Source organism: Acidobacteriota bacterium, assembly GCA_040754075.1.
Taxonomy (GTDB): Bacteria; Acidobacteriota; Blastocatellia; order UBA7656; family UBA7656; genus JBFMDH01.
This window is the reverse complement of the sequence record JBFMDH010000006.1, coordinates 263,343-306,338: the sequence shown is the minus strand read 5'-3', so window position 1 is coordinate 306,338 and position 42,996 is coordinate 263,343. Positions and strand designations below refer to the sequence as shown.

Below are 42,996 nucleotides of genomic sequence, written 5' to 3'. Positions count from 1 at the left end.
AGCTTTTGGCTTTGGGAGCGATCTTAATCTACCAACTTGTCTTGCTCTATCAATACGAGCAAGGCAAGACGGTAGGTAAAGGAATCAAAGCACTTTTGAGGGCGGCATGATTTATGACCACGCCTCACCTAATTAAGCAAATCACGCAAAAGGAATGCCAGGATAAAGACCGGATTTACGTACTATCTTCGACCAGTATGTAAAAATAAAAGTCAGTGCGAATACTGAAAGTGAAACAGTTCAAATTTCCGCAATGCATCATCGCTTTGGTGTTGCACAACTCTTGGCATTGCACAACTCCTGGCATTGCACAAGGCAATGCCGTTTGATATGCAAGCAAAACCAGCAACCGGTCGTCGCCCTAAAAGTTGTGTTTTCCCGAATGCCGAAGTCATGAAAATTATGGCGCTCTAATTTGCCTGGCATAAAACCAGAAAGCAGTTGCAACAATGCCCAAAGCTGCCAAAAAGCCGAGCCAGAATACCGCAGTCCATTGCGTTGCTATCAGTTTCGGCGAATCGTTCAGGCTCAATCGCTCGGCATACATCAAATAAGCGCTGAAGCCACCGCCAACCGTAGCAGTTAAGGCAAAGAGCGCAGGCAGTTTTTCCCAGAGCCATCGCGCCAAGCCGAGCACCACAATCACCAGCATCAATAACGGCACCAACCACAGCACCCTGTCGCCCGCGCGCGCCAGGTCAAACCCGCTGACCGAATCGCTTATTCCCATACAACTCAGTTGCACCCAGGGCAGGAAGAAACAGATTAAAACCCATGTCGCCAAGCCCAGGATGGTTCGTCTCGCGCGGTTCGTCTGATTCATCAACCTGCTCCTTACCGTCAGTGCCCCTGTTGATCATTTTCCCGAAGCCAGTCGGTGGCAGCGCGACTGATTACTGCCAGGTTGCGGCTGGTGTCGAGCGCCAGATGCTTGACGCCGGTTGTCTGATTATCGAAAGGTTCAAACTGCTCACGCTGTCGCAAATAGACCTCCCACGTCGCAGCGGACAATACGTCGGCTTGAGCGGCGCGAGCCGCGAGCCGTGATTGCACCAACTCAGGCGATAATTGGCACTCAAGCAATCGCCAGTTTGCCCCCGACCAAATCGCCATAGCTTGCGCCATCGCCCGGTCTTCGGCGCGTTGAAAGGTGGCATCCAAAATCACCCCGCCGCTGGCGTCCAGCAAAGTCCGACTTTGAGCCATCAGCGTCTCGTAGGTCAGGCGATTCGCTTCCAGGTTATATGCTCCTTCGCCATACCCGAATGGTCGCCCGGCTTTTCCGAAGAGCGATTTACGTATGGCGTCAGAGGAAAGCACACGCAACCCCAACTCCCCGGCGATGGCGCGCGCTACAGTGGTCTTTCCGGTTCCCGAAAGTCCCATCACGGCAATGAGGGTTGGCTTGTGCAGCGGCGTCGCATAACGTCTGGCAAGGGCAAAATAATGCCTGGCGCGCAAGGTTGCAGCCTTTTGCTCTGCGGCGCTGAATTCCGGCTCATCCAGCCTGAAACTGAGAACCTTGCCGCGAACAAAGGCGCGATAGCAGCGATAGAATGGCAGCAGCGCAAAGAGTTCGCCATCGCCGGTTCGCCGCTCGTAGCACTCACTGAAGTATAGACCTCAAGAAAAAGGATCTTTGAAAATCTGAAACAATCGTGGTGGCGGTTGACGAAATGACAGCATCTGGAAATGCTCTTGCTGTTTTGCAATTTCCATTTTCACAAACAGAAGGAGTCTCCAGATGCTCAACTTTCGTCTTACCATAACCACCCCCCAACGCCAAGCCCTTGACCGCAAACTCGTCGCCGCAAAGCAACGTGGCGATCTTCGTCTGGTTAAATTTATTCTGACGATCTTCGCGGTCGTCCATTATCAAGATACCGCCCAGGCCGCTCAAGTGCTGCAACTGTCTTCGGCTCAGGTCGAACGTTATGTTCACCAATTCCTCTGCTATGGCGTGCGCGGCGTCGCTTTCAAACCATCGACCGGGCGTCGTCCGAAATTGACCAAAAGCCAACAGCAGGAACTCTGCCGTCTGATCGAGGCTGGGCCGCAGGCTTGCGGTTTGAGTGGGGCGTGCTGGCGCTCGCCCATGATTCAACAACTCATCCTCGACCGCTTCTCAGTCAGCTACAGCGTCTTCTATATCGCCGAGTTGTTGCGCAACCTCGGTTTCAGTTATCAGAAAGCCGCCTTTGTCTCCGATCATCTCAATGAGATCGAGCGCCGCCGCTTTTGCACGCAGACCTGGCCGCAGATTCTGCGCAAGGCGCGCGCCTTGCGGGCGCTGCTGCTGTTTGGTGATGAAGCGAGCTTTCCGCAGTGGGGGACGCTCACCTACACTTGGGCGCGGCGTGGCCAACAACCGGTGGTCAAGACTTCGGGGAAGCGCAAAGGCTACAAAGTCTTCGGGCTGATCGATTACTTCAGCGGACGCTTCTTTCATCAAGGCCAGGAAGGGCGCTTGAACTCGGCGGCCTACATTGGTTTTTTGCAACAAGTGCTGGGGCAAACGAGCGAACCGCTCATCCTGATTCAAGATGGGGCGCGCTATCACACGAGCGCCGAGACGAAACGCTTCTTTGCTGAGCACGCGCAGCGCTTGACGGTCTTCCAGTTGCCGGGCTATTCGCCCGACTACAACCCGATCGAGAAGCTCTGGAAGAAGCTCAAAGAGCAGGAGACGCACTTGCACTACTTTCCGACGTTTGCCGCACTGACGGCGAAGGTCGAGCAGGCACTGAGCAAATTCGCGCAAGCGCCACAAGCGATTTTGTCGTTGTGCAGCCTACCAGAGGAACTGGCTTGGGCTGCCTGAGCGCGTGTTTTTGAAATATCATTTTCTTGAAAGCTATAGCAAAGTCCTCGCGCAATATTACGCAACCCCTGAGCATTTAACCCCAACCTTGTGCTGTGGCATTCGATAAATCGTAGAGCCAATGCAGGCACAGCGGTTGCTGTAGTCAATCAAACGGAGAATGGATATAAAGCGGCGATTGCATAAAAGCTGCGAAATCATGCGGTGATGAATGTCTGAGTCAGCGTCTAAAAAATTGTTGTCGTTTCCTAAAAGCGCCTTCCTGTTGGCGATTGCATTGGTGTGTCTGGGATTGGGAATCAGCGCCGCCTATATCTTTTCTACGCTGTTCGCGTTCCGCGATAAATACCTTGAAAATTCCGGGCATGAAATTGCTTCGTCCATAGATTTACGCACCCGCGGGCCGAATCGTCGCCTGGATATAGCCTTGTGGCAAGAGGTGCTCGATGATACGTTAAGCCGTCAACCCCAGCGCATTGTTTATATTCTTTTGACCGACCAGACCGGGAAAGTCTTAGCGCAAGCGGGCAAAGTTGGGGATGAAGTTTCAACCACCAGGGAAACCTATGTAAATCGCAATGGTGTCTCGCTCTTTCTTTTTCAGGAGTCGGTTCCGGTTCTTCAGCATCCCGAAAGTGCAATCCCCAGCGGACAATGGACGATTCATCTGGGGCTTTACACCGCACCAGCGTCATTTATTACCCGTCAAGCTTACATCTATCTGATGGTCGTTTGTCTGGCAATTCTGTCGATGATTTTACTGGCACTGTATTTTCTTAAAATGCTCAGGCGCTTTCTGGCGCTTAAAGCCGTAGAGGAATCGCAAAGCCGACTGGCTTCATTAGGCAAAATGGCGGCAACCCTGGCGCATGAAATACGCAATCCTCTGGGGGCGATGAAGGGGTTGTCGCAGGTGGTGCAGGAAGAATTGCCGAAAGAGCATTCCACGCAACCTTTGTTGCAAACCGTCATCACCGAAGCCGAACGCCTCGAGCAACTGGTTACCGACCTGCTCAATTTTGCCCGGTTCAAAGCGCCTCTGCTACAGCAATTCGATTTGCAAAACCTGCTTGCCGAAGTCATTGCCACCTTACGCGCCAATCCCGACCAGACTTTTCCGGCTATCAAACTCCATACGAGCGAAGCCGCTATTTTAATGGATTCCGATGAAGCTAATGTCAAACAAGTGTTATGGAATGTCATCAGCAATGCCGTTGAAGCCGCGCCCCACGCCGAGAGCATTCAGATTTCCGTCATTCTCGATAAGCGAAACGCCCAGGCAGTTATTCATATTGACGATGAGGGACCAGGAATTGGCAGTCAAGACCCCGAAGAATTATTTCAACCCTTTGCCACCACTAAACTGAAAGGCAGTGGGCTTGGTCTGGCAATTTCCAGACAGTTGATTGAACAATTGGGAGGCACGATTACGCTGGGAAATCGTTCGCTGGTTGGCGCGCGCTGCACCATCCGTTTGCCGCTTTCTGCGCCGCAAAAACAAACCGCTATGCCAAAAGTTTTCGCCCTCTCAAGGAGCTAAAGTGATGACCAGGTCAACTCACACCATTCTGGTAATCGATGATGAACCTGCCTATCGGCAATTTCTCACGGCGGTCTTAAAAAATGCCTACACGGTGATAACCGCAAGCGATGGCAAAGAAGCGGGACAACTGCTCGAAAAGCGCCATTTCGATTTAATCATCACCGATGACCATATGCCGAAAATGACCGGATTGGATTTGATTGAATGGGCAAGAGCGCAAGCCATCGCCACGCCAATCATTGTCCTGACCGCTTATGGCGCTATTGAAACCGCGGTTCGCGCAATTAAACTCGGCGCGCAGGATTATTTAACCAAACCGCTGAAAAATCCTGAGCAGTTGCGGTTACTGGCGGCAAAACTCATTCGCGAAAACGAAGGCGCGGATAAAGATTTTGCCGAAGGCAAGGCGTTTAAATCCGAAGACCTGATTGTCCGCAGCGAGCAACTGAAAGAGGTATTCAGGCTTGCCGCAAAAGTCGCTCCCCTTCCTACCTCGGTGCTGCTTACGGGAGACTCGGGCACCGGAAAAGATGTGGTTGCTCATTATATTCATCATCAGAGTCCGCGCCTACAGGCGCCGTTTATTGCCATCAATTGCGCGGCATTGCCGGAAACCTTGCTGGAATCGGAACTGTTCGGCTATGAAAAAGGCGCATTTACCGATGCGCGGCAATCCAAGCAAGGATTATTTGAACTGGCAAGTGGCGGCACATTGTTTCTCGATGAAATCGGCGAGATGAATTTACCTTTGCAGGCGAAATTATTGCGGGCGCTTGAAGAACAACAAATCAAGCGCCTCGGCAGTACCCGTTACCTTAACGTTGATGTGCGACTCATTGCCGCGACCAATAAGGATTTAGAGCAGGCGATTGAGGAAGGAACCTTTCGTCGGGATTTGTACTATCGCTTGAATGTCTTTCCCCTTTGGCTTGCGCCGCTGCGTGAACGCCTGGCGGATATTTTACCGCTCGCGGAATTATTTCTTGCCAAGATTGCCGGACGCGCCGGACAACCGCCGAAACCCCTTTCCAGGGAAACTCAGGAATTGCTTTTAAGTTATGATTGGCCCGGCAATGTGCGCGAACTCAAAAACGTCATGGAGCGCGTCATGATTGTCGCAACCCAGCAAAGCATCGAACCGGCAGATTTGCCGTTGCAAATTTTAAATTCGGTCTCGACGCTTGCGGTAAGCAAAACCCTGGCGGATATTGAACGGACGGCGATTCTTGAAACCCTTTCGCAAACCGATTGGAATCGTTCTGCTGCCGCCGACCGCCTCAATATCAGCCTGCGAACCTTGCAATACCGATTGAAAGAATACGGGTTGACCGGCAAAGGAAAACCCCCCGAATAATCAATGCCGCGACGCAAGACGATTCAACCAAACCCATCCTGCACTCAATAAATCTTGCGGTTTTGCGCAATAAATCAACGCTCATCGCCGCTGGTGCAAAACCCACAATGGCTAATTGCCTGAATGCAAAATCTGCATTTTACCTGCCACTCAATGAATTGCCGTGAGAAAAATTTTTTCTGCATCACGCCGCGCTAATGCCGAAAAATCAAGCACATAGTTGAAGGGTGAACAAAGCATAAATCGCTCTGGCATAACCGATGCACCGCTAGCCGTTGAATAAAAAAATCAAGGTGGTAGTCAACACTGAAAGGGGAGATAAAGGTTATGCGTAAACTAGCACTCATCAATTTATCGGCAATACTTATCTTTGCCATGACAATGGCAACCGGGCTGCGTCCGGCACAGGCTCAGGCAACGGTTACACCTGCGGTCAATCCGGCATTGGTGGTTTCGTTTGAAGGCATCGTAGCAAGCACGGATATGGGCATCGGGCAGGAGTTCCCGCAATTCACGCTGGCTTTGCCTGATGGTCGGCAGGTGACGGTTATTACCGGGCCATATTACTTTTTACTCGATAGTGGTTTCGACATTCGCGTGGGCGACCGCATGCAGGTCGAGGCTTATTACTCGCTCTGGTATCAGGATGCCTACATCGCGATTACCTTAAACAATCTGACCACCGGCGAAATTTTAAACTTGCGGGATGCCAACGGCTCACCGCTTTGGACGAATCGCGGCGGTCCCGGTTATGGCGGCATGGGCGATTGCCACGGGTGCAGCAATGGCGACGCGACCATCTTTACTTTTGAAGGCATCGTGGTCAGCGTCAATATGGGAATGGGCTTGGAGTATCCGTCATTCGTTATGGTGCTCTCGGATAGCAGCAAAATCACCATAATGGTTGGCCCTTATCGTTATCTTGTGGAAAACAACTTTACGATTACTGTCGGCGACCGGATGCGGGTCGAAGCCTTCCGTTCCTTGTGGCCTGATAATGTTTACGCGGCTGTCGAACTGAATGATTTGACCACCGGTGTCACGCTCACCTTGCGCGAAGACGACGGCAGCCCGCTTTGGACGCGCAATAACGGTCAGCAAGGTTCCAGAGGCAATGCTTATGGGCAGGATGGCAATAACCGTATGGGCGATTGCTGGGGATGGATTCCGCCCGCCGGCACGCTAAACATCACGACGCTCGAAGGCATCGTTCTGAGCACCCATATGGCTGCCGGGCAGGAATTCCCCTCGTTTGTGCTGTCATTAAACGGTAGCGGCGATGTGACCATTTTGACCGGCCCCTATTACCTGATTCTGCAAAGCGGATTCGATATCAATATCGGCGACCGCATGTCTGTAAAAGGGTTTCCCTCCCTGTGGTATGAAAACACCTACGTTGCCGTCGAGTTAAATAATTTAACCACCAACGACACCTTAATCTTGCGCGATGGCACAGGGCAACCCAATTGGACAGGCAGCCAGCAATTTGCCGAACGCGGTTTCGGTTATGGCGGCGGGGCTGCCTATCTGGACATCAATCCGGCAAATCTACAGGCGCTCAAATGCACGATTGAAAGCGTCAATCCGGGTATCGGTCAAGCTTACGGGTCATTCACGGCGATGAAAGGCGGCAAACGCCTGACGTTTATTACCGCGCCCAACCGCTTTATGCTGGAAAAGAATTTTGAACTGAGAGCCAACGAACGACTGAAAATCAGAGCCTATCCATCCGGTCTGTTCGATGACATCTACGTCATTGAATTTATTAAAAACCGCGAAACCGGGCGAACCCTCACACTGCGCAACGAACTGGGACGCCCGATGTGGAATTAACCCCGTAAACCAGAAGGAGAACCCTGACCTGCGTGGTTCAAACTTCAATCAGGGTAAGCCCGACGCTTGCCCTGATTGAATGCTGCAATCTGTTCGCTATGCAAAAAACGCCTCAAGTTCATCCCGCAAACAACCGCGAGGAGAAAAACCATGAAAAAACCACACAGAAAAATGAATGAAGCGTTAGGGGTGATTCCCTAACGCAAAAGCGGTGAAGCCAAAGGAACCGCTTTAGGGTTCCGAAGCCCTCACTGCGTAAGGAGGAATCATCATGAAAAGTAAAATTAAATTCTTCGTTTATGTGAGCCTCACATTAACCGCATTCATCACCTTTGCTTTACTGCCAAACGCCTCGGCAACGCCGTTGGCTTTATGGGAAGAAGGCGTCAATGACGCGCAATTCGTCAGCCAGACAGTTCCCCTGAGCATGGTTGCCGGACAAACCTATGAAGTATCCGTCACCATGAAAAATATCGGCACCAGCACCTGGTCAAAAGGCGCTGGCTATAAGCTTGGCTCGCAAAATCCGCAGGATAATCTGACCTGGGGACTGAACCGCGTCAATATCGCTTCTTCGCAAGCGATTTCGCCGGGCAAATCCACAACCTTTAAATTCCTGGTTACTGCTCCGTCACAAACCGGACTTTTCAATTTTCAGTGGCAAATGTTGCGCGAAGGCAAAGGCGGCACCTCGACAGTCTTCTTCGGGCAACTGTCCACGAATGTCGAAGTGAATGTCATCGGTGCAGGTGGCGGCTCCGATGATGCGCAATTCATCGCGCAAACGGTGCCGACGCCATTAAAAGTCAATTTGTCAGCCACCGCTTCAATTACCTTAAAAAATATCGGGACAACCACCTGGGCAAGCGATAAGGGCTATCGACTGGGAACGCAAAATCCCCCCTTAAATTCCCTGTGGGGTCTCTCTACAGTGGCTTTACCGAAAGCCGTCACACCCGGAGAAACCGTAACCTTCACCTTCACTTTCACGGCTCCGGCAATCCCCGGCACCTATAATTTTCAGTGGCAGATGATGAAAGAGGGGACAGGCTTTTTCGGCGCGATTACTCCTAATTTTCTCATCAATGTCACAGACATCGGGGGAGCTAATGACGCCAGGTTTATTTCGCAAACCGCCCCGACCACAGTGGTCATCGGACAAACCTTCGGCATTACGATTCGCATGAGAAACATGGGGACAACCACCTGGACATTGCAGAATGGTTATAAACTGGCTTCACAAAATCCGCCCGATAACCTCATCTGGGGCGTCAGTAGAGTGAATCTTCCGGTCACCGTCGGTGAAGGCGAAGAGACCACCTTTGTTTTCAATATCAGAGCACCGCTGACGGTTGGAACTTATAACCTACAGTGGCAAATGATTCAGGAAGGCGTCGGCTATTTTGGCGAAATGAGCAGCAATCTCGCCATCAATGTGACCAGCACACCGCCCGCAGATGAAGAAGGTTTTGGCAACAATCTTTCCGTTCCCAATATCTTTGCCGAAGGATACGGCATAACCGGTTTGCCGACAATCCAAGACACCGGAATGCGTCCGCGACCGGAAGAAGGCACAGTGACCTTGCCTTATTTTGATATGAATCACATTTATATCAACAACGGCACCATCTTTTACCCACAACAAAATCCCAGTGTGTGGCGGGCAACCATTGCTGATGGCGATTTACTGAACGGTGAACATGTCGTCGTCAACTGGTCTGACAATCTGTTGAATACCAGATGGACACCGAGACAGGTGATTCGGGTTGAAACCGTGCTTTACAAAAATCTCTTGCCCGCTATGACGGCTTATACGATGGGGCATCTCTATGGGCAGGGAACTACAGAGATGTGGGGAGCCGATGTCACCACCTATGAGTCACTATACAAAACCGTCTTTTCGGTTAATGCGCGACTGAAAATAGAAAAACTGGATGGTCCGGGCGGCAACCCGATTCCCAAAGCGCCTTGTGGATTCAACGGCGCCGTGTACGAAAAATTCGGTTTGGATGGCAGCGGCGGTTACGGCGCGGAAGTCAATGTTTCCGGAAGCACCGTCTATGGCTTTAACTGGCAGTTGAATCAATGCACCGCCACGCAAACCCAAAAGCTTGGCTGGTGGCGATTAACCTTTACGCTTGACCCGATAGCCAGCTACACGCTTGGCGGCATCAATTACAGTGTGCCGCGCAATGCTTTCCTGGATGCGCTCGATCCGGGCGATTTGGCAGGCACATTTTTCCGTCCGCAATTGATTTCCAACAGCACAACGATTCTCGAAATTGAAATTACTGCCAAAGGCGGCGGTAAATAAATCTTAGGAGGTTGAGGTTATGAAAACCCTGGTTATTTTAATGATGAGTTTGGTTCTACCCCTGTTTTCCGGGCTGCAAAGAGGCACTCCCAGATACAACCCGGAAACCGAAACCACGATTAAAGGAACAGTTACCGAAGTAAAAACCGTAACCGAACGTAATCGCTGGGGGGGCATCCATCTGCTGGTCAATACTGGCTCGGAAATGGCGAGTTTGCATCTGGGTCCCGCAAGCTATTTGACCAAGCAGGGCTATAGCTTCACCAAAGGTGATCGCGTGGAAGCTATCGGCTCAAGAATAAAAGACAATGAGAGTGAGGCGCTGATTGTGCGTGAACTCAAAATTGGCAGCCGAACGCTGACGCTACGCAATGCGCAAGGCTTTCCACTCTGGGCAGGTGGAAGGTTCCGTTAAAATTATCCTTTCAACGAGCAAAGGGTTGAACGCCCGTTCAACCTTTTGCTCACCTTGTTGCGAAATCACTCTCATAAAAATGAAAATTGCCCCATTGCTGAACCAATATTGGTTAGTCGCGCAATATTGCGCAATGCTTGAGCATTTAACCCCAGAAATTCCGTTACAACCCGAAAAATAGAAGCGATTCGCACAGGCACAATGGTTGCTCTCATGACGCAATCGTAAAAGTTTACGCAATCGGCAGCGCAAAAGGGCTACTGAAACGGTTTTCTGCGGTTGCCGGATGTGAGAAAGGCGAGGTTATGATAAGCCTATTTCAAGACCGCCGGGAAGCTGGGCAAGTGCTTGCCGAAAAGCTTCAGCCTTATGCCAATCGTGCGGATGTCATGGTTTTAGGACTTCCGCGCGGTGGGATGCCGGTGGCTTTTGAAATTGCCCAGACGCTTAACGCGCCGCTTGAGGTTTTCGTGGTTCGTAAACTCGGCGTTCCCGATTATGAAGAGCTGGCGATGGGGGCTATCGCGAGCGGCGGCGCGCGGGTTATCAATCAGGACATTGTCGCTGAGTTCGCGATTTCATCAGCGGAACTTGAATCGGTTATCGCCAGAGAACAGATTGAACTCGAACGGCGCGAACAACTCTATCGCAACGCTGAAGCGATGCCAGACCTCAAAGGTCGGGTGGTCATTTTAGTCGATGACGGACTCGCGACCGGCGCCACCATGCGCGCGGCTGTCGCAGCGTTGCGCGCTCAGCAACCGGCGCAAATCATCGTTGCGGTTCCGGTTGCGCCGCCCGATGTCTGTCAACTTTTTCAACGCCTCGCCGATGAATGTGTCTGTACGCTGACCATAGAACCGTTTGACGGCGTGGGTCGCTGGTACAGAGATTTTTCTCAAATCACGGATGAAGAAGTCCGCGAATGCTTGAGACGCGCCGCTCGGAAATCAACGGGCATTGCCGCAAAATCCTGAGCATGTGAAAAAACTGGCGCTGGCGCGTTTACGAATCGCCAGCGCCAGTCGCGTAACCCTTGACGCTTTGATAGAGACGATTGAAATTTTAGTTGCTATTATATTACTATATGGTAATATAGCTAATAAGCGGATAGTGTTTGACAAATCAATAAACGGGAAAAGCGGAGAGGCTTTCACGTGAAAGCCTCTCCGTCTTGGAGAAAGGAAGGAAAGGCTAATGACAGTTGAAAGGTATTTACGTTTGATTGCCGGTGTGGTGGTGCTGGTCGGCGCGGCGCTGGCTTTTTATCACAGCCCTTACTGGTTTCTGCTGGTCTTCTTTGTGTCATTCAATTTGATTCAGTCGGCATTCACCAACTGGTGTCCGATGATGACCATCCTGCGCTGGGCAGGCGCCAAAGACGAAAAAGACCTGGTCGGCAGGCAGCTATAAAGTCGCCCGAAGTCGCGCTGCCATCAGGAGTGCGCTTGAACATTCAATGCTTCAGGCTCACCGCTTCGCCAACCAGGACGGAGGCTAAAATGTTTTTTGCTCTGAAAAAAAGTTTGACTCAATCGCTTGCGCTGTTGCTGGCTTGTGCCTTATTCAGCGCAAGTTTCATTTCCGAGGCACGGGCGCAAAATTCGGCGGACGATTCGACCGCTACAACTATCGCGCCCGCAGATTTGACCTTGCCGCTGGCTGTCGAAATCGCTTTGCGCACCAACCCGTTGATGCGCGCCACCAGCGCCGGTCGCGAAATTGCCGACGCGCAACTCGGTGAAGCGCGCGCCGGTCGTTTGCCCGTATTGCAATTCAATGAAACCCTCACGCGCAGCAACAATCCGGTCTTTGTTTTCGGCTCCTTGCTTGAACAGGGAAAATTCACGGCGCAAAATTTCGATCTCAAATCGCTTAACAACCCCGATGCGCTGAACAATTTTCGTACCTCGCTGACCCTGAAATTGCCGCTCTTTGATCAGCGACAAACCACCACGCGCATCGCCCAGGCGCAGATTCGCCAGCAGCAGGCTGACACGCAAACTTCTCAAGCCCAGCAACAATTGCGCTTTGAAGTGTTGCGGGCGTATTACGGCGTATTGCTTGCCCAAACCAAAAAAGCCGTGGCAGACGAAGCCACCAAAACCGCCGAAGCCGATGTCAAACGCATACGCGACCTGGTCGAAGTCGGAATGGTGGTCACTTCGGATTTACTTTCCGCCGAAGTTCAACTCGCGGATTTTCGTCAACAGCAGATTCAAGCCGAAGGCGACATCGCCATCGCTTATGCGGCGCTCAATACGGCGCTTGGCATGCCGATTAACACGTCGCAAAAAATCACCGGACAACTGGTGGAAAAAAATTTTGCGGTTGCCCAAGCTGATGAATTAATCCGCCAGGCTCTCGAAAATCGCCCGGATTACACCCGCGCCAGTCTGTCGGTTCGCGCTTCCGAAGAACAGACGCGCGGCGCAAAGAGCGAAAATCTGCCGCGAGTTGATTTGTTTGCCAACTTTGGCGCGAGCAATAAAAGCTTTGCCAAAGGCAGCAGCGATTATCTCGTCGGCGCAAGCGTCACCTTTAATCTGTTCGATGCCGGACGCAAAAATCGCATCAATCAGGCAGATGCCGCCCGCGCTTTAGCCAATGCTGAAAAAGATCAACTTGCGGGTCAAATTCGCTTTGAAGTGGTGCGTGCCCATCAGCAATTCGTCTCGGCGCGCGAACGTTTGACCGTTGCCAGCCGCGTCATTGACCGCGCTCAGGAAGCTCTCAGAATCGTACAAGCCCGCCACCGCGAAGGACTCACCAATATCACAGAGGTTTTGCAAGCCGAGACTGCATTGGTGCGGGCGCGCCTGAATTTAGTGGCGGCGCGCTATGAACATTATGTCGGTTACGCCAATGTTTTGCTTGCCAGCGGCAAACTAACCGATGTCCAGGAATTTGTTGGCTAGGTAATTAACGAGGCGTTTATGAAAGAAAAACTTTTAATCACATTGACCATTGTGCTCGCCGGTTTTTTCGCCACCGCTTGCGAGAAAAAACAACAGGCATCAACCGAAAAACCGCGAAGTATTGCGGGCATTGCAACGGAAAAAATTTCGCTTGCAACGGTTGATGATTTTTATGAAGCCACGGGAACCGTCAAATCAAAAACCACCACGGCGCTGTCCTCAAAAATTATGGGCGCGGTGCTTGCCCTTCACGCGCGCGAAGGTGATACGGTTCGTGCAGGGCAAACTTTGATTGAAATCGATAACCGCGACGCCAACGCGCAACTGCAAAAAGCGCAAGCCGGACTCAGAGAAGCCGAGCAAGCGGTAGCCGAAGTTGAACAATCCGCCAGCGCCGCTGAATCCGCGAAAAATGCTGCCGAAGCCAATCGCAAATTCGCCGCTGCAACCTTTGCGCGCTATCAAGCTCTCCTTGAACGAAAAGCCATCAGCCCGCAGGAATTTGACGAAGTCCGCGCCAAACATCAGGTCGCCGAAGCCGAAGTCGAACGCGCCGAACGCATGTTACAAACCCTTGCAGCTAGAAAAAAACAGATTCAAGCGCGCATTGACCAGGCGAAAGCCGACATCAGCAATGCGCAGATTTATGTCGGTTATGCGCGTATCACTTCGCCTATGGCGGGCATCGTTACCGCAAAACCAATCGAAGTCGGCGCGATGGCTGCGCCCGGTGTGCCGCTGCTGACGATTGAAGACAACGCCAATTATCGGCTTGAAGCCAATGTTGATGAATCGCAACTCGGCAAGATTCGCTTGCGCGAAAAAGCTCAGGTGCAAATCGACGCCCTCGGCGAAGATTTTTTTGAAGGAACGGTTGCGGAAATCGTGCCCACGGCTGACGCTGCCAGTCGCAGCTACACGGTCAAGATTGAACTTTCCGCCAAACCCACACTCCGCACCGGTTTGTATGGCAAAGCGCGGTTTATCACAGGACAAAAACAGGCGCTTACAGTGGCGCAGAAATCGCTTGTGCAACAAGGACAACTGACAGGCGTTTATGTGGTCGATGATAACCACATCGCGCGGTTTCGCTTGATTAAAACCGGAAAAACTTTGGGCGACCGGGTTGAAGTGTTATCGGGCTTAAACGATGGCGAACGCATCGTCGTTGATAATGTTGCTCAGGTGAGCGACGGCATTCAGTTGCAATGAGGTTGAAGCGATGAAAGAAGAACTTGGAATAGCTGGAAAAATGGCGCGGGCGTTCATCGATTCAAAGCTCACGCCTTTGGTGATTGCCGCAGCGATTCTTTTAGGACTCGGCGCGGTCGTGATGTTGCCGCGTGAAGAAGAACCGCAAATCATCGTGCCGATGATCGATGTGTTCGTCGCGATGCCCGGCGCATCCGCGAAAGAGGTCGAAGAGCGCGTCACCAAGCCGATGGAGAAATTACTCTGGGAAGTGCCCGGCGTTGAATATCTCTATTCAACTTCTTCGCCGGGGATGGCAATGGTGGTTGTGCGGTTTTATGTCGGGCAAAAAGAAGAAGACGCCATCGTTCGCCTCAATCAAAAGATGCTCGCCAATTTCGATTTGATTCCGCAGGGCGCAACTCCGCCCATCGTCAAACCGCGTTCGATTGATGATGTGCCGATTCTGGCACTGACGCTTTCCAGTGACCGCTATGACCATTTCACTTTGCGGCGCATCGCCGCGCAACTGCACGACCAGATAAAAGAGATTAAAGATGTCTCGGAAGTAAAAATCATCGGTGGCGAACGTCGGCAATTGCGCGTCACTTTGGATGAAGCGAAGATGGCGGCGTACAATGTCGCGCCCGCAAGCCTGGTGCCGATGCTCGAACAGGCGAATCGTCAGTTACAATCGGGAAGTTTTGCAGCAAACAACCGCGAATTTTTAGTTGAAACCGGCGGCTTTCTGCACACTGCCGAAGAGGTTGGCAATGTCGTTGTCGGCGTCTTCAATAATCGTCCGGTCTATTTGCGCGAGGTCGCTAACATTGAAGACGCAGCCGAAGAACCGAGCGATTACGTGATGTTCGGCAATGGCGCAGCAAAAGAACCGACAACCCAACAAGGCAACGAAGCAGTCAATCCGCAATCCGCAGCAGGCTTGAGCCTCTCCCGCAATTCGCAATTGTTATTGCCTGCGGTCACGCTTTCGATTGCCAAGCGCCAGGGCACCAACGCCATTGAAATTGCCGACCACGTTTTGGAAAAAGTCAATGAACTGAAAGGGCAGTTGATTCCCGCGGATGTGCAATTGACAACCACGCGCAATTACGGCGAAACCGCCAGCGAAAAATCGAACGAATTGCTCTTTCATATGTTGATTGCGATTTTTTCAGTCGCTCTGCTTATCTGGATCACGTTGGGATTTCGCGAATCGGGGATTGTCGCGATAGCGATTCCCGTGACTTTGGCATTGACGCTGGCGGTTTTCTATTTTTACGGCTACACGCTCAATCGCATCACGCTGTTTGCGCTGATTTTTTCCATCGGCATTCTGGTTGACGACGCCATCGTGGTTGTTGAAAACATCGCGCGCCATTATCACTTGCCGGGAAATCGCGGGCGTTCGATTCTGAACATCGCCGTTGAAGCCGTCGATGAAGTTGGCAACCCGACGATTCTTGCGACCTTCGCCGTCGTCGCAGCGATTTTGCCAATGGCTTTTGTGAGCGGACTAATGGGACCCTATATGCGCCCGATTCCGATTGGCGCAACCGCCGCGATGCTCTTTTCATTGCTGGTCGCTTTTGTCGTCACCCCGTGGGCGAGTTTTCGCTTGCTTAAACACACAGGCGGACATGTTGAACCCGAAGAAGGGCGCGCAACGAAACTCTATCGCACGGTAATGAGCAGATTGATTCGCCTTCCGAAATGGCGATACGGATTTTTATTGCTGGTTACGGTTCTATTGCTCGGTTCAATGTCGCTTGTGGCTTTCAAATTGGTGCGGGTGAAAATGTTGCCGTTTGATAACAAGAGCGAATTTCAAATCATCATCGACACGCCCGAAGGCACGACGCTTGAACAAACAGCCGCACTCACTCGCGAGATTGGCGATTACATTCGCACGGTGCCGGAAGTCACAGACTATCAAACCTATGTTGGCACCGCCTCGCCTTACAACTTCAACGGGTTGGTGCGTCATTACTATTTAAGGCGCGGGTCGAATGTCGCGGATATTCAGGTCAATCTGGTTCCGAAAGGCGAACGCGATACCCAAAGCCACGAGATTGCCAAACGTGTGCGTCCGTTCGTTCAACAAATCGCCACAAAATATCAGGCGCGCGTCAAAGTTGCAGAGGTGCCGCCGGGACCTCCGGTGTTACAAACTCTGGTTGCGGAAATTTACGGACCTGATTACAACAGGCAAATCGAAATTGCCAGACAGGTTCGCGATATTTTCGATAAAACCGAAGGCGTCGTGGATGTCGATTGGTATGTCGAAGACGACCAGCCGAAATATCGTTTCGTGGTCGATAAACAGAAAGCCGCTTTGAATGGGGTTTCAACCGAACAGGTCGCCGCGACCTTGAAGATAGCGGTTGATGGAATGCAAGTTGGACTGGCGCATCAACCGCAGGAGAAAGAGGATTTGCCGATTGTTTTGCGTCTGCCGCGTCAGGAGCGTTCAAGCGTTGATGATTTGAAACAAATCAAAGTCATGGGCGGGCGCGGCAATCTCGTACCGCTGAGCGAACTGGTTCACGTCGAAGAAACCCTGCAAGACAAAAGCATCTATCACAAAAACCTGATGCCGGTGACTTATGTCACGGGTGATGTGGCGGGAAGCGTTGAAAGCCCGGTCTATGCGATTTTCAATCTCAACGAAGCGATTGAAAATATGCAGTTGCCGGAAGGTTACGCGATGGAGCGTTACACCGCGACGCAACCGTTCATCGCCAATAAATTCGCCATGAAATGGGACGGTGAATGGCACATCACTTATGAAGTTTTCCGTGATTTGGGGATAGCTTTCGCAGCCGTGTTGATTTTGATTTACATTCTCGTGGTCGGCTGGTTTCAATCATTCAAAACCCCAATAACGATTATGGCGGCGATTCCGTTTTCGCTGGTCGGTATTTTGCCCGCGCACGGATTGATGAATGCGTTTTTCACAGCGACATCGATGATTGGCTTCATTGCGGGCGCAGGCATCGTGGTGCGCAATTCGATTATTCTGGTTGATTTTGTCGAGTTGCGCTTGAAACAGGGAATGCCGCTTGCTGATGCAGTAATTGATGCGGGCGCTGTGCGATTTCGCCCAATGATGCTGACGGCGGCGGCGGTCATCGTCGGTTCGGCGGTGATTTTGTTTGACCCGATATTTCAGGGCTTGGCGATTTCGTTGATGGCTGGCGAAGTCGCATCGCTGCTGCTTTCACGCATGACGGTGCCGATTTTGTATTACCTGAGTGAACGCAGGAAACACCAGGAACCTGAACCTGAAAGTGTGCCGCCGCCTGAACAACTGGATGCCTCGGATGATTCCGACAACCCATCAGCGATTGGAACCGCGGCTGATTGAGGTGTAGGACTTGCGAAAGAAACGACGACGGCATAAGCGCATCGTCGGTTCTTCTGCCAGCAAAGGGAAACGAAGTTGGTCGAACATTATATTGCAAATCATAAGCAGGCATTAAATGCCGAAAGGATTATTATGAATAACGAATTACCGTATTTTTATGACACCCAAGTTGAATGGAAGGGAGCGCGCAAAGGTGAATTACGCGCTCTGCATCTGCCAAGTCTTGAAATCGCTGCGCCACCGGAATTCAAAGGGCACGAAAATATCTGGACGCCTGAGCATCTCTATGTTGCCTCGGTCAATGTCTGTTTTATGACGACCTTTCTGGCAATTGCCGAACTCTCGAAACTCGACTTTACGAGTTTTACCTGCAACGCCAGCGGCAAACTGGAAAAAATCGAAGGCGAAGGGTTTAAAGTTACCGAAATCACCCTGCATCCGAAACTCGTCATTCGTCAAAGCCGCGACCTCGAACGCGCCGGTCGAATACTGGAAAAAGCCGAACGCAATTGTCTGATCTCGAACTCAATCAACACTATCGTCAAGCTTGAGCCGGAAATCGCTTTTGAGGAAATGAAAGAACAAGTCGTGGCTTCCGGGTCTTAACCGCCCGCCGGTTACCTGATTGATGTTGAAATACTGATACTTGAAAAACAAGGAGACTGATTATGAAGCTAAATGTTAAAGCCATTCTGACCACAACCATCTTTGCCATGATCATTGCGGTTTTCGGGGTTGCGGTTTTTGCGCAGCAGCATCAACACGGCAAAGCGCAATGCGCCAACTGCCCGATGAATAAAGAGGGCGGCATGATGCAGGGCAAAGGCATGATGCAAGATAGCGGCAGAATGCAGGATATGGAAACCATCCATGCGCTGTTTGCCGATAACAAAAAAATCAAACGCTCGGTCAAAAATATCGCCAATGGCGTTGAAGCCACGACGGAATCAAACGACCCGAAAGTCAAAGCCTTGATTATCGAACACACGTTTGCCATGAAAGAACGGTTGGTCAACAAACAACCGATTCGTATATGGGACCCGCTGTTTGCCGCGCTCTTTGAACACGCCGATAAAATCGAGTTGCTCGTCACCCGAACCGAAAAGGGCGTAAAAATTACCGAAACCTCCAACGACCCGTATGTCGTGAAGTTGATTCAATCGCATGCGCAGGGGGTTACGGAATTTGTCAAAGAAGGCATGGCGGTGATGCATAAACCCCATGAATTGCCGGGCGCGAAACCTGAACCCAACAAATTTTTAGGGAAAGGCGATGGCGTGACCACCTGCCCGGTGACCGGCGAACCTGTGAATAAAGAAGTGAGCGCAGAAATCTATGGACGCACAGTTTATTTCTGTTGCCCGAATTGTCGCGATACGGTGAAGAAAAATCCTGAACTGTATTTGAAGAAATAATTTTTAAGAAGGTCAAGAGATTGGGAGGATGTGATGAACAACTTTCACCCCAAACTGATTTTGTGCCCGGTTGATTTCAGCGATGTTGCTGCTTCGGCATTGCGTTATGCCACAGCTTTGAGCGCCAAAATGGATGCGCGCTTGCTGGTCTTGTACGCCCATCAGTTTTTGCCGCCGCCGCATTTCACCGCCGGACAAGTCGAAGCGATGGCAAAAACGCTGGCGCATTCCAAACAGGCAGCGCACGAAAATTTGCACAGTTATGTTAAAGAGGTAATCGGCGACACTCGCAATACGGAAATTTTCGTGGTTGATGATTTGCCAGTCGCGGCAATCATCAATACTGCCGAAGCCCGCAATGCCGATATGATTGTAATGGGAACACACGGGCATAACGGCATCAATCGCTTCTTGCTCGGCTCAGTTACCGAGCGCGTCTTACGTGAAACCAATCGTCCCGTCCTGACGGTTCATCGGGCGGAAAAAGCGAGCGAAGCGACAGCCTTTCGTCTTCAGCGAATTCTCTGCCCGGTCAACTTTACGGAAACCGCGCATCGCGCCCTGGCATACGCTGCTGCGGTCGCCAAAGCTTTCAACGCCGAACTGCTGGTTGTGCATGTTATCGAAGCCGATGCTGAGACCAATGAAGCCGCAAGGCGAGAGCGGCTATGTCAGTGGGTTCCCGAATCGCTGCGCAATCAGTGCCGCTTGAAAGAGATTGCGGTGAGCGGTGATGCGCCCGAGGAGATCGTTTCGATTGCCGAATCAACAGCAACCGATTTAATTGTCTTGGGCGCGCGCCATCGCCGTTTCAGAGATACCACGGTCATCGGTTCGACTACTATGCGCGTTGCCCGTTACGCGCCCTGTCCTGTATTGACAGTTGTTCATAAAGAGGAGGAATAATTTTCATGTCCGATTGGTTAATGCCACTGCTGTTTTTTATCGGCTATCTCATTCTGATGCGCTGGGTGTTACCCAGGTTTGGGGTTTCGACCTGAGCCGCCAATTCCTGCAAGGTCGAGTTTCGACCGGAAGATGACCCTGAGTCCAAAGCGCCTTGAGATTTTTTGAAAGGAGAAAATTTAACCGATAAGGAGAGAATTTATGAGCGAATCATCAATTTCAACAGCCAAAAACGACTTGAAGTATGGCTATGGTCGCACGCTTGACCTGCCATTTCCTCAAGCCATCGAACGCGCCAAAACGGTTTTGCAAGCGGAAGGTTTTGGCGTGCTTTGCGAAATCAATATCAAAGACAAGCTCAAAGAAAAACTGGGCGTCGAGTTTAATGATTATGTGATTTTGGGCGCTTGCAATCCGCCCATCGCTTATCAAGCCTTGCAAGCCGAACCCGATTTAGGGTTGCTGTTGCCCTGCAATGTCGTGGTGTATGAAAAGCAGGGTCAATCATTCGTTGCAGCGATTGATGCGGCAAAGATGCTATCGATTGTCGGCAACCCGGCGCTCGCCGGCGCAGCCGAGCAGGTCAATGAAAAACTCCGCCGCGCCATTGATAATCTATAAAAGTCAGCTTTGAAATCCGCGCTTCATGCAGCACGCTGCGTGAAGCGCCCGTTTTCCGCTTCACACCTTGCCTGCGGTTGGTTTTTTGCAGCGCGGTTTAGTCCGGCAATGACGGGCTTTAACACCGCATTGGTTAGCGAGTTGTAGGTTTTGGCAACTGTGCCAATCGACGGTTAAAGGTGTGCCCGGTGAGCCAAATGATCGGTTCTTCCGTTTTGTGTAACGTTTACCCAAATTTTCCCCAATTACCCGCAAAATCCCAAGGAACAATTCTTGCTAATCAACCTCCGGGAGGTGTTGGTTATGAAAATGCACGCGCAACATAGTGTTTTCATTCCTTCCGGTACAGTAGAACTCGAAGGCGAGTTAATCCTGCCACACGAAACCTCAGGCGTTGTGTTATTCGCGCACGGCAGCGGCAGCAGTCGGCACAGTCCGCGCAATCAATATGTCGCGCGAACCATCCGTGAAGCAGGGATTGGCACGTTGTTATTCGATTTATTGACCAAAGAGGAAGAACGAATTGATTTAGTTACCCGTCATTTGCGTTTCGACATTCATTTATTGGCGAAAAGATTGCTGGATGCAACGCAATGGCTGGCAAATTTACCCGATACCAGAGAATTCCAAGTTGGTTATTTTGGCGCCAGCACTGGCGGTGGCGCGGCACTGGTTGCCGCCGCCGAACTCGGCGACCGGGTTGGCGCTGTGGTCTCACGCGGCGGACGACCTGACCTTGCGGGCGACGCGCTCACTCGCGTCAAATCGCCGACCTTGCTGATTGTCGGAGGCTTGGATGATGTCGTGATTGAATTGAACGAAACGGCTTATCGACAACTGCAATGCGAAAAAGAGCTACAGATTGTGCCGGGCGCTACGCATCTTTTTGAAGAGCCGGGAACTCTCGAAGCAGTCGCGCATCTGGCGGCAGCCTGGTTCAAAAAATATTTATCAACGAAATAAGGCGAGACTTTTTGTCCTGCTTTTCATAGGAGGAAAGCTATGGCAGATAAATTTCAAAACCGAGTTGAAGCCGGTCGCGCTTTGGCAGAAAAGCTCAAAGGCTATGCCAACCTTAGTGAGGTTGTGGTGCTGGCGCTTCCGCGAGGCGGCGTGCCGGTCGCTTTTGAAGTGGCGAAAACCCTCAACGCGCCGCTCGATATTTTTGTGGTTCGCAAACTCGGACTTCCCGGTCAGGAAGAATTGGCGATGGGCGCGATAGCCAGTGGCGGGGTGCGCGTCCTCAATCAGCAGTTGGTGAATTATCTGAACATTCCCGAAGAGTTGATTGACAGGGTTGCGGCACAGGAACAACAAGAACTTGAACGACGCGAACAGCTTTATCGAAATCATCGCCCGGCTCTTGAGGTTGATGGACGGACAGTAATTTTGGTTGATGATGGCTTAGCCACCGGTTCAACCATGCGCGCGGCGGTCGAGGCGCTACGCCAGCTCGCCCCTGCGCGTATCATCATTGCGGTTCCGGTTTCGCCGCCCAATGTGTGCAGGGAATTTAGCCGAATCGCCGATGAATGCATTTGCGCGCTCACTCCGCAATTTTTCGGTGGGGTTGGCAAATGGTATCGCGATTTTTCGCAAACAACCGATGAAGAAGTTCGCGATTTACTGGAACGCGCCCGGCGAAAACAGCAGACCGCGTAAAGCGAAACCTGAAGATTATTTTCTGTAAAGGAGGTGAAACGATGATTAATGTCGATACCATTATTTTAACTGATGTCTTGCGCGTAGCGGCGCATCCGCTCGAAGCTTCGATGGAAGATTACGACCCGTTGATGAATTTGATTGGCGATGCGCGATTGGTTTTGCTTGGCGAAGCTTCGCACGGCACACACGAATTCTATAAAGAGCGCGCGCAAATCACCAAGCGGTTGATTAACGAAAAAGGCTTTAATGCGATTGCCGTCGAAGCGGATTGGCCTGATGCCTATCGCATCAATCGCTATGTGCGCGGCGAGAGCGCCGACGCGGAAGCCATAGATGCTCTCGATGGCTTTAAACGATTTCCTGCCTGGATGTGGCGCAATGCTGATGTGCTGGATTTCATCGGCTGGCTGCGCGCCCATAATGAATCGCTCAAGGGGAAAGCCGTCATGAGCGGTTTTTACGGGCTTGATTTGTACAGCCTGCACACCTCCATCGAAGCGGTGTTGAATTATCTGGATAAAGTTGACCCTGGGGCAGCCGCAGCGGCGCGGCGGCGTTATTCATGTTTCGAGCATTTTGGTGAGGAGCCACAAGAGTACGGTTATGCGGCAACCTTCGGTCTGGCGCAGTCTTGCGAGCGGGAAGTTGTACAACAGTTAATCGAAATTCAACGTCAAGCCCGTCACTACGCCAGCCTTGATGGTCGCATTGCCGCAGACGATTTCTTTTATGCCGAGCAGAATGCGCGTTTGGTGAAAAACGCTGAAGAGTATTATCGCAAGATGTTTCAAGGGCGCATCTCTTCATGGAATCTCCGCGACCGTCATATGGCGGAAACCCTGCACGCGCTCATCGCGCATCTGGAACAGCAGGATGGTTATGCGAAAGTGGTTTTGTGGGCGCACAATTCACACCTTGGCGATGCGCGAGCCACCGATATGGGTCGCGCCGGCGAATTAAATGTCGGTGAACTGGTGCGCGAGCGTTATCACGGCGATGCAGTGCTGGTCGGGTTCACCACCTACAGCGGTACGGTTACGGCGGCGTCCAACTGGGGCAGACCGGCTGAACGCAAACGGGTTCGTCCGGCGCTCACCGGAAGCTATGAAGCGGTATTTCATGAAGTGGGGATGCCACGATTTATGCTGAACCTACAAGAGGCAAGCCGCGCTGCCAGAAGTTTGCGCGAACCGATGCTGGAGCGCGCCATCGGAGTTATCTATTTGCCTGAGAGCGAACGCCAGAGCCATTACTTTCGGGCGCGTCTGGCAAATCAATTTGACGCCGTTCTGCACTTTGATGAAACGCGAGCCGTCGAACCGTTGGAGCGCACATCGGAGTGGGAAGCGGGTGAAGCGCCTGAAACTTTTCCCTCAGGGATATAGAAAAAACGGCTTCAGGCAGCCCGGTGAATGAACAACCGTTTGAGCGCCTGATGCGTGGCTTGTTCCCCTGCGGCAATCATCAATTCAACGGCTTTTTTTCCCGGCACGTAACCTCTGTGCGGAATTGCCGGGGTGACGAGCATATCGGTGTGATGCAGTGCGCGGCGATAATGCGACGGGTAGATTCGCTGCCTTTGCGAATGCGTCGGGTGAATGCCAACGCTGCGGAGCAACGAACTCAGTTCCCACACATCCGACCCGATGACGAAATCCGCGCCCATCTCGCGACAGGACACCGATGGCAACACACAAGCGATACCGCCATCTTTCAAACGTTGACCTTCGCGTATGACTGCGCCGCGCACGCCGCGCATCGCACAACTGGCGCTGATTGCCGATGGCAGATGACCGTCCTTAATGGTAACGACTTTTTTAGTTGGGACGTGAGTGGCGATGGCAGCAAATGGCAGCCGTAATTCTTTGAAGGTTTCAGGAAATCGTTCGGCGCAGAATTTTTCCAGGGTGTCGCCGTGCAACAATTTGAACCAGACGACGGAACGCGCCAGGTCGGCAAGGTCTTGCCAGGTCATTCCCGCAGCCAGCGCCGCGCCGATAAGACTACCGGCGCTGGTTCCTGTTATAATTTCGGGCTGAATACCAACTTCGGTTAAGGCTTTGACGACTCCTATATGTGCAAGTCCGCGAACCGAACCACCGCTCAAAGCCAAACCGATTCTTCGAGAGCGTAAATCATGCAACCTGTACTTCACAACGATGAATTATACACAAACCATGAATACACTGGTGAAAAATCTTGTGAAGCGTTGCAACGGCTCGAAGAAATTTTGCAACGCTTGAAACAATCGGGCGAAGTGACCACGACGCACAATCCTGAAAGCCAGAGAAATTTATGGACACGCTCATTTGATACCATCCTCGCATTTTTTCGTGAACATCTTCCGTTCATTCATCGCCTCGGCGCAACTTTGTCTGCTCTGGGTTTGCGCGTTTACGCTCGCCTGGTCGCTTTCACTTCGCGGCTCACCGCAACGGGCGCATATCGGTTTCCCAATCTTCCTGCGCCGGCGGTGATTGCCCTCTGGCATGGATGCGCGCCTTCGCTTTTAGTGGCATTTGCCAAACACCCGCTCAGCGCACGAACAGCGATTATGGTTGCGCGAGATGCGCGCGGCGATGCGCTGGCTTTATTGTGCAGGTGGTTAGGACTTGAAGTGGTGCGCGGCGATAGTTCCGGGCAGGGGTGGAAAGCTTTAGGTGAACTTGCGCGGGTCATCGAACAGGGCGGTTATGTGTTGATGACCGCAGATGGTGGCGGACCTGCGCGAATTGCCAAGGTGGGAGCCGTTGCGCTGGCATCTGCGACCCGCGCGCCTTTGATTCCGCTCGGCGCAGATTGCCGTCCGGCGATTGCCGAACGACATAAATGGGATGCGGCGCGAAATCCCGTGCCTTTCGGTCGTATCGTTGTGGCAACTGATGAATCAATGGTTTTAGCAACGCTTGCAGATGAAAAATTAATCGAAGAGGCGCAGTTGAGGTTGCAAGCAAAACTCAATCAAATTTCCGAAGCGGCATCGCAAATTTTGGCGTGACCGGCAAACCGGCTTGAAAATCAAGCTTCGCTGCGATAAACAACCATCAGTCTCAACAGATGAATTGCCTATGACAGACCAAACCACAAATGAACATGATGAATTTCTGGAAGCCGCCGGGCTTGGACAATATGAGCGCGTGATAGCGTTATTGAATCAAGGGCTTGAGGCTGACGTTAAGGACGAAAGCGGCGCGACCGCTTTGATGCACGCGGTTAAAGGCGAACACCTCGAAACCGTTCGCCTGCTTATCGAACGCGGCGCCAATCGCAATGCCAAAGGCAAGTATCTGGGTTTTAATCCAATCGTTTTCGCTGTCAAAGCGAGCAACGCAGATATTCTTGAACTGTTACTCAACGATAACCGGGAGGCGGCGCTCGCTGATTTGCAATTCGCTTTCGGAGTCGCGCAACTGCTCAAAAACCAGCGGGTGATGGAATTATTAAAGCAGGCGATTGCCCGCAAGAGCGATTGAATTTTGGGAGCAAAGATATTGATGGTTGATGTAGATAAAATTTCCGAAGATTGGCAATCGCGGGGGTTCAGTTGCGGCGTGTGGGTAGACCCGCCCGGTCAAACTTGGGAAGACTTCGTGCATGCGATGGATGAGTTGGTGCTCGTTCTGGAAGGCGAAGTTGAATTTGCAATCGATGGCAAAATTTATCATCCGCAAATTGGCGAAGAACTGTTGATTCCCGCGCGCGCTTTGCACTCGGTTCGCAATCTCGGCAACACCACATCGCGCTGGTTGTACGGATACAAGCGATGAAGAGGTGAAAAGGTGAAGAGGTGATTTTATCGTTTCACCGAAAGCCCGCGGGTTCTTCATCAATGAAGTGGTTTAATTGTTTGACTGGAAACCATCGGATTTACATTCAAGGTTGATTTCCCAGCGGATGCGGCGGATCGCGCGGATGAAGACGGATGGATATTTATAAATCGAATACAATATTGAGTGCTTCATAACATACCCGTCCTCATCCGCTCAATCCGCGTTATCCGCTGGGAATGTCCCGTCAAATAAATCCCGGTGATTTTCCGTCCTAATCATTCATTCCCGAAAATGATTTTCTGTTAGCAGATGCGCGGCAGTTGTTCACCGCTGAACATATCAACGATGCGGTTGCCGCCGATGCGACTTTTCATCGTCACAATCGCTTGCGGCGCGGCGGCGACTTTGCCAACCACGCAAGCGCCTTCGCCAAACTGATGCGCGGTCAACACACGCAACGCTGCATCGGTTTGCGAGGCGGGAATAAACAACACAAAGCGCCCTTCGTTTGCCAGATAAAGCGGGTCAAATCCTAAAATTTCACACGCCCCGCGCACATCTTCGCGAACCGGAATGAAACGCTCTTCGACATGAACATTCACACGCGCTGCTTCAGCGATTTCAACCAGGGCGCTTGCCAGTCCTCCGCGTGTCAGGTCGCGCAGACAATGAATCTCAAGTCCTGCGCCAAGCAACTGGGCAACTAACCCGGCGAGCGGCGCGCAATCGCTTTCAATCTCGCTTTCAAATTCCAAGCCTTCGCGCTTTGCCATAATCGCAATGCCGTGACGACCTAAATCGCCGCTGATTAAAATCGCATCGCCGCTTTGGACACTCGCGGGCGCAATCGTCAACTCATGTTCGATAATGCCGACGCCAGCGGTATTGATAAAGATGCCGTCGCCTTTGCCTTTATCAACAACTTTGGTGTCGCCGGTCACCAGTTGCACCCCCGCCGCATCTGCCGCTTCGCGCATGGATTGAATGACGCGCCACAGGGTTTCCATCTCTAAGCCTTCTTCGAGGATGAACCCGGCGCTCAGGTAAAGCGGACGCGCGCCGCACATCGCCAAATCATTTACGGTGCCGTTAATCGCCAGCGTTCCAATATCGCCGCCGGGAAAAAAGAGCGGGCGTACAACATAGGAATCGGTCGTGAAAGCGAGTTTCGCGCCGCCAACGTTCAGCGTCGCGCCGTCGTGACGAACGCCAAGCAATGAATTGTGAAATGCCGGGACGAACATCTGTTCAATGAGTTGGTGCATCAATTTTCCGCCGCCGCCGTGCGCCAGCATCACCTGTGGATATTGCGAAATCGGAATCGGACAAGCCAGCGTAAATTCTTTTCCGTTTTTCATCGCTTATACCTCCGCCTGGGTTGCCATCAGTTCCACGCGGCGATAGCGGAAATAAGCGGCGCACGCGCCTTCGTTCGATACCATCGGCGCGCCGAGCGGATTTTCAGGCGTACAGCGGGTTCCAAATGCTGAACACTCGTTCGGTTTTTTGACCCCCTGCATAATCAACCCGCTGATGCACTCGGACGGTTCTTCAGCCGTATAACTCGCCACACCGAATTTTTGCTCGGCATCATACGCCTGATATTTTTCCTGCATCCCCAAGCCGCTTTCGGCAATTTCACCGACGCCGCGCCATTTGCGTGGCACAATCCGAAAAACTTCGCGAATGATTTGTTGCGCCGGTTCATTGCCGGTCTTGCGAACCGAACGGGCATATTGATTTTCGACTTCGGCGCGTTCCTCTTCGAGTTGCCTGATGCACATATAAACGCCCTGCAAAATGTCTAACGGTTCAAAACCCGTCACGACAATCGGAACCTGGTATTTTGCCGCAATCGGTTCGTATTCGGTATAACCCATGATGGTGCAAACGTGACCGGCGGCAAGAAATCCCTGCACGCGGGTGAGCGGCGAAGAGAGAATCGCTTCCATTGCGGGCGGCACCAGGACATGCGAAACCAGTATGGAAAAATTTTTGATGCCCTGGGCGTAAGCTTGATAAACCGCCATGGCGTTTGCGGGCGCAGTGGTTTCAAAGCCGACGGCAAAAAATACGATTTCTTTCGCAGGGTTTTCCCGGGCGATTTTTAAACAATCGAGCGGCGAATAAACGATGCGCACATCGCCGCCCGCGGCTTTCACCAAAAATAAATCTTTCTGACTTCCCGGCACGCGCAACATATCGCCGAACGAACAGAAGATGACATCCGGGCGTGAAGCGATTTCGATGGCTTTATCAATGAGTTCAATCGGGGTCACACACACGGGGCAACCGGGACCGTGAACCAGGGTGATATTTTTCGGCAATAATTCATCAATGCCGAATTTGACAATCGCGTGCGTTTGCCCGCCGCAAATTTCCATAATCGTCCATTCTTTGGTGGTGACGCGGGCGATGGCTTCAACAAATTGTTTGGCGGCAATGGCGTCGCGGTATTCATCAACGAATTTCATGCTGCACCTCCTTCCTGCAACTCTTCGAGTTCGCCGATGGCTTTCAAATACTCGAAAACCTGATTGGCTTCCTGTTCATCAACGATGCTGATGGCAAAACCGACGTGAACCACGACATAATCGCCAGGTTTCGCTTCCGGCACATAACTCAAGTTCACCTCTTTGACGATGCCACCGAAATTGACTTTGCCACTTCGTAAAAGATCATCGCCGCGAATACTCATAATTTTTCCGGGAACCGCTAAACACATAGCTTACTCCTCTTTCATGGTGTGAATGGTTGCAAACGCCTGCCCCAACGCAATGCCGCCATCATTTGGTGGAATGCGTTGATGCCAGTAAGGGCGAAAGCCTTCCTCGCGCAAGCGCGCAACCGCTCGTTCAGTTAAATATTTATTTTGAAAACATCCGCCGGTTAAAACCACACATTGTTCGCCGATAAGCCTGGCGATACTGACAATCGCTTCGACCAGTGTGTTATGAAATTTCACAGAGATTTCTGCAACCGGAATCTGCTTGCGCCAGTCTTCAATAATTCCAAGTATCATCGGTTGCCAATCGAATATCAGTCTGGAGTCTGGAGTCTGGAGTCTGGAGTCATTGGCTTCAAGTGATGAGTGGTGAGTGATGAGTGATGAGTGACACTTATTATTACGCAATTCGCAGCAGGCTTGAGCCTCTCCCGCAATCCGCAATTGATAAGCGTTGTTGCTTGTGGTGCCGTCAAGCGCGAATTCCAGTTGCATTGCCGCTTGCCCCTCGAATCTGACGCGCTGATAGAGGTTGATGATTGCGGCGACAGCATCGAATAAACGTCCGGCGCTTGAGGTCAGTGGCGCATTGATTTGCTTTTGCAGCATCTGCTTTAACAGCGAAAGCTCTTCTGCGGTAAAAGCGCCAACCGGCGCGAGTTCATCCATCGCAAAAACCGCGTCGCCGAAAATTTCATAGAGCAAGCCAAGCGCAATGCGGCGCGGTTCTTTGATTGCCCGATCACCGCCCGGCAGATGAAAGGCGCGAAAGTGCGCCACACGTCGATATGCGCCATCCGACACTTGCAAAAATTCACCGCCCCAGATGGTTCCATCCGTTCCGTAACCTGTGCCGTCCCACGCCACGCCCAGCGCGCTTTCTGCAATCTCATTTTCCGCCAGACAAGCCATTACATGGGCAAAATGGTGTTGAATGCTTGTGATTGGTACATCCGAAGCTTTGGCAAATTTGGTTGACAGATAATCCGGGTGCGCATCGCAAGCGATTTGTGCGGGTTCGGCTTCGTAGAGGTTTTTGAAACTTGCAATCACTTGTTGAAAAGCGCCGTAAGCCTCGGCGGTTTCCAAATCGCCAATGTGCTGGCTGAGAAAAATTTCTTTGCCGACGGCAAGCGCCACAGTGTTTTTTAAATGCGCGCCGGTTGCGAGAATGACTTTCGATGTTTCTTTCAAATGCACAGGCAGCGGCGCAAAACCGCGCGCCCGCCGCATCACCAGTTCGCGCCCCGCCATCACCCGCACAATCGAATCATCGACGTGACGCGCAATCGGACGATTGTGAACCAGAAACACATCGGCAATATTTTTTAATCGTTCAAGGGCTTCAAATTCATCAATGCAAATCGGCTCATCGGAAAGATTGCCGCTGGTTGCCACGACCGGAAATCCCAGTTCATTCATCAACAAGTGATGCAAAGGCGTATAGGCAAGCATCACGCCAAGATAAGGATTATCGGGAGCCAGCACATCAGAAAGTCTGGAGTCTGGAGTCTGGAGTCCGGAGTCTTTTGGTTTTCGCTTGAGCAAGATGATTGGCGATTCCGATGAAACGAGCATTCGCGCTTCAAGGTCAGAGACCTGGCAAAGGGCTTTGATGGAGGCGAGCGACGGGCACATCAGGGCGAAGGGTTTTTCTTCGCGGCGCTTACGCTGGCGTAAATTTTTTACCGCTTCATCATTTCGCGCATCGACCATCAAATGAAATCCGCCCAAGCCTTTCACTGCAACCACTGCGCCTTGTCTGATGGCATCGGCAGCGGCAAGCAAAGCTCTATCTTTAGCGGCGATTGATTTGCCTTCACGGTTCCAGAGTTCGAGTTGTGGCCCGCACGCGGGACAGGCATTGGGCTGCGCGTGAAAGCGGCGGTCGAGCGGGTTTTCATATTCCGTTTTGCAGGCTTCGCACATCGCGAATTTTTTCATCGTGGTGCTCACGCGGTCGTAAGGCAGGGCTTCGATGATGGAAAAACGCGGCCCGCAATTGGTGCAGTTGGTGAAGGGATAACGATAGCGGCGATTGGTTGGGTCAAATATTTCGCTGAGACAATCTTTGCAGGTGGCGATGTCCGGCAAAACGATAGCGGTCTTTGCACCCGCGTCGTCGCTTTTGATGATTTCAAATTTCGTAAAGCCTTTGGCGTCGAGAAACGCCGATTCGAGGCTTTGAATAAACGATTGCGGCGGTTTTTCGGGTTCGATGCGCAGCAGAAAGTTTTCGAGTTGTTGGCGCTCGCCTTCGACTTCGATAAATACGCCTTGCGCCGAATTGTTGACCCAACCTGTGAGCCTGAGTTCCAAAGCCAACCGATAAATGAATGGTCGAAAGCCCACACCTTGAACCGCGCCGCGAATCGTTAGTCGCAAACGACTGCGGCTTTCGACACCACTCACCGGTTGTGCCATTTCACCTTGCATGAATTTATCTCTGATTTTTTTCGCGAATGACTATCTTAAACCGATTTTATCAATTGCGCCTGTTGCGCGAGGCGCAAAATTTCCGATTCAACTTCTCGCGCTGCCCGTTCAACCGCCGATGATAAGCCTTCGCCCATCGTAAAATTTTCGCCTTCGATGCCGTAAATCAATAATCGTTCGGGCAGTTGATGTAAAACTCGCGCCATCTCTATCGCTTCGGCAAGGCTGAATGCGTGAGTTGAATAATTAAAAAAATTCGTGGGAATTTTTTGCGCATTCGCATTCAGCCGGTGAATCGTTCCGACGGTTGCGCCTGAACTCACCGCATCAATGATAATGACGGAATTTTTATCTTTCAGCATTTCCATCAATGCAGCGCCTTCGCCGCTGTGTGCGATGATTTCACAATCATCCGAAAGTTTCGCGCACAACCGCGAAGCGATGATTAACCCCACCGCATCATCGTGGCGATAGCGATTACCGACTCCGATGATTAAAGTTTTTATCGTTTGCTCAAGCATTCATTTAGCGCCATCAAGTCAGTAGACCTTATTCGCGCTCGATTTCCAGTCGTAAAAAATGGGTCGCGCAAGAGATGCAGGGGTCGTAATTGCGCACAGCCTGTTCGCATCGCCAGGTCAGTTCATTCTGGTCAAGCGCGATGTGCGCGGGCACAAACGCCCGCAAATCCTGTTCAATGGTCTGCTGATTTTGCGAGGTCGGCGGAACGATTTTCGCATCCGCCACCAAGCCTTGCTCATCAAACTTGTAGCGATGAAAACAGATGCCGCGCGGCGCTTCGGTGCAACCATAGCCGGTTGCAGATTGCGGTTCCAAATCAATCGCCGCGCGTTCAGGCATCTCGTAATTTTCAATGATACGAATTGCTTCATCGAAAGCGTAAAGCGTTTCAACGGCGCGAACAATGATGCTTTTAAAAGGATTGTTACAGGTATGCGTGAGTCCTGCGGCGCTGGCGGCGCTTTTAGCGAGCGGCGACAATTTATCGAAATTCAAATTGTACCGCGCTAAAGGTCCGACGAAATACGCGCCGCGCGCTTTCAGGGTTGACTGCAAAGCGTTGGAATGTTCGACGTGTTCTTCAACGAAATGCGCGTCGTATTGACTGATGTCGATATCTAAACCTTGGTTGGAAACCAACCGCCCTTCATTAAACGGATATTCGCTTTCGTGACGCAGGGCGACGAATTCATAATCGCGTTCAAAATCGGGAAACTCCAAGCCACCGACAAAACGCACCAGGGTTGCGGCTTCATCACGCGCCGTTTTGAGTTGTTCAAGGAGTGGCGCAAGTTCCCGCCGGGTCGGCACGCGATAAAAACCGCCGACGCGAACATTGACCGGATGAATTTCTCTGCCGCCGAGCAGCGCCACTATGGCGTTACCGGCTTTCTTTAATCTGAGCGCCAGTTGCACAATTTCCGGGTGGTCTTTTGCCATCTGCAAGGCATCGGCATAACCGAGAAAATCCGGCGCGTGCAGCATGGCAACATGCAACACATGGCTTTCAATCCATTCGCCGCAATAAATCAGCCGCCGCAAGGCGCGCAGTGCGCCTTCGACCTTTACGCCAAAAGCATTTTCAATCGCGTGAATCGAACTCATCTGATAAGCAATCGGGCAAATGCCGCAGATGCGCGCCGTAATATCAGGGACTTCTGAAAAATGACGTCCGCGAAGAAAGGCTTCAAAAAAACGCGGCGGCTCGAAAATTTTCAACTTCACGTCAACCACTTCATCGCCTTTGAGTTTGACAAACAGCGCCCCCTCGCCTTCGACGCGAGCCAAATATTCGACTTTGATGGTTCTATTTTTCATGCGCTTCACTCTCTTTGCGAAACGGCTCCGCATAAGCGTTGATGCCGCGAAACAGGCGAACCAGTTCCATATCTTGCACACCCATTTTGGCAAATTGCGTGCTTAACGCTCTGGTGTTGGGCGATTCCATCGGCCCGAAACATCCGTAACAACCGCGATGATACGAAGGGCAAAGCGCATCGCAACCGGCGTGCGTCACCGGACCCAGACAAGGCGTGCCGCGCGCCACCATCACGCAAACATTGTTGCGCCTTTTGCATTCGATACAAACCGAGTGCGGCGGCGTGTTGGGTTTGCGGTTATTCAAAAACGCGCTGATGACTTCGATGAGTTGCGTTTTGTTTATCGGGCAACCCTGCAATTCAAAATCGACGAAGACGTGGTCGGAAATCGGCGTCGATTTATTGAGCGTGTGAATGTAATCAGGCGTCGCATAAACGATGGAGATGAATTCGCGCGCGTCTTTGAAATTTCTAAGCGCCTGAATACCTCCGGCAGTGGCGCACGCGCCGATGGTAACGAGGCGTTTCGAGGCGCGGCGCACCTGATGAATGCGTTCGGCATCATGCGGCGTGGTAATCGAACCTTCGACCAACGACAAATCATAGGGGCCACGCACCACTGCCCGCGAGGCTTCGGGAAAATTGGCGATTTCAATTTCCGCCGCAACCGCCAGCAATTCATCTTCGCAATCCAGCAGACTCAATTGACAGCCATCACAGGAAGCGAATTTCCAGACCGCGAGTTTGGGTTTCGCGTGCATAACTAAATCTCCGATTTGCCGAACAGTTCTTGAATCTGCGCGTAGCTGAAAACGGGACCGTCTTTGCAAATAAACGCGCCGCCGTACTGGCAATGCCCGCAAAAACCGATGGCGCATTTCATATTGCGTTCCATCGAAACATAAATCGCTTCGGCGGGCACGCCGCGTTTTTGTAGCGCGTTGATGGTAAATCGCATCATCACTTCGGGTCCGCAAATCATCGCAAGGGTATTTGTCGGGTCAAACGGCGCTTTGGGAATCAAGGTGGTGACCACACCGACATTGCCGCGCCAATCGGGACTGCCGCGGTCAACCGTGATGAAAACTTCGAGGTCAAATCGCGCCCGCCACTCTTCGAGTTCTTTGCGAAAGAGAATGTCCGCAGGCGTGCGTGTGCCGTAAAGCAACACCACTTTACCGAATTTTTCGCGCGCCGCGAGCATCTCGTACATTACCGGTCTGAGGGGAGCAAGCCCGATGCCGCCGGCCACGATGACCACATCATTACCGGTGGCTGCGGCAACCGGCCAGCCGCGACCATACGCGCCGCGAATGCCAACTCTATCGCCGCGTTTTAATTCGCCCAACGCTTTGGTGACGGTTCCGACAACGCGCGTCGTATGCACCAGAGTTTGCGGATTTGCGGGATTGCCGCTGATGGAAATCGGCACTTCACCGACGCCGAAGACGTAGAGCATATTGAATTGCCCGGCAGCAAAAGTTAATTCACTCGCGCCATCAACCGGTTCAAATTCCATCGTGAAGGTGTCGGCGGTTTCGCGCTTCACCCGGCGAATCGCATAAGCGCGCGGCAACATCGCTTCAGCTGAACCTGATATATGCATTTGTTCATCAAGCGTGGGTGCCATAAATATCCAACAGTTGAATGCGCGTCGCTTCGAGTCGCTGCACCATGATTTGGGTAAAGCGTTTCAGCAGTTCATAACCCAAATCATGATTTTCTTCGCATTTCGCGCGAATGCATTTGCCATCAAGTGCAATGGCGCGTGTGAGGGTGATGGCTTGCACATCGAGCGTCCAGCGGTAAGGCGGCACCAGCCATGACCAGCCGAGTATTTCGCCTTCGCCGATGGTTTGCACAACCATCGCGCCGCGAGATGGAGAGGCGACCTGTAAAGAGACCTGTCCATGACGTATGAGATAAAAATGGTCGGCGTTTGCGCCTTCGCGACCGATGAACTCGCCCGCTTCAAAGCGCACATTCGACGCGCAACCGGTGATGAGTTTCAGAAAACTCTCTTCGAGGTTTTTGAAAAAAGGATGCGCCGCCAGCAGCGGTTCAAGAGTTTCCACTTCACACCTCCTTATCCGGCAGTTCGCTTGCCATAATGTCACTGGTAGCGGTTTCGCTGGTAGCGGTTTCGCTGGTAGCGTTTTCGCTTTCACGAATCGCCCGCGTCTCTTCGGTAATGTCTATGCCGACCGGACACCAGGTGATGCACCGCCCGCAACCAACGCAACCCGACGAACCGAATTGATCAATCCAACTCGCCAGTTTATGGGTCATCCATTGGCGATAACGCGATTTGGTTGAATGGCGAACATTGCCGCCATGTATGTAAGAAAAATCCAAGGTGAAACAGGAATCCCACTTGCGCACACGCTCGGCATGCTCGCCGCGCAAATCGGTTACGTCTTCAACGGTTGTGCAAAAACAGGTCGGACAGACCATCGTGCAATTGGCACAGGTCAAACAACGCTTTGCGACATCATCCCAACGCGGATGTTCCATATTGCGATAGAGCAACTCTTTAATCCCATCGGTATTGAGTTGTCGCCCCATATGTTCAGCGGACTGACGCAACAACTCATCGGCGTGTTGATTTTCTACGTCTGTGGATTGGCGATGGGGAATTTGTTCGAGAATCGCTTCACCACGTTCGCTCCCGCTTTCAACGACGAAATAATGCTGATTGTCCTGCAAAATTTCAGTAAGCGATAAATCGAAACCCCTGGTGGCTTTCGGCCCGGTCTTCATCGATGTGCAAAAGCAGGTGTTTCCCGGTTGCGTGCAATTGACGGCAACGATGAAAAGGTTTTCGCGGTTGGTTGCGTAAGTTTGGTCGGTGATTTGTCCTTGCAGAAAAACCCGGTCTTGAATTTCGATGGCGTGAATCTCGCAAGCGCGCACGCCTAAGAAAGCAAACTTAGGCGACTGGCGTCGCGCTTCGATGAAATGCAAGCCATTGGCGTCACGTCGCGCTTGCCAGAGGCGAACGGTCGGCGGGTGAAGAAATTTTTTCCACGAATGCGGTCCGACAACATAACCGAACAACGCCTGGTCATGGCGTTTTTTCAAACGGTAGATACCCGCTTCCTGTTCATCCGTCCAACCGATGGGGAATTCCTGAACCGATTCGACGCGGTCATAAACGATTGCGCCATCACTGATGGTCGGAGCCATCACTTGAAAACCTTCACCGATTAACACGTCAATCAGTTTTTGAAAATCGCGGCTTTCGATAATTGCCTGCTTCATGACATCCGCCGTTGGTAAAAATTACTCAACCAGTTTGCATCCGGGGCGCTGATTATTAAAAAGCAAAGGTGAACTTATGAAAAATTCGCCATTGCATTTTGCTTATGAGTTTCAACGCAATTCCTAAGCCACACGACCCATTCATCCAACCCCTCTTGGGTGCGACAGGAAATCGGAAAAATTTTGGCTTCGGGGTTGACTTCCAAAACATTGCGTTCAAGTTCAGCGAGTTCAACCCCCGAATAAGGAAGCAAATCAATTTTGTTGAGCAACACGGCTTGCGATTCATGGAACATGAAGGGGTATTTCTTGGGTTTTTCCGCGCCTTCAACTGTCGAGTAAACCATCACCCGCAAATCTTCGCCGAGATTGAATTCGGCGGGGCAAACCAGATTGCCGACATTTTCAATCAACAATAAATCCAAATCATTGACCTTGAAATGGTGAAGCGCATGGTGAACCATTTTGGCGTCGAGGTGGCATACGGTTCCGGTGGTGATTTGATAAGCCGGAACGCCAAGCGCGGCGATGCGGTCGGCGTCGAGCGTGGTCATCAAATCGCCTTCGATGACGCCGAGCCGATAATCCGATTTGATGCGCTTGATGGTGGCTTCGAGCACAGAGGTTTTTCCTGCGCCGGGCGCTGACATAAAATTGATAACGAAGATGTTGTGACGGTTAAAGAAGATTTGGTTTTCCGCCGCCAGTGCTTCGTTGGCTTCGAGGATGTTGGATTCGAGAGTTACCTGATGCATTTTATCTCCCGTCTATTCAATATCGAGATATTCGATTTGCAATTCTCTGCCGGCAATGATTATCAACATTTCGTTGCACTTGGGACAGAGCAAATTGAAATCATTGATTGATGATTCGACTTCGCCGCAACGCTGACAATGAACCCGCAGTTTGATGGTTTCGATTTCAAGTTCTGAGTTGTGAGCCATTGTCTCGAGTTTCATTGCCGCGAAAGAAAATTCCAACGCCTCGCGAACCACGCCGCGAAATTCACCGACCTTGAGTTTGATTTTTTTTATGGCGCATGCGCCGTGCTCGCGGGCTTGCCGTTCGGCGACTTCGAGAATGCCTTGAATGATGGCGGCTTCGTGCATAAAAGTCTCTACAAACCTGGCGACCTCTGCATTTTTCTCTGCCTCTCGGCGGTTTCATTTACCGGCAAAACCGCAGAGAACGCGGAGGTTTTCGCAGAGGTCGCTGAAATTCACACCGACAATTTGTTAAGCCAATCAATTTGAAAATTGACCCCGGTCGTCAAATGTTCACATCTACGCCGGCAAGATTTTTTTCCCGTCTGAATCATACTCTGCGGTCAAGGCTTCCAATTTCGCGATACCGAATTCCATATCTTCGCGTTGAGCTTTGGTAAGCATCGGCACTTCGGCGATTTCAATGGTTCTGAGCGTCACTTTGTTATTCGAGTTGCGATATTCACCCCACCAGACGCCGGCGATTTTCGCTTCTTGCCAGAAGGTATGTTCGGCGCCGCGATAATCAATCGTCAAATTGCCGCGTCCGAGTGTTTCATCGAGAAATTGCGAATCATTATTGGTAAGCGGGAAATTCAAAATGTTGATGGTGCGGGTTGCGCCATTCACTCTCAGTTCAATCAACGCATGTTTGATTTCATTGAGCAGCGCCAAAGCATTCATGAGTTCCATTTGTGTGATTCCTCCAACGGTTTACCTGCGCGGTTATTTTTTCAACGACTGCATCAATCGAAGATGCGACTTCCGCACACATCGGTTCGCCCCAAAGGTGACTTTTGGGTTGTACGCCGAAAAAGACGAACTCCTGTGGTTGATAGTTGAGCAGTTGCATCAGCGCGAGAACTTCGTGAAAGGAGACTTGATGCTCGGACATTTTGACGCTCAGTTTTGCAGGAACTTGTTCGGCATCAAGTCTCACGATTTCGCCGGGGGTTCCGCCAAAGGCTATGGCATCGGCAACAATGATGTGGGTGCGGTCTTTCAGATAAGGCAACAGGTACAACCCTTGCGACCCGCCGTCTACCACATCAACTCCGGCGAGATCATTACAAGTTTTGCAACGCCTGGCTACTTCGACGCCGAAACCATCATCGCCGAGAAGCGGATTGCCGATGCCTAAAATGACCAGATTCATTCCTTCTTCCATGGTTTCTCGTTCGGTTTCCAACTCGCGGGGCGAATCTTGATGCCGGTGATGATCGACGACAACAAGCCTTTCTCCGCGAAAATTTCATAATAAAAAACGAAAGCGATGTGGTGAATCATAAAAGCGATGATCGCCCACATCATCAACCGATGGATGCTGCGCACATTGGCTTCGCTGCCAAATAGCGGAACCACCCATCCGAAAAAGGTATCGAGGAATCCGCCGGGATTGATTTTGCCAGCCATCGCAAATCCGGTGACACCGATAAACGAGGCGGCAAGAAACAGCAGTGAATAACTGAGCGACGCCAGCGCGTTATGACCGAGGGTGTGCGGTTCGCGGTCAACATAACGCAGAGAAAGATATTCTTTTAACTTCCACCAGACTTCGCGCCAGTAATCGCCTTGCCAGAGGTTGAGGCGAAACCACTGGCTGTAAGTTTTACCGGCGAAAAACCAGTAAAATCTCACCAAGCCATTCATGGTGAAAACTACCGCCGCAATGAAATGCAGATTTTTCATCGTCGCCATCGAATGCGCGCCGTAGGGTTCATCAACCGTGGGGCGGAAAAAGGGCCCGCCGATATAAAAACCCGTGTAAATCAAAGTGGCGACCGCAAACAGGTTGACCCAGTGCGTAAGGCGCACGATTCTGTCCCAGACGTAATACCTGACCGTGCGTTCGGTCTTCACCTGCGGCACAGCCTCGACTTTTATGTGTTGAACATCCGCTGTCATCTCAAGTGGCCTCCTTTCCCCTATTTGACCACTTCGACCTGCGTGATTTCGTTGCCGTCCATATCGAGAACGTGCGTCGAACACGCAAGACAAGGGTCGAATGAGTGAATCACCCGAAGAATTTCGAGCGGTTGTTTGGGGTCGTGAACCGGCAGACCAATCAACGAGGCTTCAAAGGGTCCGTGCTGTCCGGTCGGGTCTTTCGGGGAACCGTTCCAGGTGGTGGCAACGACCGCTTGATAGTTGGAAATTTTCTGGTCTTTGATTTTTACCCAATGGGCGAGCGCGCCGCGCGGCGCGCCATAAGTGCCAACGCCTTTCAGTTCGCCCGCTCCCCAGGTCGATGGCTCCCATTTTTCGGTATTCGCGGTTTGATAATCGCCGGCTTTGATGTTGGCTATCAACTCTTCGTAAAGTTTCTTGAGCAACACGGCGGCGCGACGAGTTTCAATGCCGCGCGCCAACGTGCGACCAAGCGTCGAATAAATCGCTTCAATCGGCACGCCCAAAATCTTCAACGCCTCATCAACGTAACTGCGAACTTCTTCGTCTTTATGGGCATAGGCGAGAATGGTGCGCGAGAGCGGGCCACCTTCCATAGCGTGACCGCGCCAGCGCGGCGCTTTCATCCAGGAATATTTCTTGTCCATTTCCAGAAATTCCCAGGGCGGTTTCGGGCCATCATATTTCGGCGCGGTTTCGCCATCCCAGGGGTGGAAACCTTTGGCATTGCCTTGCGAATACTCGAACCACGAATGCGAAATGAATTCCTGAATCTGTTCGGGGTCGCGCGGGTCAACTTCAAAAATTTCATTGAGGTTGCCGTTTAAAATCGCGCCGCCTTTCCAGCGATTGGTTTTCGGGTCGCCGCCGACGGTCGGAAAATCGCCGTAATCGAGAATGCCTTTGTTGCTCACCCCGCCGCCCCATTTCGCCCAGTCTTTATAAAACCCGGCGATGGCGACGAGGTCTGGATAATAGACCTGTTCGACCATATCAATGGCTTCGTCGATTTTGGCTTTCACCAGTGTGAGTTTATCGATGTTGATAGCGTCGGGATGATTGGGATTGATGGCGCAGGGGACGCCGCCGACAATCAGATTGGGATGCGGATTTTTGCCGCCATAAACCGCATGAATCTTGACGATTTCCCGTTGCCAGTCGAGCGCCTCAAGATAATGCGCAACCGCCAGGAGATTGACTTCGGGCGGCAACTTATAAGCGGGATGTCCCCAGTAACCATTGGCGAAAATGCCGAGTTGTCCCGACTCGACAAATTTTTTCAAACGATTCTGCACATCGGTGAAATAACCGACGGATGATTTGGGCCAACGCGAAATTTTTTGCGCCAGTTCCGATGTCGCTTTCGGGTCGGCTTTGAGCGATGACACCACATCGACCCAATCAAGCGCATGCAGGTGATAGAAATGAACCACGTGGTCGTGAATATGCAACGCGGCAATCAGTTGATTGCGAATGTTATTGGCGTTTGCAGGAATCTTGATGCCGAGCGCATCTTCAACGGCGCGCACCGAGGTCACCGCATGCACCAGGGTGCAGACGCCGCAGATGCGTTCAGCCAAAGCCCAGGCATCGCGCGGGTCGCGTCCCTGCAAAATGATTTCGATGCCGCGAAACAAGGCGCTGGTGCAGGACGCATCACTGATGACGTTATCATCGCCAACAACGGTTTGCACGCGAAGGTGTCCTTCGATGCGGGTAATCGGGTCAACAACAACTCTTTGAGCCATAACTTATTCCTCCTTCCCTTCGGTCGCGCTGGCGTCTTGCGGCGTTGCAGTGGGTTCAACAGGTTTCTTGCTGGTGGCTTTCTTTATCGCCGAAGTAACGAGATGAATGCCTGTGGCGGCGGCGACGCCACCTGCGAACAGTCCGCCAATCTGGTCAGCCGTCGCAAATCCCGGAAGCGGCACATCCGGCACATGCGAATAGAGCGGTTGTCTATCCCAGTAATCAGGTTCCGAACAACCAAGGCAAGGATGCCCGGATTGAATCGGGAAACTGACACCTTCGTTCCATTTGGTCACCGAGCATGAGTTATAGGTTACAGGTCCGCGACAGCCGACTTTGTACAGACACCAGCCTTTGCGCGCCCCTTCATCATCAAATTTTTCAACATACATACCGGCGTCAAAGAAAGCGCGACGATAGCATTTGTCGTGGATGCGTTGACCGTAAAAGACGCGCGGACGTTGGAGATTATCGAGCACCGGCAACGAACCGAAAGTCACCAGATGAACAATCGTTCCCATAATCACTTCGGCAATCGGCGGGCAGCCGGGAATGTTGACGACCGGCTTGTTGGTGATGATTTTACCCACAGGTTTGCAGCCGGTCGGGTTGGGTTTAGCAACCGTGACGCAACCAAACGATGAACACGAACCGACGCAGATAATCGCGCTTGCGCCTTCGGCGGCTTTTTGCAGATGCTCAAGCGCGGTTTGCCCGCCGACTGTGCAATAGATGCCGCCATCGGCGGTCGGCACCGAGCCTTCGACCGCGAGGATATATTTACCGAAATTCTCTTTCATGCCTTTTTCGGTAATCTCCTGCGCCTGAGTGCCGGCGGCGACTTGTATGGTTTCCATGTAATCGAGCGAGATGAGTCCTAAGATGGCATCGGCGACCAGTGGGTGCGAAGATTTAATCAGCGATTCACTGCAACAACTGCAAGCCGCGAAATTGAGCCAATAGACAGGCGGACGCGGCGCGGTTTCCAAAGCTTTAACGACTGTTGGAATGAGGGTGGTTTCAAGTCCTAGAAAAGCAGTGGTGGTCGCGCAGAATCTCAAAAAGTCGCGTCTTGAAATTCCTGTCCGTCGCGCTGCTTCGTAAAAAGTTTCAATCGGCATGACTCCTCCTTTCGCGGCTTGTGGGCGAATCTTTTGCCAACAGCACTGACTAACAAAGAATTTCGCCGCAGCCGGAATTGATGAATAGAATGCAAAGATCAATAAATAAAATCGGCAGAGAAAATGCGCCATCGCATCTTCTCAAGTGCCTGTGATTGAGATTGATTTCGGGAATTCGAGCTTACGTACAGCCCTTGAACACACGGGCTTCGATTGGCATCAGGCAAAATGCATTCCAGCCGAAAAGGTGAGAAAAATTACCGTTCGAGGTTTTATAGTACAAATATGGTGCGGAAATTTCCGGTCTTGCGGAAATTCCCGCGTTGCGCCTGAGTGATTTTGACCAATGTTAAAATTTGAAACAGGTTTTCTAAAAATTAAATTTTCCGACCTGCGAAAAATTTTCCTGACAGGAGGCTTGCTCAACTCAATCCGAAAATCGCGCCGCTCTCGTCAACATCCATCTTCGCGGCTTGCGGCACTTTCGGAAGTCCGGGCATCAACATCATCGCGCCCGCGACCACCACCACAAATCCCGCTCCCGCCGAGACGTGCGCATCCGTGACCGTCAATGTCCAACCCTTTGGAGCGCCAATCAATTTCGGGTTATCGGAAAGCGATGCAGGGGTTTTCGCCATACACACGGGCATTTTGTCAAAACCGAGCGCCGCGAATTTCTTCAATTTCTTGCGGGCATCGGATTCAAAATAGACGCCGCTTGCGCCGTAAATTTCCGTAGCAATCTTTTCGACCTTCTGTTCAATGCCGAGGTTCAAATCATAAAGCGAACGCACCTCATTTGTGTTGGTTTTATCGGCAACCGCTATAACTTTTTCTGC

At 51.7% G+C, this 42,996-nt stretch carries 42 protein-coding genes (1 of these 42 cut by a window edge); 21 read left to right on the top strand and 21 right to left on the bottom strand.

The genetic code is table 11. The annotated features are described in order from the left end of the window. Positions 1-400 precede the first annotated feature (400 nt). Positions 401-823, bottom strand: coding sequence for a hypothetical protein (locus AB1757_09530; protein ID MEW6127268.1), 423 nt, complete (start codon positions 821-823; stop codon positions 401-403). A 17-nt stretch (positions 824-840) separates the two neighbouring features. Further along, the gene (locus AB1757_09525; GenBank protein MEW6127267.1) at positions 841-1,461 is read right to left on the bottom strand and encodes an AAA family ATPase; all 621 of its coding nucleotides are present in this window, start codon (positions 1,459-1,461) and stop codon (positions 841-843) included. A 283-nt stretch (positions 1,462-1,744) separates the two neighbouring features. Between AB1757_09525 and AB1757_09520 the strand changes: the two genes are divergently transcribed. The 18 genes from AB1757_09520 to AB1757_09435 all read left to right on the top strand — a co-directional run bounded on the left by AB1757_09520 (position 1,745) and on the right by AB1757_09435 (position 23,748). Then, positions 1,745-2,821 carry an IS630 family transposase gene (locus tag AB1757_09520; protein MEW6127266.1) on the top strand — a complete coding sequence of 359 codons (1,077 nt, stop codon included), beginning with the start codon at positions 1,745-1,747 and terminating at the stop codon, positions 2,819-2,821. A gap of 211 nt (positions 2,822-3,032) precedes the next feature. After that, entirely contained in the window at positions 3,033-4,361 is a 1,329-nt protein-coding gene (locus AB1757_09515) for an ATP-binding protein (GenBank protein MEW6127265.1), read from the top strand. A 4-nt stretch (positions 4,362-4,365) separates the two neighbouring features. Continuing rightward, positions 4,366-5,718, top strand: a complete 1,353-nt coding sequence (locus AB1757_09510) for a sigma-54 dependent transcriptional regulator (protein MEW6127264.1) — start codon at positions 4,366-4,368, stop codon at positions 5,716-5,718. A gap of 327 nt (positions 5,719-6,045) precedes the next feature. After that, the gene (locus AB1757_09505; protein MEW6127263.1) at positions 6,046-7,551 is read left to right on the top strand and encodes a hypothetical protein; all 1,506 of its coding nucleotides are present in this window, start codon (positions 6,046-6,048) and stop codon (positions 7,549-7,551) included. 271 nt (positions 7,552-7,822) lie between these two features. Next, complete coding sequence (locus tag AB1757_09500; GenBank protein MEW6127262.1) at positions 7,823-9,865, top strand: NBR1-Ig-like domain-containing protein; 2,043 nt, start codon at positions 7,823-7,825, stop codon at positions 9,863-9,865. Between the two features lie 19 nt (positions 9,866-9,884). Then, complete coding sequence (locus AB1757_09495) at positions 9,885-10,280, top strand: DNA-binding protein (GenBank protein ID MEW6127261.1); 396 nt, start codon at positions 9,885-9,887, stop codon at positions 10,278-10,280. A gap of 305 nt (positions 10,281-10,585) precedes the next feature. After that, complete coding sequence (locus AB1757_09490) at positions 10,586-11,257, top strand: phosphoribosyltransferase (protein MEW6127260.1); 672 nt, start codon at positions 10,586-10,588, stop codon at positions 11,255-11,257. A 220-nt stretch (positions 11,258-11,477) separates the two neighbouring features. Further along, a complete protein-coding gene (locus tag AB1757_09485) occupies positions 11,478-11,693 on the top strand; it encodes a DUF2892 domain-containing protein (GenBank protein MEW6127259.1) in 216 nt (71 codons plus the stop codon). An 89-nt stretch (positions 11,694-11,782) separates the two neighbouring features. After that, entirely contained in the window at positions 11,783-13,198 is a 1,416-nt protein-coding gene (locus tag AB1757_09480) for a TolC family protein (protein MEW6127258.1), read from the top strand. A gap of 18 nt (positions 13,199-13,216) precedes the next feature. Then, positions 13,217-14,410 (top strand): efflux RND transporter periplasmic adaptor subunit, encoded by a 1,194-nt coding sequence (locus AB1757_09475; GenBank protein ID MEW6127257.1) that lies wholly within the window; start codon positions 13,217-13,219, stop codon positions 14,408-14,410. A 10-nt stretch (positions 14,411-14,420) separates the two neighbouring features. Continuing rightward, on the top strand, positions 14,421-17,756 hold the full coding sequence (locus AB1757_09470) for an efflux RND transporter permease subunit (protein ID MEW6127256.1): 3,336 nt from the start codon (positions 14,421-14,423) through the stop codon (positions 17,754-17,756). Between the two features lie 132 nt (positions 17,757-17,888). Then, positions 17,889-18,362: an OsmC family protein gene (locus AB1757_09465; protein MEW6127255.1), complete on the top strand. Its 474-nt coding sequence runs from the start codon at positions 17,889-17,891 to the stop codon at positions 18,360-18,362. A 62-nt stretch (positions 18,363-18,424) separates the two neighbouring features. Beyond that, positions 18,425-19,171: a hypothetical protein gene (locus tag AB1757_09460; GenBank protein ID MEW6127254.1), complete on the top strand. Its 747-nt coding sequence runs from the start codon at positions 18,425-18,427 to the stop codon at positions 19,169-19,171. 33 nt (positions 19,172-19,204) lie between these two features. Then, positions 19,205-20,077: a universal stress protein gene (locus AB1757_09455; protein MEW6127253.1), complete on the top strand. Its 873-nt coding sequence runs from the start codon at positions 19,205-19,207 to the stop codon at positions 20,075-20,077. Between the two features lie 201 nt (positions 20,078-20,278). Continuing rightward, positions 20,279-20,698: a DUF302 domain-containing protein gene (locus AB1757_09450; GenBank protein MEW6127252.1), complete on the top strand. Its 420-nt coding sequence runs from the start codon at positions 20,279-20,281 to the stop codon at positions 20,696-20,698. A gap of 303 nt (positions 20,699-21,001) precedes the next feature. After that, positions 21,002-21,661, top strand: a complete 660-nt coding sequence (locus tag AB1757_09445; protein MEW6127251.1) for an alpha/beta family hydrolase — start codon at positions 21,002-21,004, stop codon at positions 21,659-21,661. A gap of 39 nt (positions 21,662-21,700) precedes the next feature. Beyond that, positions 21,701-22,360, top strand: coding sequence for a phosphoribosyltransferase (locus AB1757_09440; GenBank protein ID MEW6127250.1), 660 nt, complete (start codon positions 21,701-21,703; stop codon positions 22,358-22,360). Between the two features lie 41 nt (positions 22,361-22,401). Beyond that, a complete protein-coding gene (locus AB1757_09435; GenBank protein MEW6127249.1) occupies positions 22,402-23,748 on the top strand; it encodes an erythromycin esterase family protein in 1,347 nt (448 codons plus the stop codon). 11 nt (positions 23,749-23,759) lie between these two features. Here the strand turns inward: AB1757_09435 and AB1757_09430 are convergent, their stop codons facing one another. Continuing rightward, positions 23,760-24,476, bottom strand: coding sequence for a patatin-like phospholipase family protein (locus AB1757_09430; protein MEW6127248.1), 717 nt, complete (start codon positions 24,474-24,476; stop codon positions 23,760-23,762). A gap of 24 nt (positions 24,477-24,500) precedes the next feature. Between AB1757_09430 and AB1757_09425 the strand changes: the two genes are divergently transcribed. The 3 genes from AB1757_09425 to AB1757_09415 all read left to right on the top strand — a co-directional run bounded on the left by AB1757_09425 (position 24,501) and on the right by AB1757_09415 (position 26,130). Continuing rightward, positions 24,501-25,361: a DUF374 domain-containing protein gene (locus AB1757_09425; protein ID MEW6127247.1), complete on the top strand. Its 861-nt coding sequence runs from the start codon at positions 24,501-24,503 to the stop codon at positions 25,359-25,361. Positions 25,362-25,431: 70 nt separating this feature from the next. Further along, entirely contained in the window at positions 25,432-25,836 is a 405-nt protein-coding gene (locus AB1757_09420; GenBank protein ID MEW6127246.1) for an ankyrin repeat domain-containing protein, read from the top strand. A 21-nt stretch (positions 25,837-25,857) separates the two neighbouring features. Next, positions 25,858-26,130, top strand: a complete 273-nt coding sequence (locus AB1757_09415) for a cupin domain-containing protein (protein ID MEW6127245.1) — start codon at positions 25,858-25,860, stop codon at positions 26,128-26,130. Positions 26,131-26,435: 305 nt separating this feature from the next. On the opposite strand, the gene hypE is transcribed toward AB1757_09415, so the two are convergent. From hypE to AB1757_09325, 18 genes are all read right to left on the bottom strand, one after another. Continuing rightward, entirely contained in the window at positions 26,436-27,491 is a 1,056-nt protein-coding gene (hypE, locus tag AB1757_09410; protein ID MEW6127244.1) for a hydrogenase expression/formation protein HypE, read from the bottom strand. Positions 27,492-27,494: 3 nt separating this feature from the next. Then, the gene (gene hypD, locus AB1757_09405; protein ID MEW6127243.1) at positions 27,495-28,607 is read right to left on the bottom strand and encodes a hydrogenase formation protein HypD; all 1,113 of its coding nucleotides are present in this window, start codon (positions 28,605-28,607) and stop codon (positions 27,495-27,497) included. After that, positions 28,604-28,858 (bottom strand): HypC/HybG/HupF family hydrogenase formation chaperone, encoded by a 255-nt coding sequence (locus AB1757_09400; protein MEW6127242.1) that lies wholly within the window; start codon positions 28,856-28,858, stop codon positions 28,604-28,606. Before AB1757_09400 ends, hypD begins: the two co-directional genes overlap by 4 nt. 3 nt (positions 28,859-28,861) lie before the next feature. Beyond that, complete coding sequence (gene hypF / locus AB1757_09395) at positions 28,862-31,294, bottom strand: carbamoyltransferase HypF (protein ID MEW6127241.1); 2,433 nt, start codon at positions 31,292-31,294, stop codon at positions 28,862-28,864. A 35-nt stretch (positions 31,295-31,329) separates the two neighbouring features. Further along, positions 31,330-31,815 (bottom strand): hydrogenase maturation protease, encoded by a 486-nt coding sequence (locus AB1757_09390; protein ID MEW6127240.1) that lies wholly within the window; start codon positions 31,813-31,815, stop codon positions 31,330-31,332. A 28-nt stretch (positions 31,816-31,843) separates the two neighbouring features. After that, positions 31,844-33,133: a Ni/Fe hydrogenase subunit alpha gene (locus AB1757_09385; protein MEW6127239.1), complete on the bottom strand. Its 1,290-nt coding sequence runs from the start codon at positions 33,131-33,133 to the stop codon at positions 31,844-31,846. Then, positions 33,123-33,896 (bottom strand): oxidoreductase, encoded by a 774-nt coding sequence (locus AB1757_09380; protein MEW6127238.1) that lies wholly within the window; start codon positions 33,894-33,896, stop codon positions 33,123-33,125. Before AB1757_09380 ends, AB1757_09385 begins: the two co-directional genes overlap by 11 nt. 2 nt (positions 33,897-33,898) lie before the next feature. Beyond that, positions 33,899-34,765: an FAD/NAD(P)-binding protein gene (locus tag AB1757_09375; GenBank protein ID MEW6127237.1), complete on the bottom strand. Its 867-nt coding sequence runs from the start codon at positions 34,763-34,765 to the stop codon at positions 33,899-33,901. After that, positions 34,749-35,210 (bottom strand): cyclic nucleotide-binding domain-containing protein, encoded by a 462-nt coding sequence (locus tag AB1757_09370; GenBank protein ID MEW6127236.1) that lies wholly within the window; start codon positions 35,208-35,210, stop codon positions 34,749-34,751. Before AB1757_09370 ends, AB1757_09375 begins: the two co-directional genes overlap by 17 nt. Position 35,211: 1 nt before the next feature. Then, positions 35,212-36,396, bottom strand: coding sequence for a 4Fe-4S dicluster domain-containing protein (locus AB1757_09365; GenBank protein ID MEW6127235.1), 1,185 nt, complete (start codon positions 36,394-36,396; stop codon positions 35,212-35,214). Between the two features lie 74 nt (positions 36,397-36,470). After that, positions 36,471-37,151: a hydrogenase nickel incorporation protein HypB gene (gene hypB, locus AB1757_09360; protein ID MEW6127234.1), complete on the bottom strand. Its 681-nt coding sequence runs from the start codon at positions 37,149-37,151 to the stop codon at positions 36,471-36,473. Positions 37,152-37,163: 12 nt separating this feature from the next. Further along, a complete protein-coding gene (locus AB1757_09355; protein MEW6127233.1) occupies positions 37,164-37,505 on the bottom strand; it encodes a hydrogenase maturation nickel metallochaperone HypA in 342 nt (113 codons plus the stop codon). A 174-nt stretch (positions 37,506-37,679) separates the two neighbouring features. Beyond that, positions 37,680-38,072, bottom strand: coding sequence for a hydrogenase expression/formation C-terminal domain-containing protein (locus tag AB1757_09350; GenBank protein ID MEW6127232.1), 393 nt, complete (start codon positions 38,070-38,072; stop codon positions 37,680-37,682). Further along, positions 38,038-38,547 carry a hydrogenase maturation protease gene (locus AB1757_09345; protein ID MEW6127231.1) on the bottom strand — a complete coding sequence of 170 codons (510 nt, stop codon included), beginning with the start codon at positions 38,545-38,547 and terminating at the stop codon, positions 38,038-38,040. The genes AB1757_09350 and AB1757_09345 overlap by 35 nt, the downstream gene beginning before the upstream one ends. After that, a complete protein-coding gene (cybH, locus tag AB1757_09340) occupies positions 38,532-39,284 on the bottom strand; it encodes a Ni/Fe-hydrogenase, b-type cytochrome subunit (GenBank protein MEW6127230.1) in 753 nt (250 codons plus the stop codon). The genes AB1757_09345 and cybH overlap by 16 nt, the downstream gene beginning before the upstream one ends. 20 nt (positions 39,285-39,304) lie before the next feature. Continuing rightward, the gene (locus AB1757_09335) at positions 39,305-41,035 is read right to left on the bottom strand and encodes a nickel-dependent hydrogenase large subunit (GenBank protein MEW6127229.1); all 1,731 of its coding nucleotides are present in this window, start codon (positions 41,033-41,035) and stop codon (positions 39,305-39,307) included. 3 nt (positions 41,036-41,038) lie between these two features. After that, entirely contained in the window at positions 41,039-42,157 is a 1,119-nt protein-coding gene (locus AB1757_09330) for a hydrogenase small subunit (GenBank protein MEW6127228.1), read from the bottom strand. A gap of 422 nt (positions 42,158-42,579) precedes the next feature. Beyond that, positions 42,580-42,996 carry the end of a formate--tetrahydrofolate ligase gene (locus tag AB1757_09325; protein MEW6127227.1) on the bottom strand. Its footprint extends 1,227 nt past the window's final position, so only the last 417 of its 1,644 coding nucleotides appear in the window; its start codon lies off the right edge, out of view; it ends in the stop codon at positions 42,580-42,582.

What these genes read in the sequence shown, in the direction of transcription:
- AB1757_09435 (MEW6127249.1), top strand. Translation starts at nt 22,402, where the DNA reads ATGATTAATGTCGATACCATTATTTTAACTGATGTCTTGCGCGTAGCG.
- AB1757_09440 (MEW6127250.1), top strand. Translation starts at nt 21,701, where the DNA reads ATGGCAGATAAATTTCAAAACCGAGTTGAAGCCGGTCGCGCTTTGGCA.
- AB1757_09450 (MEW6127252.1), top strand. Translation starts at nt 20,279, where the DNA reads ATGAGCGAATCATCAATTTCAACAGCCAAAAACGACTTGAAGTATGGC.
- AB1757_09330 (MEW6127228.1), bottom strand. Translation starts at nt 42,157, where the DNA reads ATGCCGATTGAAACTTTTTACGAAGCAGCGCGACGGACAGGAATTTCA.
- AB1757_09470 (MEW6127256.1), top strand. Translation starts at nt 14,421, where the DNA reads ATGAAAGAAGAACTTGGAATAGCTGGAAAAATGGCGCGGGCGTTCATC.
- cybH (MEW6127230.1), bottom strand. Translation starts at nt 39,284, where the DNA reads ATGACAGCGGATGTTCAACACATAAAAGTCGAGGCTGTGCCGCAGGTG.
- AB1757_09505 (MEW6127263.1), top strand. Translation starts at nt 6,046, where the DNA reads ATGCGTAAACTAGCACTCATCAATTTATCGGCAATACTTATCTTTGCC.
- AB1757_09485 (MEW6127259.1), top strand. Translation starts at nt 11,478, where the DNA reads ATGACAGTTGAAAGGTATTTACGTTTGATTGCCGGTGTGGTGGTGCTG.
- AB1757_09490 (MEW6127260.1), top strand. Translation starts at nt 10,586, where the DNA reads ATGATAAGCCTATTTCAAGACCGCCGGGAAGCTGGGCAAGTGCTTGCC.
- hypB (MEW6127234.1), bottom strand. Translation starts at nt 37,151, where the DNA reads ATGCATCAGGTAACTCTCGAATCCAACATCCTCGAAGCCAACGAAGCA.
- AB1757_09480 (MEW6127258.1), top strand. Translation starts at nt 11,783, where the DNA reads ATGTTTTTTGCTCTGAAAAAAAGTTTGACTCAATCGCTTGCGCTGTTG.
- AB1757_09455 (MEW6127253.1), top strand. Translation starts at nt 19,205, where the DNA reads ATGAACAACTTTCACCCCAAACTGATTTTGTGCCCGGTTGATTTCAGC.
- AB1757_09385 (MEW6127239.1), bottom strand. Translation starts at nt 33,133, where the DNA reads ATGAAAAATAGAACCATCAAAGTCGAATATTTGGCTCGCGTCGAAGGC.
- AB1757_09520 (MEW6127266.1), top strand. Translation starts at nt 1,745, where the DNA reads ATGCTCAACTTTCGTCTTACCATAACCACCCCCCAACGCCAAGCCCTT.
- AB1757_09460 (MEW6127254.1), top strand. Translation starts at nt 18,425, where the DNA reads ATGAAGCTAAATGTTAAAGCCATTCTGACCACAACCATCTTTGCCATG.
- AB1757_09415 (MEW6127245.1), top strand. Translation starts at nt 25,858, where the DNA reads ATGGTTGATGTAGATAAAATTTCCGAAGATTGGCAATCGCGGGGGTTC.
- AB1757_09345 (MEW6127231.1), bottom strand. Translation starts at nt 38,547, where the DNA reads ATGGAAGAAGGAATGAATCTGGTCATTTTAGGCATCGGCAATCCGCTT.
- AB1757_09500 (MEW6127262.1), top strand. Translation starts at nt 7,823, where the DNA reads ATGAAAAGTAAAATTAAATTCTTCGTTTATGTGAGCCTCACATTAACC.
- AB1757_09530 (MEW6127268.1), bottom strand. Translation starts at nt 823, where the DNA reads ATGAATCAGACGAACCGCGCGAGACGAACCATCCTGGGCTTGGCGACA.
- AB1757_09495 (MEW6127261.1), top strand. Translation starts at nt 9,885, where the DNA reads ATGAAAACCCTGGTTATTTTAATGATGAGTTTGGTTCTACCCCTGTTT.
- AB1757_09335 (MEW6127229.1), bottom strand. Translation starts at nt 41,035, where the DNA reads ATGGCTCAAAGAGTTGTTGTTGACCCGATTACCCGCATCGAAGGACAC.
- AB1757_09515 (MEW6127265.1), top strand. Translation starts at nt 3,033, where the DNA reads ATGTCTGAGTCAGCGTCTAAAAAATTGTTGTCGTTTCCTAAAAGCGCC.
- AB1757_09380 (MEW6127238.1), bottom strand. Translation starts at nt 33,896, where the DNA reads ATGCACGCGAAACCCAAACTCGCGGTCTGGAAATTCGCTTCCTGTGAT.
- AB1757_09465 (MEW6127255.1), top strand. Translation starts at nt 17,889, where the DNA reads ATGAATAACGAATTACCGTATTTTTATGACACCCAAGTTGAATGGAAG.
- hypF (MEW6127241.1), bottom strand. Translation starts at nt 31,294, where the DNA reads ATGCAAGGTGAAATGGCACAACCGGTGAGTGGTGTCGAAAGCCGCAGT.
- AB1757_09425 (MEW6127247.1), top strand. Translation starts at nt 24,501, where the DNA reads ATGCAACCTGTACTTCACAACGATGAATTATACACAAACCATGAATAC.
- AB1757_09510 (MEW6127264.1), top strand. Translation starts at nt 4,366, where the DNA reads ATGACCAGGTCAACTCACACCATTCTGGTAATCGATGATGAACCTGCC.
- AB1757_09365 (MEW6127235.1), bottom strand. Translation starts at nt 36,396, where the DNA reads ATGAAGCAGGCAATTATCGAAAGCCGCGATTTTCAAAAACTGATTGAC.
- hypD (MEW6127243.1), bottom strand. Translation starts at nt 28,607, where the DNA reads ATGAAATTCGTTGATGAATACCGCGACGCCATTGCCGCCAAACAATTT.
- hypE (MEW6127244.1), bottom strand. Translation starts at nt 27,491, where the DNA reads ATGAAAAACGGAAAAGAATTTACGCTGGCTTGTCCGATTCCGATTTCG.
- AB1757_09420 (MEW6127246.1), top strand. Translation starts at nt 25,432, where the DNA reads ATGACAGACCAAACCACAAATGAACATGATGAATTTCTGGAAGCCGCC.
- AB1757_09350 (MEW6127232.1), bottom strand. Translation starts at nt 38,072, where the DNA reads ATGGAACTCATGAATGCTTTGGCGCTGCTCAATGAAATCAAACATGCG.
- AB1757_09375 (MEW6127237.1), bottom strand. Translation starts at nt 34,765, where the DNA reads ATGGCACCCACGCTTGATGAACAAATGCATATATCAGGTTCAGCTGAA.
- AB1757_09445 (MEW6127251.1), top strand. Translation starts at nt 21,002, where the DNA reads ATGAAAATGCACGCGCAACATAGTGTTTTCATTCCTTCCGGTACAGTA.
- AB1757_09355 (MEW6127233.1), bottom strand. Translation starts at nt 37,505, where the DNA reads ATGCACGAAGCCGCCATCATTCAAGGCATTCTCGAAGTCGCCGAACGG.
- AB1757_09390 (MEW6127240.1), bottom strand. Translation starts at nt 31,815, where the DNA reads ATGCTTGAGCAAACGATAAAAACTTTAATCATCGGAGTCGGTAATCGC.
- AB1757_09475 (MEW6127257.1), top strand. Translation starts at nt 13,217, where the DNA reads ATGAAAGAAAAACTTTTAATCACATTGACCATTGTGCTCGCCGGTTTT.
- AB1757_09400 (MEW6127242.1), bottom strand. Translation starts at nt 28,858, where the DNA reads ATGTGTTTAGCGGTTCCCGGAAAAATTATGAGTATTCGCGGCGATGAT.